Below are 56,400 nucleotides of genomic sequence, written 5' to 3'. Positions count from 1 at the left end.
CCGAGGCGCTGGCCGCCCGGGAGGTGGGCCAGGTGGTGCTGGACCCGGTGATGGTCGCCAGCTCCGGAGACCGGCTGCTGGAGCCGGACGCCGAGGCCGCGGTACGGGAACTGGCGCGCCGGGTGGATGTGATCACCCCGAACCTGCGGGAGCTGGCGGTGCTCTGCGACACGGAGATGGCCGTCGATCTCGACGAGGCGATCACCCAGGCCACGGGCCTGGCGGCGGAAACGGAGACGGTGGTCATTGTCAAGGGCGGGCACCTGACCGGCGCCGCAGCCGACAATGCCGTCGTGCATCCCGACGGCGCTGTCCACCACGTGCCCACCCGTCGGGTGGACACGAAGAACACCCACGGCACCGGCTGCTCGCTGTCTGCGGCGCTGGCCACCCGTCTGGCCGCGGGTGAGCCGGTGGCCCACGCCCTGGAGTGGTCGACCCGTTGGCTGCACGAGGCGATCCGCCACGCCGACGGCCTCGAGGTCGGCGGTGGGCACGGACCGGTGGACCACTTCCACCGCACCCACCGCCTGACGGCAGCGGCCGATGCCACCCCGTGGCCGCACCTGAGCGGTGAGCTGCCCACGATCCCGGCACCGGTCCCGCATCTGGCACCTGCCGGCCCGCACACCCGCGCCATGTGGGAGGCCACGGGGCAGGTCTGGGCGGAGATCATGGACCTGGCCTTCATCCGGGAGCTGCGTGAGGGCACGCTGCGTCAGCGGGACTTCGCCTTCTACCTCGACCAGGACGCCCAGTACCTCAACCGCTACTCCCGGGCCCTGGCGCTGCTCTCTGCCGGGGCGCCGGACCAGGAGGGCCAGATCGGCTGGGCGGAAAGCGCCCGCGAGGTGCTCGAGGGAGAGGCGCAGCTGCACCGGGACTGGTTAGGGTCCCAGGACATCACCGTCACCGCCCCCTCCCCCGTCACCCTGGCCTACACCAACTTCCTCGTCGCCTCCTGCGCCGTGGAGCCCTATGCCGTCGGTGCTGCCGCGGTGCTGCCGTGTTTCTGGCTCTACGCCGAGATCGGCTTCGAGCTGATGCGCGACAACCACGAAGGTCACCCCTATCGGGCGTGGCTGGAGACCTACGGCGGGGAGGAGTTCACCGCCGGGGCGCGCGCGGCCATCGCGCGCACTGAACGGGCCCTGGCCGCCGCCTCCCCGGAGGAGCGGGAGCAGGCGATGGCCGCCTACCTCAACGCGTGTATCTACGAACGGGAGTTCTTCGCCCAGGCCGACCGCACCTGGTGACAGCCCGGCGCGCCTGGCGTGGGGGCTAGCGCTGGAGGGCGGTGTCTATGGCCTGGCGGGCGGTCTGCGCGGTGAACTGGAAGCCGGTTCGGCTGAGTACTTCCGGTACCACTGTGGCATCCGCCAGGAGGAGGGAGTTGGCGGCTTCGCGGCCGATGGCCAGGCGCAGGGCCCATGTGGGGGCGGGCAGCAGGTAGGGGCGGTGCAGGCGTTTGGCGAGGTGGTGGCCGATGGCCTGTGCGCTTGCGGGGGTGGGGCCGGCGAGGTTGACGGGGCCGGTGATGTGGTGGTCGATGATGTGCCGGATGGCCCGGACTTCATCGTCGAGGGAGAACCAGGGCCAGATCTGTCGGCCGCCGCCCAGTGGTCCGCTCACGCCGAAGCGGGTGAGGGGGATCAGGGGTTTGAGTACGGCCTCCGGGTGCAGGAGGGAGGCGGTGCGCAGCAGGGCCACCTTGACGTCCGGGCCGGCCTTGAGGGCCTCGGTTTCCCAGTCGACGCACAGTCGGGCGAGGAAGCCGTCTCCTGCCGGGCTGGTTTCGGTGAGGGTTTCGCCGGGCCGGTTGCCGTAGATGCCGGTGGCGGAGGCGGAGACCAGCATGGGGGCCTCATCCCCCAGTTCGCGGAGGGCGTCGGCGAGGGTGCGGGTGGGTCCCAGGCGGGAGCTGCGCAGGATCTCCCGGTATTTGGTTGTCCAGGGGAGGCGGCCGATGCTGGCTCCGTTGAGGTTGACCACGGCAGCGGCCCCGGCCAGCACATCCGGGTCGAGGGGGCTGCGGCCGGGGTCCCAGGACACCTCGTCGCTGTTGCGGGGTGGGCGGCGGACGAGGGAGGTGACCTGGATGCCGTCGGCCTCCAGGGAGGTGCGGAGTGCGGAGCCGATCAGTCCGGAGGCGCCGGAGATGATGATTCTGGTGGGTGTCATGGGTTTACTCTCCTGCCGGTCGGGTGAAGATCGCGACGAGGAAGTCGGATCGTTCGGTGAAGGGTTTCAGGTCCCAGGATTCGAAGACGTTCTCGGGTTCGAGGCCGGCGTCGGTGGCGGTGGCCATGAAGTCGTCGAAGCCCCAGCCGCGGCCGGCGCCGAATCCGACGACGAAGCGCCCGCCGGGTTTGAGTGTCCGGGCGATGTTACGCAGGGCGGGCAGGCGGCCGTCCTCGGCGAGGAAGCCCATGACGTTGCCTGCGGAGACGGCCAGGTCGAAGTCACCGGCGGGGATGTCATCGGTGCTCAGGTCCCCGACCAGCCAGGTGGCTTCGGGGTGGAGGTTGCGGGCGTGTCCGATGAGGATCGGGTCCAGGTCGGTGCCGGTGACGTCATGTCCCCGGGCGGCGAGGTAGCCGCCGACGCGGCCCTGTCCGCAGCCGGCGTCGAGGATGCGGGCTGTGCGGGGTGCGAGGGCGTCGATAAGCCGGGCCTCGCCGTCGATGTCGTCGCCGCGTTCGATCATCGTCTGCCAGCGGCGGGCGTAGTTCTCCGAGTGGTCGGGGTTCTGCGAGGTTACGTCATTCCAGGTGGGCATGGCCTCAAGTATAGAAACGATGGGGGTTAAGCTGGTCGGGCCATCATGTCCGGATCGATCTGGAGGAGGCCCCCAGGTGCCCAGCCCCTTCGAGAAAGCTCTGCCTCCCCTCGTCCGGAGGAACGGTAACTCCCGGCCCGTGGCGGAGCACCGGCGTGTGCGGGTGCCGCTGGAACGGGCCATCGATCACTGTCGGGTGTTCATGGACGGTCGGCGGTTGCCGGGTGAGTACATTGTCAGCTCCGCGTTGCAGGAGGTCCGGGAGCACGGCAGTGGTTTCGTGTGGTTGGGGCTGCAGGAGCCGGATGACCATCAGATGGAGCGGGTGGCGGTGGAGTTCGGCATCCATCCCCTGATCGTGGAGGATGCGGTGACCGCGCACCAGCGGCCCAAGGTGGAGCGTTATGATGACCAGTTGTTCATGGTCGTGCGTTCCGTCAATTTCCATGCGGAGGCCTCTGTGGGGGACTCCCGGGAGATCATCACCACCGGTGAGGTGCAGATGCTCATCGGGCCGGACTTCATCATCACGGTGCGTCACGGTGCTGAGCTGCCGGAACTGTCCGAGGCGGTCGAGCATAACCCGGAGCTGGTGGCTCTGGGGCCGGCGGCCCTGGCCTGGCGGGTGGCGGACCACCTGGTCGATGACTACAGCCGCATCGCCGAGCAGCTGGAGCAGGAGGTCGATGAGCTTGAGGAGGAGGTCTTCACCCCCGGTTCGCGTTTCAACATCGAGCAGATCTACATGTACAAACGCGAGATCCTGGAGATGCGGCATTCCACCGATCCCCTGGCGCCTGCCCTGCGGTCCTTGATCACGGAGAACCGGGACATCCTGGGCAAGCAGCTGCGCAGCTACTTCCGTGATGTTCTCGACCATGAGATGGCCGTCAAGGATCAGATCGCCGGTTATGACGAACGGTTGACGGCGCTTATCGACGCCTCGGTGGCCAAGATCACCATGCAGCAGAACACCGACATGCGCACCATCTCCGCGGTGGTGGGTATGGCCGCCGCGCCGACGCTGATCGCCGGGATCTACGGCATGAACTTCACCAACATGCCGGAGCTGCACCACCCCTACGGCTACTACATGGTCCTCGGCTTCATCATCTTTGTGGTGGTGCTGATGTTCTGGTGGTTCCGCCGCAACAACTGGCTGTGACCTGCTGAACCGGCACGTCTGGGCCAGCGCCGGTGGCCTCGGCACATGGTGGATCCCTGCCCCATGGCCGGACCCGTAATGTAGCCCTTCAGAGACGGTGGTCACATAAAATTTTTGATCATATCATGCGTCACCGTCATTCATAGGTTTTACGTTCTCGATTCGTTGTCTGGATCAAAAATTGTTATGGTGACGCAGCATTCAAATCACCCGCAGGCAACACAGCGTGCAATTTCTGTGAATTCGGGACCGGAAAGCCCAGGCATTTCGTCCGGCAGCACGCGCCTGCGGGTCCGTCATTCTTCGGTCCCGAAGTCTGGAGGAAGATTTGGAAGGCTTTCAGTTCAGCGCCTTCGCCACCATCGCGATGCTGGTCGGCTTCTTCGGTTTCACCTACCTGCTCACCCTCAGCATCCGCGAACGCAAGGAAAACGTCGACGGCTTCATGGTCTCGACCGGAGAAATCGGATACGGCTTCTCCGCCTCCTCAATGACCGCAACCTGGGTGTGGGCCGCGTCCTTCTACGCCGCCGCCGAGGCCGGCTACATCTACGGCATCTCCGGCCCCATCCACTACGGACTGTGGGGTGCGTTGATGATCCTGTGCATCTACCCGTTCGGCAAACGGTTCCGTCAGCTTGCACCGCACGCGCACACTCTCGCCGAGATGGTCCATGCCCGGCACGGCTCATCCAGTCAGATGATGCTCGCGGTGTCGAACATCGCCGGCAGCCTCATCAGCCTCACGGCGAACTTCACCGCCGCCGGCGCCCTGGTGTACATGCTGACCCCCTTCAGCTTCGGCACCGGTGTCGTCGCGGTCGCGGTCGGCGTGCTCGCCTACACCGTCTGGTCCGGGTTCCGGGCCTCGGTCCTCACCGACTACGTCCAGCTCGTGGCCATGATGGGTGCCGCGGTCATCATCATCCCGGTGATCTTCTTCGCCGCGGGGGGCCCCGACATGATCGAGACCGGCATGGACACGCTGCGTGCCCAGGATCCGCAGAAGGCGGACTTCTGGTCGAAGGATGCCTTCCTCTACCAGGGCGCGCCCTACATGGTGGCTGTGCTGGCCTACGCCATCGGCAACCAGACCATCATGCAGCGGCTGTTCGCGGTGCGGGTCGACCGCATCAAGGCAACTTTTGTCACGGCAACCCTCGGCTACGCCGGTACCGTCATCGGTCTGGGCATGCTCGGCGTGCTGGCCGCGATGATCGGTATGCAGCCGGTGGACGACAGCACCAACAACCTCATCCCGCAGATGGGCGTGGAGTTCCTGCCGACCGCCCTGATCGTGGCGTTGTTCATCATGGTCATCGGTTCGCTGTCCTCGACCGCGGATTCCGACCTCTCGGCACTGGCCTCGATCGCCATGACCGACATCTACGGCAAGAACATCGCCCGCGGCCGTGTCAAGGCCAGGACGATGCTGCTGGTCGGCCGGATGACCATGATCGGTGCCACCGCCTGCGGTGTGATCCTGGCTTTCGCCAACTTCAACATCCTCGACCTGCTGGTCTTCGTGGGCGGGCTGTGGGGGGCGCTGGTCTTCCCGGTGATCGCCAGCTTCTACTGGAACCGGATCACCAGCAGGGCCTTCGTCATCTCCGTGGTTGTGGCCGTCGCCTTCTTCCTGCTGACCCGCTTCGAGACGATCCCGCTGTTCGGGATCCACGCGGTCATCTTCGAGCTGCTTGCCGCCCTGGGTGCCGCAACCGCGGTGGGACTGCTGGCCTTCGGCACCTTTGGCCGCCGGACCGGTTTCGCCGCCGCAGCGATCATGTTCGTGGCCATGGTCCCGATCTTCGTCGGATTCCTCCGTGACTTCCCGACCCTGCTCAGCGCCCTGCTCGCCTACGGCATCAGCGCCCTGCTGTGCGTGCTCATCAGCCTGCGTAGCAACGAGCGCTTCGATTTCGAGCTTATCGACGAACGCGTGCTGTCCTTCCAGGGCGGTAAGACACGCACCACCACCATCCACAGCCCCGAGACCTCGGCAATGGAGGCCACGGAGGCGGCCACCGGCGGGACGGCTGACAGCGACCCGGAGGGAGGTACCCGATGACGACCACAGTGCTGATGACCATCTACATCCTCATGTGGCCGGTGCTGGCCGCGCTCGTGCTGATCGCACTTACCGTCGGCGTGATCAAGGATTACGCAGACGCCCGGCGCGAGAACCGGTCGGTTGTCTGATTTGGCCATCCCGACCGCTCCTGCCGCTGTTCATGTGCTGAAAGTTCAGCCTATGAGCAGCGGCAGTGCTGTATCAGACATCAGCAGGTGAACTCGTACCGAGTTGAGGAAAAGCCACGCCTGGGGACTCACATCGCTATTCGGGCAGTTCCACATCCAGATCTGCTGGCCATGCGATGTCCACGCGGAGGATCTCCTCGATACCCGGCGAAGTGGCTACTGATGGGCTACGCTGCCGAACTTTGCTCGCCAGGTCCGGAAGGAGGACCGCCGGTGGGGCCTCAAGTGCATAGCTGAGGGAGTAAAGCGTCTTCATGGTCGGATTTGTCGGATCACCAGGCTTTCCCGTGGCATGTCCGCGCTCGATGTTCTGGATCATGTTGCGACTGACCCCGGAACGTTCAGACAGCTCCTCCTGGGTGAGCTTAAGACGTCTACGTAGTTCCCGTGCCCTATGTGCCAGCGCCGCCCCATAGGTTGCCCATTCAAGATCGGGTGGCGGTGGTTGCATACAAAAGAATGTGCCCCGCCGATAGACTATTGACCGCACAATAAATTATGCCTCGCCCTATAGCTGAGCACCGGGAGCCCAAATGGCCACCGACTCCTCCTCCACAGTGATCGGGAATCTGTCCGCCGGGAGGATGCACACCGAATCAGAGGATGCTCCTGCCACCATCGTTCAGGTGGAACAAAGCGCAGGCAGAGCCACGATCACCTACGGGCGCCAGGACAACATCCTCAGCGAGGTGTTTCTGTTTCCGGAGGACCTTGAGGGACTCAGTGTCAGCGACCCTGCCCTGTCCACGCCCTTCACCGGTGACCCCCGCGAGTTCCGTGTCGCTGCAGAGGCGTTGAGGATCCGCACTTCCGGGCTCCATGATCCGATGAGTGAGGTGGTTCCGGCAATGGCGGCGGGTCCGTTGACGATGACGATGGGGACAAGGAGAAGGTGGCAAGGTGTAACCAGCCAAAACCGCCGCCAACTACTACGGCACTTTCCCCTCCCTCTGGAGACGGCACCAAGCCTGTTCATGCGTATCGATGATGGGATCTCTTCCACTACAAGCAGCTGGTTACCCAAGGCGCAAGGGTGGAACTTACGCTCGATGTGAAGATGACCCAGGACAGCACCGATGAAATCCCTGGGAGCTCCGCCGAATGTGAGTAGGCTTCCGACACCCAGTGGCGGTGCGTAACATCTCACAGCTCCGGGAGGGCCCGGCGCGCATCGTCGCTGTTCGGGGCCCCGGGCTTGACGCGTCAAGGTCAGATATTGCGCACGGTGTCCGGACCGTGACGTCCCCCCACCGCCCCAACAGTCCCCTACTGCCTGTCCATCACCATGGTGCGCAGTGTGGTGCGCGCCACCAGGCGGCCGTCGTTGCGCATGGTGATCTCCCAGAGCTGGGTGCGTCGTCCTGTCTGCACCGGGGTGGACACTGCCTCGATGACGCCCTGGCTGACCCCGGCGATGAAGTCGGTGGAGTTGTTGACCCCCACGACGGGGGCGCCTGCGGCGATGACCCCGGCGAGGCTGCCGACAGATTCGGCCAGGGCGGAGAACACACCGCCGTTGACCAGGCCGGCCGGCTGGAGCAGGTGCTCGGCGACGGGCAACTCGGCGACAACCTTCTCCCGGGTGATGGCTGTGTAGCGGATGCCCAGATGGGGGTCGAGTCCGCGGTTGGCGGTGTTGAACCACGCGGGCAGCGCCACGGGGAGGGGGCCGTCAGTGTTGACGATATCGATCAGTTCCTGCAGGGGGTTGTCGCTCATGCCGGACGATTCTACCGGTCCCCTCCTGCAACTATCGGAAAGATAAGACCTTCCTGGCGGGGTGAGTGCCGGAGACAGTCCGCATGCGTAGAATCCCGGGGTATGACCACCCCAAATAATCTCGCCCAGATCGGTGTCGTCGGACTCGCCGTCATGGGATCTAACCTCGCCCGCAACTTCGCCTCCCGCGGCCACACCGTCGCCGTCTACAACCGTTCCCCGCAGAAGACCCGGGACCTGATCGCCGAGCACGGCTCCGACGGTTCCTTCCTCCCGTCGGAGACCATCGAGGATTTCGTGGCTTCCCTGGAGCGTCCCCGCAAGGCGATCATCATGGTCCAGGCGGGCCCGGCCACCGACGCGGTGATCAACCAGCTTGCCGACGCCATGGAGGACGGCGACATCATCATCGACGGCGGTAACGCGCTCTACACCGACACGGTGCGCCGGGAGAAGGAGATGTCCGCGCGTAACCGCCACTTCGTCGGCGCCGGTATCTCCGGTGGTGAGGAGGGTGCGCTCAACGGCCCGTCGATCATGCCGGGTGGTCCGGAGGAGTCCTGGGCGACCCTGGGCCCGCTGCTGGAGTCCATCGCCGCCGTCGTCGACGGCACCCCGTGTGTCACGCACATCGGCCCGGACGGGGCCGGCCACTTCGTCAAGATGGTCCACAACGGTATCGAGTACGCCGACATGCAGGTCATCGGTGAGGCCTACCAGCTGCTGCGTTTCGGGGCGGGCATGGAGCCGGCGGAGATCGCCGACGTCTTCGCCGAGTGGAACAGGGGTGATCTGGACTCCTACCTCATCGAGATCACCGCCGAGGTGCTGCGCCAGGTGGACGCCGAGACGGGTAAGCCGCTTGTCGACGTCATCCTCGACGCCGCCGGCCAGAAGGGCACCGGTCGCTGGACCGTCAAGGAGGCACTGGACCTGGGCGTGCCGGTCACCGGCATCGGCGAGGCCGTCTTCGCCCGCGCACTGTCGTCCTCCCTGGACCAGCGCCAGGCCGCCCAGGGCAACCTGCCCACCGGTGAGCTGGCCGACTTCGCCGGGCTGGGCCTGGACAAGGAGGGCTTCGTCGAGGACGTCCGCCGCGCGCTCTACGCCTCCAAGCTGGTGGCCTACTCGCAGGGCTTCGACGAGATCAAGGCCGGCTCCGACGAGCACGACTGGAACGTCGACCCTCGCGACCTGGCCACCATCTGGCGGGGCGGCTGCATCATCCGCGCGAAGTTCCTCAACCGCATCGTCGAGGCCTACGACACCAACCCGCAGCTCCCGGCCCTGCTGCTCGACCCCTACTTCAAGGGTGAGCTCGGGGGCCTGATCGACTCCTGGCGCAAGGTCGTCATCGCAGCCACCCGCCTGGGACTGCCGGTGCCGGTCTTCGCCTCCTCGCTGTCCTACTACGACTCCCTGCGCGCCGAGCGTCTGCCCGCCGCCATCATCCAGGGCCAGCGTGACTTCTTCGGTGCACACACCTATCAGCGCATCGATAAGGAGGGCACCTTCCACACCCTGTGGTCCGGTGACCGCTCCGAGGTTGAATCCTAGAACCCGGCCCGACGGCTGAGGCGCGGCAGGAGGCATCCGTCTTCTGCCGCGTTTTCTCTTTGCCCGGATCTGCCGGTGTGGTGATTTCTGCTGGGTCGGTGTCATAATGGTGATGCAGTTACAGCACTATTCGCACAGGAGGAGGGATGACCGATGAGCACACCCATGAAACCGAGGAAGACCTCGAAGCGAGGAGTGATCGCCCACTCAAGCGACGGTCGGGTGATCTACGCGGCCCGGGTACACGACCCGATGGAGAACGTCCGGAAGGCCTGGACCCAGACGGGGAGGTCCCTCCGCGAGGCGATCGACACCTACAACACGACGAAGCGCTAGAGGCCGAACTCGTCGATCAGGTTTCCGAGCGTGTCGCCCATGAACTGATGCAGGTGACACGCATCGCCCCGCTTCCCGAGCCCCGCGAACTCGCGCAGTACGACCAGATCACGCCCGGTCTCGCCGACAGGATCGTCCGGATGGCCGAGAGCTCAACTGAAGCAGCCAACGCCGCCACCAGATCGAACGCCGAGGTCAACTTCGCCATCGCCGCCTCCATCAGGGAGGATGGCACGGCAGTTCGGCGGGGACAGTGGATGGTCACGGCCCTCGCGGTGATCGGAAACACGCCTTTCGCCATCGCGATGGGCATCCTGGGGTGCCTGAGCGTCTTCGGCGTGCTCGTCCGGCCCGTGAACAGCGCCCGTTGGCGTCCGGGAAGCAGGGACGAAACGCCTGGCGAGATCGAGTAATGGGCCGCTGGCTGGCCTGGGGCGGGTTTTTGACTGTCTGCAGCGTAGACTCTCCCTAATGACCACTTTCAAGGATCTCGGCCTTCCCCTGCCCATCGTGCGTGAACTCCAGCGGCAGGGCATCACCGAACCTTTCCCCATCCAGGAGGCGGCCATCCCGGACGCACTCGCGGGACGCGATGTGCTGGGCCGCGGCCCGACCGGTTCCGGCAAGACCTTCACCTTCGGTCTGCCGATGCTGGCCCGTCTGGCTGAGTCCGGCGTCACCCGCCCGGGGCATCCCCGCGCACTGGTGCTGACCCCGACCCGTGAGCTGGCCTCCCAGGTGTGTGAGCGTCTGGCCGATCCGGCGGCCGCCATGGGGCTGCGGGTGCTCGACGTCGTCGGTGGTGTGAACATCAACCGCCACATCCGTTCCCTGGCCGCCCCGGTGGATCTGCTGGTGGCCACCCCGGGCCGTGCCCAGGATCTGCTGGACCAGGGCAAGCTCTTCTTCGACGAGGTCGTCGTCACCGCCCTGGACGAGGCCGACCAGATGGCCGACATGGGTTTCCTCCCCCAGGTCCGCCGCCTCATGGACCGCACCCCGAAGACGGGTCAGCGCCTGCTGTTCTCCGCCACCCTGGACGGTGACGTGCAGAAGCTCATCACCCGTTATCTCACCGATCCGGTGACCCATTCCACGGCACCGGTGCAGGCCTCGGTGGACACGATGGACCACCACCGTCTGCTGGTCAGTGACCGGGATGACCGTAATGACGTTGTCCTGCGCATCGGAGCGCGGGAGGGCAAGACGATCATGTTCATGCGCACCAAGCACGGCGTGGACCGCCAGGTGAAGAAGCTGCGCCGCGTCGGCATCGAGGCCGCCGGCCTGCACGGTGACAAGGGCCAGACCACGCGCACCAATGCGCTGGCCGGTTTCGCCGACGGTTCCGTGCCGGTGCTGGTGGCCACGGACATCGCGGCCCGCGGCATCGACATCAACGACGTCTCCCTGGTTGTCCACGTGGACCCGCCTGCCGAGCACAAGGCCTACCTGCACCGCGCGGGGCGTACCGCGCGCGCCGGGACCTCCGGCACGGTGGTCACCCTCGTCATGGACCAGCAGCGCAAGGAGGTCCAGGACCTCATGCGCAAGGCCGGTGTGGACGCCCCGGAGACGCGGGTGACCGCCGATTCCGACGTCCTGGCCAGGATCACCGGTGCCCGGGTGCCCTCCGGCACCCCGCTGCCGCCCCCGGGCCAGCAGCAGAACCAGAAGCAGGGCCAGCAGGCACGTGGCCCGCGCCGAGGTGGTTCCGCCTCCCGGCAGGGTGGTCGTCCGGGTCGTTCCGGGGGACGACAGGGCAGGACCGGGGACTCCGGGAGTTCCGGTCAGCGCCGGGGCCGCCGCACCTCCTGAGTCGGCTCCCTGGCGCGGCGCGATCTTGTCTAAGATCACTGGTACAGGGTGCCGTCCGGTACCCGGCCTTCGCCGCGGGGCCAGCTGCTGCGGCAGGACGGTCGCCATCACCGCGGCCGTGCCGGAGGTTTTTCCGGCCATTCCCCTCCGCCGTATCCGTCCCCACCCTTTAAGGCCAGACAGCTCACCGCGCCACTCATGGACATATTCTTAAGCATCCTCTCCCTCCTCGGCTTCATCGCCCTCACCGGTTCCACCGGGCTGTTTGTCGCGATTGAGTTCGCGCTCACCGGTCTGGAGCGTTCCACCGTGGACAACCATGTCCGCGACAAGGGTGACCGCAGCGCCCTCGCGGTGCAGCGTGACCACCAGCATCTCTCCTTCGTGCTCTCCGGTGCCCAACTGGGTATCACCGTGACCACCCTGGCCACCGGTTTCCTCGCGGAGCCGATCCTGGCGGGTTATTTCACCCCGCTGCTGGAGCTGATCGGGCTGACGGAGCAGGCTTCCGGGGCGGTCGCCCTGGTGCTGGCGCTGATCGTCGCGACGTTTTTATCGATGGTCTTCGGTGAGCTGGTGCCCAAGAACATGGCCATCACGATGCCGCTGCAGACCGCGCGGGTGGTGGTCCACCCGGTGCATGTGTTCAACATGGTCTTCAAGTGGTTCATCCGCGCGATGAACCGTTCGGCGAACTTCATCGTCCGCAGGCTCGGCATCGAACCGGCCGATGAGCTGGCCTCCGCCCGCTCCAGCCAGGAGCTGGGCAGCCTGGTGCGCAGCTCCGCGGAGCAGGGCGGCCTGGATGTCAACACCGCGCGGGTCATCGACCGTTCCCTGCAGTTCGGTGACGCCACCGCCAATGAGTTCATGACCCCGCGCGCCACGATCTCCTATCTGGGGGCCGACGACACCGTCGATGACCTCATTGCGCGTGCCCTGGAGACCGGCCATTCGCGGTTCCCGGTGGTGCGCGGGGACCTGGACGAGACGATCGGTGTCGTCCACATCAAGGACGCCTTCTCCGTGCCCCGGGAGGCCCGTTCCACCACCTCCCTGGGACGTCTGGCGAAGAAGGTACCGGTCGTGCCGGACACCCTCGACGGGGATGCGGTGCTGAGCACGGTGCGTTCCGCCGGTTCCCAGGTGGTGCTCGTCGCCGACGAGTACGGCGGTACCGCTGGCCTGGTGACCATCGAGGACGTCGTCGAGGAGATCCTCGGTGAGGTCTACGACGAACACGATGACGCCACCGCGGAGCAGGACTTCCAGAAGTTCGGCTCCTCCTGGGAGGTCTCCGGTCTGGTGCGCATCGATGAACTCACCGCCCGCGTGGGTTATACCGCCCCCTCCGGTCCCTATGAGACCCTCGGCGGGCTGATCATGACCACCCTCGGCCGGATCCCGAGCGTCAAGGATGTGCTCCTGCTCCCGGAGGCGGACCGTCCGGGCCACGCCGAGTTCGAGTCCGGCATTTCGGGCAGATGGATCGCCCGGGTCACCGTCATGGAGGACCGCCGGGTGGACAAGGTGATCCTCACCCCGGTCACCGATGAGGAAGCACAGGAGTACCAGCCGTGAATGTCTTCGCCACCACCGTCATGGTCGTCGCGCTGCTGGCGGCCAACGCCTTCTTCGTGGCCGCCGAGTTCGCGCTGATCTCCTCGCGCAAAGACCGCATCGAGTCGCTGATCGCGCAGGGCCGCAAGGGGGCCCGCAAGGTCCTCTACGCCACCGAGCACCTGTCGATCATGCTGGCCGGTGCGCAGTTCGGCATCACCATCGCCTCGCTGATCCTGGGCAAGGTCGCGGAACCGGCGATCGCCCATTTCCTCGAGGCCCCTTTCACTGCCCTGGGCGTGCCGGAGAATCTGCTGCACCCCCTGTCGTTCATCATCGCCCTGGCCTTCATCACCTTCCTGCACATCCTCTTCGGTGAGATGGTGCCCAAGAACATCGCCATCGCAGGTCCCGAGACCCTGGCGATGTGGCTGACCCCGGCGATGATCTGGTGGGTGAAGATCACCCGCCCGCTCATCGAGTTCATGAACTGGATCGCGCGCATCACGCTGCGGGCCTTCGGCATTGAGCAGAAGGACGAGCTGGATTCGACCGTGGACCAGGCGCAGCTGGCCTTCATGATCAAGGAATCCCGCGAGGAGGGGCTTTTAGACGCCGAGGAGACCCTGCGCCTGTCCCAGGCCCTGCGTTCGGAGAAACGTTCCCTCAAGGAGGTCATGATCCCGCTGGGTAAGGTCCGCACCCTGGACTTCGGCCGCCGCGGCCCGACGCTCGGGGATCTGGAGGCCGCGGTCGTGGAGACGGGTTTCTCCCGGTTCCCGGTCACCGGCACCGACGGTTCCTACCTTGGCTACATCCACGTCAAGGACGTCCTCGACCGCCTGGCCACCGCCAGCGGCCAGGAGTACATCCCGCGCACCGACCTGCGTCCACTGACCATCGTCGACGGTTCCGGCACCATGGATGAGGCGCTGCGCAAGCTGCACCGCCGGTCCGCGCACATGGCCCAGGTCCGTGACCGCGGCGAGCTCATCGGCGTGCTCACCCTGGAGGACCTCATCGAGGAGTATGTCGGCACCGTCAACGACTGGACGCACGAGGATGCCTGAGCTTCTCGACGCCGCCACCTGGCAGCACCGCCTCACCGCCCACCAGCAGCGCGCCGACGATCTCACCCGGGATCACCTGGCCCGCCGGCAACGCCATGAGAAGCACCCGGTCTACGACTTCCTCTTCGAGTACTACCCCGTGCGCGCCGCCCAGCTGCGCCGCTGGCACCCCGGCGTCGGCGTCGACCTGGAAGGGCAGGCCCCGCAGGCGCAGTGGCGCGACTACCTGCTTCTCGACGGCCGCACCACCCTCGACCTGCCCGCCTTCTGGACCCGTCGTGGCGAGTCCCTGACCTACATCCGGGATCTGCTGGTGCGCACCAACCTCAACCCCGCGCACTTCGACTGCTTCGGCCTGCACGAGTGGGCCATGGTCTACCGCACCGGCAACCCGCGCCACGACCTGCCCCTGCGGCTGGGTGCGGCGGGCAGTGACGCGGTCGTCGAGAAGCACCGGATCCGGTGCACCCACTTCGACGCCTACCGCTTCTTCACCCCCGCTGCCCGACCGCTCAACCTCACCGTCCTGGAACGTGCGGACCAACCCGCCAACGACCAGGCCGGCTGCGTGCACGCCACGATGGACCTGTACAAATGGGCCGCCAAACTCGGGCCCCTGGTGCCCGGTGAGCTCTTCCTCGACTGCTTCGAACTGGCCGTCGACGCCCGGGTCCTCGACATGGAGGCCTCCCCCTACGACTGCCGCGCCTACGGTTTCGGGGTCGTGGCCATCGAGACCCCCGAGGGCAAGGCCGAGTACATCGAACGCCAACGCGACCTCGCGGAACGTGGAAAACCGCTGCGTGACCGGCTTGTCTCCCTCATCGACCAGGCGGAGACCACTACACTTCAGGGCTAGTATCCGTCGCGTCAGGAAGGCATGCCTGTGGCCCGTCATCGCAGTGGCAAGAACAACTTCGCCGTCTCCGGCAACGTCATCATCGCCGGCATGGTGGTTCTCGCCCTCATCGCCGCCACCGTGTGGTGGTTCAGCTTCCGCGGCACCACCGCGGAACAGGCCCAGACACCCGAGTGCATCCAGGGGGAACTCATCCTGCCGGTCGCCGAGGCCTCCCCCGGCCTGGATGAGGGGCTGATCAACCAGTGGAACGCGACTGAGCCCATTGTCCGTGACCACTGCGTGACCGCCGAGCGGGTCTCCTCTGTCGATGACGCCGCCGTCCTGATCACCCACGACAACCCGGAGGCGGACAGTCAGCTCGGCGAGCGCACCGTCTCCTCCGTCGTCCCCGTCGACGTGTGGACCGGGCAGCTGTGGACCAACGGCGAGGCCGAGCTTGACGACGTCGACCCGGCCGCCGTGACCTACCCCGTGTCCACCGACCCGGATACGGCCGTCGCCGTGGCCGTGGCACTCGCCGGTGACCAGGCCCCCGCACTGCTAGCCCGCGACCGGGACCCGGGACTGCGGGACCAGGCGGAGATCCTCGCCGTGGGCCCCTCGGCCGGCATCCACAAGGGCATGGGCACCACCCGCGATGTCGAGGGCGCCGAGGTGGTCATCCTCGCCCACGTCCTCAACCCCGCCGGCGGGATCACCGAGGAGCAGGCCCGTGCCGCGGCCGAATTCGCCCGCTTCCACGACGTCAGCGAGCAGATCCCCGCCGAGCTGCCGGACCGCACCGCAGCCTGGGCGGCCGTGACCGGGGATCCCGCCCCGGAGGCCCCCGAGGAGGAGACCACAGCGCCGGAACCGGAGGCGATCATGCCCGCCGACACACTGCTGCTGCTGGACACCTCCGCCGGCACCGCCACGGACTTCGGCGGCGGATCCATCTACTCCGAGACCGCGAACTCCCTGCGCCAGATCGCCCTCGACCTCGGCGGGGATGGCCGACAGGTCGCCCTGTGGAACTACTCCTCCCCCATCAACCCCGGCGTGACCCAGGGCTGGCGACGCAACATCGGCTTCTCCGAGGGCGACCGCGCGGCCGAGGCGGTCCTGCGCTTCGGTACCGGCGGGGTCCCCCAGACCCGTTCCGCGCTGGTCGCGGCCGTGGCCACCGCCGCCGACAAGTCCCGGGAGACCGGAGAGACCACCCGCGTGCTGCTGGTGACCACGGGCACCGAACAGGACATGGACGACGCCGCCTTCACCGATGCCCTCAACCAGACCCGCGGTGATGCGGACGTCCGGATCGAGACCGTCCACGTCGGTGGCGGCGGGGTCGACGGGGTGCTTGCCGAGCAGAGCACGCTCACCCACATCACCGACCCGGCCCAGCTTGATGCCGGGCTGCGGGCAGCAGCCGGACTGTAGGCGTTGATGTAGGTCTGGTCCGTTAGCTCTCACCACGTATCCCTCAAGTGACCGGTCCCCGATCAGGTGGCACTACTCGAGAGATACGTGACAGGATCTAACGGACCAGACCTACATCATCAGCCCAGCTGCCAGGTCGGGGCGAAGACGTCCATCGACTCCCGGGCCTGCTCAGGGGTGGCACCCTCGAAGTTGATGAGCAGCTCATCCGCCTGCGTCAAGACCGCGAACTTCTCCAGGTACTCCGCCGCCTGCTCGCCGGTGCCCACCCCGGCGAAACGCAGCATGAGGCGGGCCCGGGGGCCGTGGCGCTGGGCACGCTTGGCCAGCACCTGATCAAATTTCTCCGCCGCGGCCTGCTCTGTCTCTGCGGCGATGATGTTGACACCTGCCAGGACATGAGGTTCCGCCAGATCCGCGGAGGGCCGGAAGTGCTCCCGGTAATGGGACACCGCCGCTCCGAGGTAGTCGGGGGCGAAGTGGGAGGCGAAGGCGTAGGGCAGTCCCAGCTGGGCGGCAAGCGATGCGCCGTACATGGAGGAACCGAGGATGTAGAGCGGCACATTGGTGCCTGCCCCCGGGATGGCCTGGACCCCGGGGATCTGCGAGGTGCCCTTGAGGTAGTGGTCCAGTTCGATGACATCCTCGGGGAACCGGTCGGAGGCGTCGAAGGGGCGTCGTAGGGCACGGCCGACGGTCTGGGCGTCGGTGCCCGGGGCCCGGCCCAGTCCGAGGTCGATGCGTCCCGGGTACATCTCCGCAAGCGTGCCGTACTGTTCGGCAATGGAATAGGGCGCGTGGTTGGGCAGCATCACCCCACCGGAACCCAGGCGGATGGTGTTGGTCTGCGCGCCGATGTGCGCGATGAGCAGGGAGGGCACCGAGGAGGCGCGGGCCGGGGAGTTGTGGTGCTCCGCGTACCAGACCCGGGAGAAGCCGAGCTCCTCCGCGCGCTGGGCCAGCCGCGTCGAGGTGGCGATCGCCTCGTGGGCGTTCTGCCCGGGGTAGATCGTGGCGAAGTCGATGATGGACAGTGGGAGTGTTCGGGACATGGATCCAGGCTAGTTCCTGATGCTGGCCGCCCCTCCGGCGCCCCGTGTCCCGGGCAGCTCTTCGAGGTTGCAGGGAGGAATCACCGCCCAATCATTGAGGGGCATGAACCAGTCATCTCCGGACTGCCTCAGTGACTCTGTAAATTTTCTACCCTTTTAGTCACGGTACGTAACTCCCCCGGACCTGGTGCCTACCTGGAAAAAGACGTACGCCGCCCACCTCCGACCGCACGTGAGCTGGGCGGGGAGGTGGGCGGCGTCGCTGGAACTGAGAGCTAGCTGCTCTTGCGGCTGCGCCGGGCAGCCAGTTCATCTAACCCGATGACGGTGGGATCGGTGACCTCTTCCACCCGCTCTGAGGGGAAGGCCGCGATGGTTCCGGTCAGTTCCTTCATGATCCCCGGCACGGCGATGCCGAACACACCCTGACCACCGCCGAGTAAATCGATGACCTCATCGTTGGAGCGGCACTCGTAGACGGTGGTGCCGTCGGAGACCAGGGTGATCTCGGCGATGTCGTTGACGCCGCGGTCGCGGAGCTTCTCCACGGCGAGGCGGATGTTCTGCAGGGAGATGCCGGTGTCCAGCAGACGCTTGACGATCTTCAGCACGAGGATGTCGCGGAAGGAATAGAGGCGCTGCGAACCGGAGCCGCGCGCACCACGGATGGAGGGCACGACCAGTTTGGTGCGTGCCCAGTAGTCAAGCTGGCGGTAGGTGATGCCGGCGACCTGGCATGCGATGGGCACACGGTAGCCGACCTCCTCCCCTGGACCGAGGTCGAAGAGGGACTCCTGGACGGGTTGATTGTTCGTGCTCACGTAATTACTCCCATGGGGTTTTTAAAGGCACCTTATGCGCCATTAAAATCCAAGGTTAGACGAACGTCAAGGGGTAGCGCGAAGCCACGCCGAAAACATGAGCTACATGAACCGTGTCCGGGTCAGTCCTTTTCGGTGTTTTCTTCCTCGTCATCGGGCCCGGAATCGGACTCGGGGCCAGCATCAGCTGGGCCGTTGCCTTCGAAGAAATCCGATTCTGACATGCCGAGTGAACGCATCATCTGTTCGAAATCGGCGTCCGCCTCCGCATCCCCGGAGGCGGAGAGTTCCTCGCCGCTGGTGGTGGGTGCGGAATCGAAACGCAGGCCGAAGTATTCTTCCAGCACATCATCGGAGACGAAGAAGGAGGCCTGGTTGAGCACATCCTCCTCCACGTGGATCTCCAGTTCCAGGGCGCGGGCGATGAGCAGCGCGTCGGAGGGGCGGGCGTCGAGCTGCTCACCGTCAGCCAGTACGAGTGAGGCGATGAACACGCCCTCATAGTGGCTGATGATGTTGACGGCCGTGACTCCCCCGGTGCTCCGGTTGAGCAGGTCGAGCAGCAGGTCGATGGTGCCGGGACGGCGCGGGGTGTACCCACCCTGGCGGATGTCCAGTTCAGCGGCGGCCAGCGGTGACATCCAGATCGGGAGGATCCGGTTCTGCTCTGCCCATCGCAGGAGCACGCAGGTGAACTGCTCCGGTCCGGCGGTGTGCACACCGTGATATTCAACGGGGATCAGTGTCAAGACAGCTCATCCCGCAGTGCGTTCTTGACCAGGCTCGCGTGCAGGGAGACCACCAGCGCGCTCATCTGCTGCCCCATCTCCTGCGCACGCTGACGCGCGGTGTCACCGTTGGAGCGAGCGACCGGCCCGGCGACCTGACCGATGAGGTCGGCCTGCCGGCTGGCGGTGTTGCGCAGCGACCGCAGGTGGCGCTCGTCGAAACCGAAGCCCTTGAGCGCCTGGGCGGTGGTGACGATGCGGACGTCGTCGGCGGTGAAGAAGCCGGCGTCGTCGGGGCGGATCAGCCCGGCGTCGAGAAGCACGAGGACATCGTCGACCGATGCGCCCGCCTGCGCGGCGACATCCGTGTCCGTCAGGCGTGTGGCCGCCGGCGCGCGGAAGCTCTCCGGCGAGACGATCGGCTCGGCCTCGACTGCGGTGAGCAGCGCGGTGACGGAACCGGAGTCCATGGCGTCCAGCTGCTCGCGGATCACCTTGAGCGGCAGATAGTTGTCGCGCTGGGTGAGCAGGATGTAGCGCAGCCGCTTGACATCGTCCCCGGTGAAGCGACGGTAGCCGGAGGCGGTGCGCTGGGGCGTGATGAGCCCCTCGGACTCGAGGAACCGGATCTTGGAGACGGTCACGTCCGGGAACTCGCCACGCAGCGCCTCGAGGACTTTACCGATGGACAGTGTCCTCACTGTCCGGGGTGTGCCCCCGGTGGCGCCGTGCACCGAGGTCGGACGGACGTCCGCCGACTTTCGAACAGCACTCACTGTGAATTACTCGCCCGTTCCTAGTCCTTCTTCGGGCCGGAGAGGAAGACCAGACGGAATTTGCCGATCTGGATCTCATCGCCGGTGGTCAGTACCTGGGAGTTACGCGGCTCGCGGTTGACGTAGGTGCCGTTGAGGGAACCGACGTCGAAGACCTCGAACTCACCGTCGTTGATACGGAACTCCGCGTGACGGCGCGAAACCGTGACGTCATCGAGGAAGATGTCCGACTCGGGGTGTCGGCCGGCGGTGGTGATCGCCTGGTCCAGCAGGAAACGTGCGCCGGCGTTGGGGCCACGCTTGACCACGAGGAGACCTGCACCCTCGGGGAGGTTGTCTGCCCCGGAGGCGGCAGGAGCGGAGCCTGCGCCGGACTCCATTTCCTTGAGAAGATCGGCCCGGAAGACCGAAGTGGTCTCCACCTGGGCCTCAGGAGTACCGGTGTTCTCGCTCATTTTCTAAACCTCCGCTTTTGTCGGAACTGTGACTGTTAGCCATCATAGCGACTGCAACGGCCACATGAGTGCGTCAGTGGCCGGATGTCGCACCCAGGGGGAGCCCCCGGGGTAGGTCGATCAGCGGAATAGATTACCAATTCCGGAGATCACTGAATTACCCGACCCCGCCAGCGGGTTGTCGGAGACCATGTAGGTCCATGTCGCCGAGGGGCGGGCGAGGCCGCCGTCGAGCAGATGGGCGCCGTCCTCGTCGATCTCGATCTCCGCGAAGGTCTCCACCGCCTTATCGACGGCCCGTTGCGCCAGATCCTTGAACTCACGCACCGCGATGCGGTGGTACTCGTCGATGGGGGTCTCCCGGGCGATGGCCCGTAGATGGATGGATTCCCGCACGTCATCCATGACGGCCAGGTGCTCGGCCCATTCATCGTCGAGGTGGAAGAGCATGATGTCCCGGGCCGCCTGCACCCGCACCCCCTCATCCAGGTGTGCCAGTTGCGCAGAACGCCACGGGTTGCGCTCGGAGAGCTCCTGCCAGGCCAGGTCCGTGTCCAGCAGGCGGGAACGCCGCTCATCGACGGTCACGCGCTGGTCCGCGAGCAGCTGGTTGTACTTCCACGTCTGGGAGTGGATCTCCAGCAGCTGCCCTTCGGTGACGCGCTGGCAGTGGCCGACCCAGTCCCGGATGCGGGGTGAATCAATCAGTCCACTCGGGTCCGGGTGTGCGGTGACGTTGTCGCCTGCCCCGCCGGAGACGACGACGTCATCCTGCAGGGAGACGAAGAACAGGGACAGTCCCGGGTCCCCCTGCCGCCCGGCGCGTCCGCGCAGCTGGTTGTCCAGGCGGGCGGTGCGGTGGCGGGCGGTGCCGATGACGGCAAGCCCGCCGAGGGCGGCGACGGCCTCGTGGTCGTCCTGGTCGGCACCGCCGAGGCGGATGTCGGTGCCGCGGCCGGCCATCTGGGTGGAGACGGTGACCCGGCCGAGGTCACCGGCTTCGGCGATGATGCGGGCCTCCTCGGCGTGGTTCTTGGCGTTGAGGACGTTGACCTCGATGTCATAGTCGGCCAGTGCTTCGGCAAGCGCCTCGGATTCCGCGACGTCCTGGGTACCCACCAGCACCGGCTGGCCGGTGGCGTGGATGCGGGCGATCTCCTCGACGATGGCGCGATTCTTCTCGGCGAGGGTGGCGTAGATGCGGTCGGCCTCGTCGAAACGCTGCAGTTCCTTGTTGCGGTCGATGACGGAGACGTGCAGGTCGTAGAACTGGCGGAGCTGGTCGGTGGCCTCCACGGCTGTGCCGGTCATGCCGCAGACCATCGGGTAGCGGCGCATGAGTGCCTGGAGGGTGATCGTGTCGAGGATGCGGCCGCCCTCGGTGACGTCGAGGCCTTCCTTGGCCTCCACGGCAGCCTGGAGGCCGTCGGGCCAGCGCTGCAGGTCGGCGACACGTCCGCGGGAGGCGTCGATGAGCTGGACCTTGCTGTCGGCGACGATGTAGTGGATGTCGCGGATGAGCAGGGCCTTGGCGTGCAGGGCCAGGTTGACCTTGACCAGGGTGGTGCCCACGTGTTCGTCGTCGTAGAGGGAGGCTATGCCCAGGGCGCCTTCGACGCGGTCGGCACCGGCGTCGGTGAGGAAGACGTTCCGGTGGTCGTCGTCGATGGTGTAGTGCTCGCGTTCGCGCAGGTGGCGCACGACGTCGGTGATCTGCCCGGCGGTCTCGAGTCCGGGTTGGCTGCCGGCGAGGACGAGCGGGACGAGGGCTTCGTCGACAAGCACGCTGTCGGCCTCGTCGACGAGCGCGACATCGGCGGGTGCCTGTACGGCGTCCGCGCGGCGGGTGATCTGCTGGTCGCGCAGGACGTCGAAACCGATCTCGTTGACCGGCCCGTAGACCACGTCGCAGGCGTAGGCGGCGCGGCGTTCCTCCGGGCCCAGTTTCTCGGTCACGGCGGCCACGCTCAGACCGAAGAACTCGACGAGGGGGCGCATCCATTCGGCGTCACGCTCGGCGAGGTAGTCGTTGACCGTGATCACGTGCACCCGCTTGCCGGTCAGTGCGAAACCGGTGGCGGCCATGGCGCCGACCAGTGTCTTGCCCTCGCCGGTGGCCATCTGGATGACATCGCCCTCCACCAGGCGCAGCACGGCCTGGGACTGGACCGGGAAGGGCGCCAGCCCCAGGGTCCGTTCGGAGGCCACGCACAGCACGCCGAGGAATGCTGCGGGGTCGGAGATGGAGCCCCCGGCGGCGAGCTCGCGCGCGCGGTGGGCGAGGGCGGCGTCATCAAGCTGCGCCATCCCGGATGTCTGTGCGCCGGCATCCTTGACGATCGCACGGCTGCGCTTCTGATTACGGGTCGATTGAGCACCCATCGCCCGCCAGAACCAGTCGAATGCCACGGTGAACCTTCCTGTGGGCCTGCAAGTACTGCTCACCACCCTAGTTGAGGGTCATGGCTATTCTTGTTGACATGCATTCTGTGAGCGTGAAAATTCCCTCGGCGCGAGGGACGATGATGGCCGGCACCATTGACTACCCGGACACCCCGCCCATCGCCTATGCGGTATTCGCGCACTGTTTCACCTGTAACCGCTTCGTCCCCGCCGCTTCGCGCGTGTGCAAGACGCTCGCGGAGCACGGGATCGCCGCGCTGCGTTTCGACTTCCCCGGCCTGGGCCAGTCGGAGGGGGATTTCGGGGACACCACGTTCACCACCAACGTCGACGACATCATCGCCGCCAGCCGGTGGCTCGCCGAGAATCACCAGGCCCCGCAGCTGCTCATCGGCCACTCCCTCGGTGGGGCTGCTGCCCTCAAGGCCGCGACCCGCCCGGAGATGGCCTCCATCACGGCCGTGGCCACCCTCGCCGCCCCCTTCGATCCGGCGCATGCGGTCCTCCACTTCGCCGACCACATCCGCGACGCCGAGGAGGACGGCTCCGTCACCGTCACCCTCGCCGGCCGCGACATCAACATCTCGCGGGAATTCCTCGAGGACCTCGCCGACAACAACCCCGAGATCTACCTGCCCACCCTGCGCAAGCCACTGCTGCTGCTGCACTCCCCCACCGACCAGACCGTCGGCGTGGACAACGCCGGCAAGATCTTCCGCGTCACCCGCTACCCCAAGTCCATGGTGTCGGTGGACCGGGCCGACCACCTGTTCACCCGCGGCACCTCCGCCGTGGATGCCGGGCACACCATCGCCGAGTGGGCGAAGCCCTACCTGCAGCCTGCCTATGCGGCGCCGGCGGTGAACACCGACCAGGTGAAGTCCCAGGTGGCCGCGGGAACAAAGTACGGCGTCATCCTCAACACCCGCACCGGGGAGCTCAAGGCCGATCTGCCGAAGACCAACGGCGGCAAGGGGCAGGGGCACTCCCCCGTCGACCTGCTCATGTCGGCCCTGGCCACCGCCTCCACCCACGCCATCCGTGAGGCCGCCACCGGCATGAAACTTGACGACGTCGAGGTCTCCATCACCAACGCCTCCCGCAACGTCTTCGAGCGCAAGATCATCCTGCACGGGCAGCTCAACGATGTCCAGCGCCGCCAGCTTCTCGACGCCGCCCGCACCTCCCCCGTCGAGGCCATGCTCGCCGGCGCCAAGATCATGGACGTCCCGGCATGAGCGGCGACTGGGAGGGCAGGCGCTGCCCCTGCAACACCGGCCTGAAGTATGAGGAGTGCTGCGGCCGCTACCACGCCGGCGCCGTCGCACCCACCGCTGAAACGCTCATGCGTTCCCGATTCACGGCCTTCGTCGTCCGTGACGCCGAGTACCTGATGCGCACCTGGGATCCGGACACCCGCCCCTATGAGCTGACGCTCGTTGACCTGCCCGTGCAGTTCTACCGCCTCGACATCCTCGACGTCTTCGAAGGTGGGCCCTTCGACACCGAGGGCATGGTCGAATTCGAGGCCTTCTACCGCGGCGACCCGCCCGGTTCCCAACGCGAGCGATCCATCTTCAGCCGCATCGACGGGGCCTGGTTCTACACCGCCGGAGACATGGACTGACCAGGCGATTCGACTTAAAGGATCACACTGTTGTAACCTGAACCACGTTGCACTTCGGGTGCAACGGCGGACTGTGGCGCAGCTTGGTAGCGCACTACACTGGGGGTGTAGGGGTCGCAGGTTCAAATCCTGTCAGTCCGACGAGCAGACTCAAGGCCAGAAGGTATTCCACCTTCTGGCCTGTTTCATTTTCCGGGCGGGATCTGTGGGAACGGGAAATTTATCTGATCAACTCGGGTCCAGAAAGCAGGATTTCAAGAAGAAGTTGATCAGATAAATCCGACGCCAAGGCCTGCGACGCAGCAGGTCTTCGACAAAAATAGGTCCGTATGACCATCACCCCGCTCACCCACGCCACCTACAACGAGTTCACCGCACGCCCAGGGCTGGTCCTGGCCAACTTCTGGTCCACCTCCTGTGGCCCGTGCCTGCGTTTCCGCAGGAGCTACCAGGCCGCCGCCCGGGAGATCCCGGAGGCCGCCTTCGGGGAGGCCGAGGTGGAGATACAGCAGCTGCTGGTCAGGGACCTGGAAATATCCACCATCCCGACGCTGCTCATCCACCGGGATGGCGAACTCGTCTACCGCGACCCCACTCCCCGGCCGGAGTCCGGCACCTTCAGCACCATCCCGGGCGCCCCGCGGTTTCTGGACGTGATGTACCGGCAGGAGGAGTTCATCAGTTTCGTCCGCACCCTGTGAAACCGTTGCGACGTCTGCCCCCGCGTCCTATGGTCGAGGTCACACGGGTAATTTCCCCGGCAAAACCAACCGCCACAGGAGTGCCATCATGACCACCACCCCCACGGGCTACACGTACGACCAGGAGCTGCCCGCCTCCCCTGTCACCGAGGAACAGCTCCAGAAGCTGCTCACCGACGTCATGTGGTCGGAAGCGGATGTCCCCGCGATCCGGCGCGCCGGGGAGATCCTCGCCCCACGGGTCACGGAGATCCTCGACGTCTGGTACAAATTCATCGGTTCCACCTCCCACCTGGTGTCCGTGTTCGCCGGTCCGGACGGGGAACCTGACGATGCCTACCTGGCTGCGGTGCGCGGCCGCTTCGAGCGCTGGGTGGTGGATCTGTGCACCCGGGACTTCGACGGGCGGTGGCTGGCCTACCAGGAGGAGATCGCGCTGCGGCACCACACGTCGAAGAAGAATCAGACCGATAATGTGGACTCACCGGTCCCCCACGTACCGATGAGCCATATATTCGGCCTGGTAGTGCCGGTCACCCTCTCGGTGCGCCGCTTCCTGGAGGAGGGCGCCACCGAGGGGGAGGATGTCGAGGCCATGCACCAGGCGTGGTTCAAGGCCGTGACGGTCTCCCTGGTGCTGTGGACCCGCCCCTACGCCGGCGAGCTCTGGTAGCGCCCGTCAGCCCAGGAGTGTCTTGTCGGACAGGGTCGCGCCCTTGATCCGGCTGAACTCGCCGAGCAGGTCCCGGACGGTCAACTGCGACTTCGTGGCGGCGTCGGCCTCGTAGACGATGCGGCCCTCGTGCATGAGGATCAGGCGGTTGCCCAACCGGAGGGCCTGCTCCATGTTGTGGGTGACCATGAGGGTGGTCAGCCTGCCCTCGGAGACGATCTTCTCGGTCAGGCCGGTCACCAGCTCGGCCCGCTGGGGGTCAAGTGCTGCGGTGTGCTCGTCGAGAAGCATGATCCGCGGGTTGGTGAAACCGGCCATGAGCAATGACAGTGCCTGGCGCTGCCCGCCGGAGAGCAGCCCGACCTTGGCGGACAGACGGTGCTCCAGGCCGAGTTCCAGGGTGGCGAGCTTCCCGACGAACTCTTCCCGGCGCCTACGGGTCAGGCTCGGGCCGATGCCGCGGAATCTACCGCGCATGAGCGCCAGGGAGAGGTTCTCCTCGATGGTGAGGTTGGGGGCGGTGCCCGCCAGGGGGTCCTGGAAGACCCGGCCCACGAAACGGGCCCGGCGGTGTTCGCGGAGGCGGTTGACGCGGCGGCCGTCGATGATCACGTTGCCGGTGTCCACGGACAACCTGCCGGCGACGATGTTGAGCAGGGTGGATTTGCCCGCGCCGTTGGAGCCGATGACGGTGACAAAATCACCCTGGTCCATGGTCAGGTTGAGGTTGGCCAGCGCCACGCGTTCGTTGACGGTGCCAGGGAAGAAGGTCTTCGACACGTTCTCGATTCTCAGCATGCCCCTACTCCGATCCGGCCGTGGTCAACGCCGCCGCGGCAACTGCGCCCGCCGCGATCCCGGTGGCTGCGGTGGTCCCGCGCCGGTTCAGGTACCAGCGGCTGAACCAGCGCCACATCTCCTTGAAGCGGGGCACCAGCAGCGCCACGATGACCAGCAGCGCGGTGATCAGCTTCATGTCGTTGGGGTCGAGGCCGACCTGCAGCGCCAGGAAGATGATGATGCGGTAGAGCACCGCGCCGACGATGACGGCGAAGACCGCGGCCCACAGCCAGCGCTGGCCGAGGATCGCCTGGCCCATGATCACCGAGGCCAGACCCACCAGGATCAGGCCGATGCCCATGGAGATGTCCGCGAAACCCTGGTACTGGCCGACCAGGGCACCGCACATGCCGACGAAACCGTTGGACAGCGACAGGGTGAGGATCTTGGTGTAATCGGTGGACACACCGAAGGAGGTGATCATCGGACCGTTGTCACCGGTGGCCCGCAGCGAGAGGCCGAGGTTGGTGGTGAGAAACCACACCACGAGCAGCCCGAGGGCGGCGACCATGATCGCCAGCATGCCGGCCCCGGCCCAGGTGCCCAGGACGCCGGCTTCCCGCATGCCGGTGAAGACGGTCTCCTGGCGCAGCAGGGGGATGTTCGCCCCGCCCATGATCCGCAGGTTGATCGACCACAGGGCGATCATCGTGAGGATGCCGGCCAGCAGGCCGTCGATCCGGCCCTTGGTGTGCAGCAGACCAGTGACGCCACCGGCGATGAAGCCGGTGACGAAGCCGGCCAGGGTGGCCCACACCGGGTCCCAGCCACGGAGGATGCCCACCGCGGCGGTGGCGGCCCCGGTGGTGAAGCTGCCGTCGACCGTCAGATCGGGGAAGTTGAGGACCCGGAACGTCAGGAAGACACCGAGTGCCATCACCCCGTAGATGAGGCCGACCTCGACGGCGCCGATCATGCCGTCTCGGCCTCGTCGAGGATCGCCTGCGGGATGGTCACGCCCTGGCGCTCGGCGGCCTCCTCATTGATGACGTAGGTGAACTCGGTGGCCTTCTCCACGGGCATGGTGGCTGTGTCCTCACCGTCGCGGAGCACACGCAGGGCCATCTCACCTGTCTGGCGGCCCAGCTCGGTGTAGTCGATGCCCAGGGTGGCCACGGCACCACCCTCGACGGTGCCGGACTCCGCGCCGATCACCGGGATCTGCTTCTGCTCGGCGACCTGGATGAGAGAGGCGATGCCGGAGACGACCATGTTGTCGGTGGGCACGTAGATGGCGTCGACGTCGCCGAGGGCCTCGACGGCCTGCTGGATGTCATTGGCGGTGGTCACGGTCTGCGTGACGATCTCCAGGTCACGCGGTCCCGCGGCCTCCCGGGCAGCCTCCACCTGGACCTGGGAGTTGACCTCGCCGGAGGCGTAGACGATGCCCACGGTACGGGCGTCCGGCACGAGCTCCTTGAGCAGGTCGAGCTGGTCCTCGATGGGGGCGACATCCGAGGTGCCGGTGACGTTGCCACCCGGGGCCTCCTCGGAGTCGACCAGCTCCGCGGAGACCGGGTCGGTCACGGCGGTGAACAGCACCGGGATGTCGGTGATGTTCTGGGCGGTGGCCTGGGCGGCGGGGGTGGCCACGGCCAGCACCATGTCCAGGTCCTTGCCCGCGAACTGCTGGGCGATGGTCAGAGCGGTGGACTGCTCTCCGTTGGCGTTCTGCTCGTCGAAGCTGACGTCGACGCCGGCCTCCTCGAAGGCCTCCTTGAAGCCGGCGGTGGCGGCGTCGAGCGCCGGGTGCTGGACGAGCTGGTTGATGCCGATGGTGTAGCCGTCATCCCCCGTGGCATCCGAGGTGGAGTCGGAGTCGGAGGTGCACGCGGTCAGAAAAAGCGCGGCGGCGGTGAGACCGGCCATTACCTTGGTGCGTGAGGAGAACATGAGTGGTTCCTTCCTGGACCCTGTGTGATCTGATACGCACCTCAATCTACTTGCCCCGCACATCACACAGCCGATGACCCGCCTCAAACCCTCAGGAAGGGAACACCTCGGTGCCCGGCCGGGGCTCTCCCGGCTCCTCGACCGGCGGTGGTACGGGTTCCCGGATGATGAGGCACTCCGGTTCGATCGTCACGGTGAATGCGGAGACCTCACTGACCTCGTCACCGTCAACCTCAAAGATCTCCGGCTGCGCCAGCGATACGTCGAGCCGGGTGGCGGTGGCGTAGCGCAGGGTGTCGGTGTCGTGGTCACCGCCGGTGACCTGCCCATCCCGGCGCGCCAGGCGGTTGCGTACCTTCCGTCCCATGTGGAGGGCCAGTTGTCCGACGATCTGGAACCAGCCGGGCAGGCCTTTGGGGCGCAGGGCGACGATGTCGAAGTGGCCGTCGTTGGCCACGGCATCAGGAAACAGCGGGATGTTGCCCACCAGTTCGCCGCAGTTGCCGATGATGAGGGAATGGACGCGGGTCCGGCGGGCGGGGGTGCCGTTGAGTTGCCAGGTCAGGCGGATGCGGCGGCCGCCGGTGAGCGATTTTGCGATGCCCACGGTGTAGGCGAGGAACTTCACCCGCTTTTTCAGGTCATCGTCGGTGTTGATGATCATGCCGGCGTCCACCCCGATGCCGGCCATGACCACGAAGTCCAGTTCCTCGGATTCGCCGTCGGGGCGGGTGAGCAGCGCGGTGCAGACGTCGATGCGCGTGTCCCGGCCGGAGAAGGCGGCCTCCACGGCTGCGGGAATCTCCAGGGGCAGTTTGAGGTTGCGGGCGAGCAGGTTGCCGGTGCCTGCGGGGATGACGGCCAGCGTCACGTCGGTGCCGCGTAGGGCGGCGGCTACGGCGCGGATGGTGCCGTCGCCTCCGACGGCGAGCACCATGGTGTGGCCCTCCTCCGCGGCCTGCTGGGCGGGGCCGAATCCGGGGTCTTCGACCGAGGTTTCCAGGAAGGTCGGTGGTTGCCAACCGTGGTCGGTGGCGGCCGTGGCCACCAGATTCTGCAGTTCACGGACATCAACCTTGGTGGGGTTGAACACCACGGCCACGCGGGGCGCGGAATCGTTGGGCCTCATAGGACCCCAACCTACACACCGAAGAAGTTGCGGACCTCGGAGGTCGCCCCCTCGGGCCAGACATGGGTGCCGCCGCCGATGCGGAGGTGGACGACGGGCAGGCGGCAGCCCAGCCAGTGCTGTTCGACGATCTCCGGGCTGTTGCGGGTCAGGGCGACGCCGTCGCAGCGGTTACGCTCGGCGAAGTCGTCGAGGACCTCCTGGACGGGTTCGTAGTCGGTGCCGTGGCGTTGTCCGCCGTTGTAGTAGATGACGTCGTCGTGGGTGCCGTGGATGTCCAGCAGGGCGACGGGGCGTTCGCTGCAGTCCTGGTGGATCGTCTCGTAGTAGGCGGCGCCGACGGGGGCGACGGCGTGGAAGCTCTCGGGCATGTGGCAGCTGAGATAGGCGGCGAATCCGCCGCCGTTGGAGAATCCGGTGGCGAAGATACGGTTGCGGTCGACGGGGAAGGTGGAGACGACCTCATCGAGGAGAGTCTGCACGAATGCGAGGTCCTCCTCCCCTGCCGTCTCCGCGTAGGGGGCCGGGGCCCAGGCCCGGTCGACGCCCTCGGGGTAGATGACGATGGCGGGGGCCCCATCGAGTCCGGTGTTCGCGGCCAGCTCCTCGGCGGTCTCCTCCCAGCCGTGGAAGGCGAAGATCACCGGCCACTGCCGGCCGCGGTAGAAACCGTCGGGGGTGGACATCCGGAAGTGGCGTTGCCGGTCGTTGACGGTCAGGGTGTCGCGGGTGGTCTTCTGCGGGGCGCCGGCGCTGGGTGCCACCGTCTCCTCCCCCGCCGGCTGTTTTCCGGTGGGGATGGTGCAGCCCGTGAGCAGCATTAACGCCGCCAGTACAGCGGTCAGGGCGGTTCTCATCAAAATTCACCCTTCTGGAAGCCTCTGGTGGTGGCCATGGGGAGGAATGCGCGATCACACATTACGCTGATGTTCCACCTAGTGGGTAACCGTCAGACCCGCCCCCGCGACCAGGCCGACCACAGTTCGGTGTAGCGTCCGCCGCGGGCGACGAGTTCCTCGTGGGTGCCGTGTTCCACGACCTCGCCCTCCGCCATGACGAGGACCTGGTCCGCGCGGGAGGCCTGGTCGAGGCGGTGTGCGACGACAAGTGCCGCGCGGTCGCGGGTGACCTCCTCGGCGGCGGCCTCGAGGTTGCCCGCACCGACGGAGCCGGATTCGGCCGTGGCCTCGTCCATGACCACCACCTTCGGGTCGAGCAGGAGGATACGGGCCAGGGCCAGCTGCTGGGCGGCCACAGGGTCGAGCTGGTGGCCGCGGGCACCGACCTCGGTGTCCAGTCCCTCGGGCAGCTCATCGAACCAGTCGGCACGTACCCGGGCCAGCACCTCGAGGAGTTCGGCGTCGGTGGCCTCCGGGCGGGCGAGGGTGAGGTCCTCGCGCAGGGTGCCGGAGAAGACGTGGACGTCCTGGGAGATCATGGCCAGCCGGGCCACGCGTTCGGCATCGGAGAGGGAGGAGACCTCGACCCCGTCGATACGCACGGTGCCCTCGTCGGGCACGCGCAGCCCGGCGAGCAGGGCGGCGACGGTGGTCTTGCCGGCACCCGAGGCACCCACCAGGGCCACGGTCTCGCCGGGCCGGATGTCCAGGGAGACATCGCGCACCGCCCATCCCGAGCCGTAGCTGAAGCTGACGTTGTCCATGACCACGCGGCCGACCTTGGCCGGCGCCCCGGTGTCGGGGACAGGCGCCGGCGGGTCGGAGACCACGCCGACGATACGTGTCAGGGAGGCATAGCCGGACTGGACCATGTCGAGCACCCGCATGATCATCATCAGCGGGCCACGCAGACGGATGAGCATCAGCGCGGCGCCGGTGACCGCACCAACGCTGAGCGCTCCCGTGGTGGCCAGGCGGTAGCCGACCAGCAGGGCGACGGAGAGCATGATGAATTCCGTGACCACGATCCACATCTGCAGGACCATCATGGTCATCCGTGCCCGGACACCCTTGTCCACCACATCCGTGGAGGACGCGTTGATGCTGCGGTGCATCTGCTCCTCCATGCGGTAGGCGCGCACCGTCGCCCGGCCACGGATGGCCTCCAGCACACGGCGGGCGCGTTCGGCCATGGCGGCGCGCTCCCCGGCGTAGCGCTCCGGGGCGACCTTGAGGTAGGCGCGGGCAGCGAGGAAGTAGATGGGGGCGACGACCAGCGGCACCAGCAGGAACTGCCAGTCGAGGCTGAACAGGGCGATGGTGGTCGCCGCGATCATGAACACCGAGCTGGCCAGGATCGGCAGGGTCTCGGTGACGGCGGTGGACAGCTCGGCCACGTCATCGGTGGAACGTGAGACCAGGTCACCGGTGCCGGCGTCCTCCACGCGGTGGACGGGGAGCCCGAGGGCCGTGCCGACCATGTCATCGCGCAGGTTCGCGATGACCCGCTCACTGATCCGCGAGAGCAGGTAGAAACCGGTCGCCGAGAGTACGGCGGCGGTCAGAGCCGCCACCACCAGGAGCAGCCCGGTGATGAGCAGGTCTCCGTCGTCGAGGACGATGTCGACGATCCGGCCCAGCAGGATCGGAACCAGCACATTGGCGCCCGAGCCCAGGCTCAGCAGCGCGATCGCCGCCCAGAACCCGGGTCCCGCGCCGGGGACCGCGCTGATCTGGCGGGCCACCTCACGGCGGACCTGGCCGAGGTCCGCGAGGGGGAAACGCAGTTCACTCACAGGACAATCTCCTCGGATGCGTCCAGCACGCGGTCGGCGACGGCGAGCCAGGCGGGGGCGCTGGTGTAGACGAGCGTGACCCGGTCGCGGCGCAGGTCGGCGACGCGGCCGGCGATGGCCTGCTCGGTCACGGAGTCCACCGCGGTGGTCGGTTCCTGGAGGATGAGCACCTCCGCGTCGGTGGCCAGGGCACGGGCCAGGGCCACGCGCTGGCGCTGGCCGCCGGAGAGGTTACGGCCGTTCTCGCCGACCTCCCGGTCGGGGCCGCCGGGGATGTCCTGGGCGCTGGCGCTGTGCAGCGCCGCGCAGGCGACGTCGCGGTCGGGGTGGATGTTGTCGATGACGCGGCCGTCGAAAAGATCCGCCGAGTAGGGGGCGACGACCACGCGGGGGCGCGGCAGGAGCACCAGGTCGTCCGGGGCGCGGTCGGTGACCACGGTCAGGCCGGCGGGCAGCTCGGGGACGTCCGCGTGTTCCTCAGGTAGCGCCGGTCCGGCGCCGAGGATCTCCACGATGCGTTTGCCGGAGGCCTGGGCCGCCGCCCAGCGGGAGGCGATGTTCTTGCCCAGCATGGTCATCGGCTGGATGATGAACTGGGTCAGGCCGACGACGGTGATCAGTTCACCGACGCTGATCTGCCCGTTGACGGCGAGTGCGCCCGCCGCCACACCCACGCCGATGACGTAGACGGCGCCGGTGGATTCGGTGATGGCGTTGAGACGGGCCTGTGCGGCGTTGGCCTCCACGGTGCGGTGGTAGGCCTCGTCGGAGACTGCCGCGTAGCGGCCGCAGACGGTGTTGACCGCGCCGAGGCCCTTGAGGATGCGCAGTCCCTGCACCACGTCGGTGGCCATCGCAGCGGTCCGGGCCAGGGCACGCTGCCGCAGGGTGGAGCGCCTGCGCAGGGGGATGGAGGCCTTCAAGGCCATCCACACCACCAGCGGTCCGCCGATGAGCACGGAGATGCCCAGCCACGGGTTGATCGAGAGCATGACCACGCCGACGTAGATGACGGAGACGATCTCGGCGACGGGGAAGACCGTCATCATCACCGCATCGGAGACGCGCTGGGTGTCGGAGGAGGCGATCGACAGCAGCTCCCCGGCGGTGCGCGGCCGGCCCGCCATGCCGCGCGGATCCTGGATCCGGTCGGTCACCGCCATGCGCAGATGGTGGCCGATGAGCAGGGCGGAACGGATGAGCAGGAGACGGGCGAACCAGCTGGTCACCGCATTGAGGACGAAGACGGAGGCCAGCACCCCGAGCCACAGCAGCAGGCGCTGGAAATCACCCGGCGCGATGGCCTCGTCGATGGCCCGGCCGATGATCAGCGGGGTCAGGCCGTTGCACAGGAAGGCCACGGACATGAGGACCGCTGAGGCCCCGGTGTGCCGCCACCTGGAAAAGACGGTCCTGAGCAACCACCGCGGATCATCCGCCGCCGGAATTCGTGACATGATGGGTATCCTAACTGACCCCGATTTCCCAGCCAGGCACCCATGACCCCCTCCCCCGCCTTCCGTCCCGCCTCCGGGAAGGACACCCCCGGTTTCACCGATGACTCCCACCGGCAGCGCTCCGCGTGGGCTTTCCGGACCGGGGCCGAGACCTACGATGATGTCCGCCCGGGTTATCCGCCGGAGGTGGTGGATCTGCTCGCCGGTCACCGGGTGGTCGCTGATCTGGGTGCCGGGACGGGCAAGCTGACGGCCGCGCTGGTGGGTGCGGGGCATGAGGTGCTGGCCGGTGATCCCAGCCCGGACATGGTGCGGGTCCTGCATGAGCGGTTGCCGGGGGTGCCGGTGTGGCGGGCGACGGCTGAGGCGACCTCGCTTGCCGACGCCGCCGTGGACGCCGTCACCTGCGCGCAGACGTGGCACTGGGTCGACGCGGCCGCGGCCTGTACGGAGCTGGACCGGGTGGTGCGCCCGGGTGGCCGGGTGGTGCTGGTGTGGAACAACCTCGATGTCAGTCATCCCTGGGTGCTGCGCCTGACGCGCATCATGCACTCGGGCGATGTGCAGCGCCCGGGTTTCGTCCCGGAGGTGCACGCGCCGTGGTCGGTGACCGGGGAGCTGCGCACGGGCTGGGTCCAGCACCTGCGCACCGGCCAGGTCCATGATCTGATGGCCTCGCGTTCCTACTGGCTGCGCTCGGATGGGAAGGTCCGGGCGCGGATGACCCGCAATCTCAACTGGTACCTCCACGAGCGGCTGGGTTTCCAGGAGGGTGAGCTGCTGGCCATCCCCTACCGCACGGATGCCTTCATCCTGGAGCGCTGAGCGGTATCAGAGGGCGGTATCAGAGGCCGAAGCGTTCCCCGCCGCGATGGAAGGTGTCATAGCGGTGGCCGGTGAGCCGGAAGCCGTCGCCGGTCTCCTCGCTGAGGCAGGCGAGGGAGCCCTCCGCGGGGCTCAGGCAGGTGACGGTGCCCAGGCGGATCATCTCGCCGGGAGCCAGGCGTTTCGCCGGCACGCCGGACGTCTGTCCCGGGGGTGCTGCCCCGATATCGGCGGAGAATTCCCCGTTGTGGTGCTGCTGCTCGTCGAAGACGATGAGTGAGGACTCCTCCTGCGCCGTCGCCGCGGAGACGCATTCCCCGGAGGTGCCGGAGCCGTTGACCCGGATGTGGCATTCGGTGACTCCGTCGGAGGAGGCGAAGGCGTGCCCGTCCTGACCCGGCAGCCGGAAACGCCCGGCGGGCACCTCCGTGTACTCGAGCTGCGTCACCGTTTCAGTGACGGAGGTGGAGCCGGAGGGGGTGACCAGCTGGGCATGGTCGGTCGGGTCGGTGGGGTCGGTCGGGGTGGCGCAGCCGACGAGCAGCAGTCCCGCGGTGAGCAGGGCCGTGGCACGACGTACCACGGGGACGCTACTTCCTGGTGCGACGTTCGCGCACGCGCACCGCGATACGGACGGGGGAACCGTGGAAACCGAACCGCTCGCGGAACTTGCGTTCCAGGTAGCGGCGGTAACCGGCATCGAGGAAACCGGTGGTGAACAGGACGATCACCGGCGGACGGGTCGAGGCCTGGGTGGCGAAGAGCACGCGCGGCAGACGGCCGGCCTTCATGGGCGGAGGGTTCGCGGCAATCGCCTCACGCAGCCAGTTGTTGAGCTGGCCGGTGGAGATACGCCGGTCCCAGCTCTCCAGGGCCTGGAGCATGGCCGGTTCGAGGCGCTGCAGGGCGCGGCCGGTCTGGGCGGAGACGTTGATGCGGGTCACCCACGGCAGGTGGCTGAGCTGCTGGTCGATCTCCCGGTCGAGATCGTAGCGGCGGTCCTCGTCCATGAGGTCCCATTTGTTGAAGGCGATGACCAGCGCCTTGCCCGATTCCAGCACCATGTTCAGGACGCGCTGGTCCTGCTCGGAGATGGGTTCGGCGGCGTCGATGAGCATGACGCAGACCTCGGCGGCGTCGATGGCCGCGTGGGTGCGCAGGGAGGCGTAGTACTCATGGCCCTGGGCCGTGTGGACCTTCTTGCGCAGGCCGGCGGTGTCGACGAACTTCCACAGCTTCTGGTCGAGCTGGACCAGGGAGTCGACGGGGTCGACGGTGGTGCCCGGCACGTTGTCGACGACCGAGCGTTCCTCCCTGGCCACCTTGTTCAGCAGCGAGGACTTGCCCACGTTGGGCTTGCCCACGAGTGCGACGCGGCGTGGGCCCTCGACGATGGAGGATTTGCGCGGGGTCTCGGGGAATTTCGCCAGGACCTCATCGAGGACGTCGGCGCCGCCGCGGCCGTGGAGTGCGGAGACCGGCCACGGGTCGCCGAGGCCGAGGGCGTAGAACTCCGCCATGTCGGCGTAGAGGGTGTCGGAGTCGAATTTATTGGCCACGAGGACGACCGGGACCTCGGCCTTCTGCAGGCGCTTGGCCATGACGGAGTCGGTCTCGGTGATGCCGACCTTGGTGTCGACGACCATGACGATGACGTCGGCGGTCTCCATGGCGACCTCGGCCTGGCGGGCGATGGCGGCGTGGATGCCCTTGACGTTGGGGTCCCAGCCGCCGGTGTCCTGCACCAGGTAGCGGCGGCCGTTCCACTCGGCGAGGTAGGAGATGCGGTCGCGGGTGACGCCGGGGAAGTCCTCTACAACGGCCTCACGGCGGCCGAGGAAGCGGTTGACCAGCGTCGACTTGCCCACGTTGGGGCGGCCGACGATGGCGACGGTGCACAGCTCCTCCTCGAGGTGCTCCTGGGTCTCGATGCCCAGGCGTTCCTCGAGGTCGGCCCACTCCTCCTCGGTCATCTCGTCGAAGTTGAAGTCCTCGGGGTCGAAGTCCTCCGGGGCCCAGCCTTCACCGGGGGCGAGTTCCTCCTCGTCGATGAAGACGCCCTCGGCGTCCATTTCGCCGCCGCCGGGGGTGTGGAAGACGAATTCGGTCTCGTTCTCGTCGGGGCCGGGGGTGTTCTGCTCGGTCATCGGGAGGACTCCTTCACTAGCTCGATGAGGTTCTCGAGCACCTGGTCGAGGGTCATCTCGGAGGTGTCGATGATGGTGGCGTCCTCGGCGGGACGCAGGGGCGAGGTGGCACGGGAAGAGTCCATCTCGTCACGGCGGATGACATCGGCCAGCACGGTACCGAAATCGGCCTCGCGGCCGGCGGAGCGGTCCTGCTGGTAGCGGCGACGGGCGCGGACCTCCGCGGAGGCGGTGAGGTAGGCCTTGGCGGGGGCGTCGGCAAGCACGACGGTGCCGATGTCGCGGCCTTCGACGATGGCGCGGTGCGCCTCGGCGGCCAGGCGGCGCTGCAGGGCGACGAGGTTCTCGCGCACCTCCGGCACGGCGGAGACCGCGGAGACGTTACGGGTGACCTCGGGGCCGCGGATCTCCTCGGCGACGTTCTCCCCGGCGAGCAGTACCTCGGTGGAGTCAGGGTCGTTGTTGACACCCAGCGGCAGGTCGCGGGTGGCCTCAATGACCTTGTTGACGTCCGTCGGGTCCACGCCTGCGCGCAGCACGGCGAGTGTGGCCACGCGGTACATGGCGCCGGTGTCGATGTAGCAGGCGTCCAGGCGCTTGGCCAGGGCGCGGCAGGTGGTGGACTTGCCGGTGCCGGAGGGGCCGTCCACCGCCAGGATCAACCCACCTCCCGGCATGTTGGAGCAGCTCACATTCCCACCGCCTTGTACAGCGAGGTCAGCTCAGACTGGTTGAGGGCACGCAGGTGGCCCGGCTTCTGCTCGCCGAGCTGTACCGTGTGGAGTTTGGTGCGCACGAGGCGCTGGACCGGGTAGCCGGCAGCCTTGAGCATGCGGCGGACGATGTGCTTGCGGCCCTCGTGCAGCTCCACGCGCAGCAGAGACTGGCCCTCGTGGGTGTCCACGATCTGGACGTAGTCGACCCTGGCGGGGCCGTCGTCGAGTTCGATGCCGTTCTTCAGGGTGCGGATGAGCTTGCGGTCAGCCTCGCCCAGCACGGTGGCCAGGTAGGTCTTGGACACCTCGTACTTCGGGTGCATGAGGCGGTTGGCCAGCTCACCGTCGTTGGTCAGCAGCAGCAGGCCCTCGGTGTCGGCGTCGAGACGTCCGACATGGAACAGGCGCTGCCCGGAGGCGAGCTTCTCGGCGACGTAGTCACCGACGCAGGGACGGCCCTCGTCGTCCGACATGGTCGACAGCACGCCGCGGGGCTTGTTGAGGAGGAAGTACTGGTGTTCCTCGTTGACGTTGATGCGCACCCCGTCGACGCGGATGACATCCACGTTCGGATCGACGCGCGTGCCCTGGACCTTGACGACCTTGCCGTTGACCTCGACACGGCCCTTGTCGATGAGGACCTCGGCATGGCGGCGGGAGGCGACGCCGGCCTGGGCGAGCACCTTCTGCAGGCGGATGCCCTCGGCGGCGGGGGCGGTCTCGCCCTCGTAGAGCCAGTCGGCGCCCAGGCTCTCGGCGACGGAGCGGGCGGAGGCGGCCTTCTTGCGGCGCTCCTCGGAGGAGACGTTCTGGCGGCGGGCGGGGCGGGCCTGGGACAGCGGAATCTCGGATGCACGGGGCTTTCTGCCCTGGTTTTCCGGTGTGCCGTCACGGCGAGCGGGTGGAGTCACGGAGATCGTGTCCTTCTCATTCGGTTATGGATTTACTTCCGCCCAACCCTACCGGATGGACCCTCAAAACTCCTCGTCGATGGAATCGACCTCGGGCAGCAGCGGTGCCAGATCGGGCAGCCGGTCGAGCGAATCGATGCCCAGCAGCTCCAGGAACAGCTCCGTGGTGGCGTAGCGGCGGGCCCCGGAGAATTCCTCGGTGCCAACCTCGCGGATCAGCCCGCGCAGCTGCAGGGTGCGCATGACGCCGTCAACGTTGACGCCGCGGACCGCGGCGACCTGGGAGCGGGTGGCCGGCTGGCGGTAGGCCACCACGGCCAGGGTCTCCAGGGCTGCGCGGGAGAGCCTGGTCTGGGAGCCGTCCAGCAGGAACTGCTCCACCACCGCCGCGTTGGCGGGCCGGGTGTACAGCCGCCACCCCTCCCCTGTCTCCCGCAGGTCGAAGCCGGAGCCCCGGTCGTTGAATTCGGTCGCCGTGGCCCGCAGCAGGCTGATGACTGTGTCCTCCTCCACCTCAAGGACCCGGGCCAGGGTTGTCGCGGTGACCGGGGTGTCGATGACCAGCAGCACTGATTCCAGGCGGGAGCGCAGCTGGCCGATCAGGGGCAGCTCAGTCACAACTCATGTCCCTCACACCAGGAAAACAGGATGACGTCAAGTTCACGCCCTTGTCTTTCTTGTTAAAAGGGAGCCTGCCAACCATTGCGGGCACGGAAAGTCCTGCCTTGGCGGCAGTGGGGAACAGCGGATTCATGCCCACCAGTCTAGGCCGTGTGTGCCCCCGCAAAGATTTTCCTGCCAACTCCCATTGCGCACAGGTGTGATGTGTGTAACATTCCCGTATGGCTACCATCACACGCACCGATCGCCTCATCCTCATGCCGCTCAGCGCCAAGCATGACGAGGAGGCCTACAAGGTCTACAGCGACAAGCGCATCTGGACCCACCGCCCGCACGCCCGTCACGAGGATGTCCGGGAAACCCACCAGCTCATCGGCCGCACACAGGCCTCCTGGGCCGCGAAGGACCTCGGCCCCTGGGGCGTCTACCTGCGCGATCAGCCCTCCGAATTCATCGGCGTGGGCGGTCTCGAACTGGTCGACGGCCGCGTCTGGGACCTCAAGTACCGGTTCCGCCCAGACAAGTGGGGTAACGGTTACGCCACCGAGGTCTCCGAGGCCGCCCTCAAAGCCGTGCGGCGGATGGACCCGGACACCCCCGTCACCGCCCGCGTGACCACCAACCACCCGGCCTCGGCACGCATCCTGGAGAAGCTCGGCCTCCATTCCGTCTGGGAGGGCCGCAGGGCGGGCACCGCCGATCTCCCGGAGGAGCCGGACGTGCGCATCTACGCGGACCGGGAACTCTCCCCGGAACTCCTCGAGTTCCTCAAGGCCCGTCCCTGAGCAGCGGCTAGACCAACTGGAGCGCTTCGCCCAGATCCAGGTCAAGGGACTGCCTGGCCATGTCCCGAAACTCCTCGGGATTCAGGTTGCCGGCCCCCGCGGGCAGGCAGCCCAGCATCGGCACTCCGGTCACCCAGGGAAGTTCATCCAGGTTCTCCATGGTCGCCACGTCAGGGTCTGCCGGCAGGCTGCCGCCGACCAGCCCCCGGACGTGCAGGCCGCGGGCGTGGGCAGCCGTCACCGTCAGCTCAGCTGCGTTGAGACTCCCCGCCCCCAGCGGGGTGACCACGATCAGCGGCGCCCCGAGATCGGAGGCGAGGTCCGCGATGGTGAGACTGCCGGCCAGTCGGACCAGGAGGCCACCTGATCCCTCGACGACCACGACCCGGTCCGGACCGTCGAGCGCCCGGATGCGGGAGACCATCTTCGCCCGGTCCACCGGGGGCAGCCCGGCACGCCGGGCCGCCAGGGCAGGTACCAGGGGCTCGGGATAACGGACGAACTCCAGGGCACCGATGCCGGTGAGCTGCCGGATGCTCGCCGCATCCCCGACACCATGTGCCGACACCCCGGTCTGGACCGGCTTGACCGGGATGACCTTCCGGCCCCGCTCGCTGAGGACCGAGACGATCGCTGCAGTGGCGACCGTCTTGCCCACGCCCGGACCCGTACCGGTCACGACGATGATGCTCATGCCGCCACCTCCACCGCTGCCAGGGCAGAAGTACAGGAAGAAGGCGGAACCTGTGCCGCCCCCCGCGCAGACCTGATGCCGGCATGCGCGGTGCGGGTGTTGGTGACCAGTGACACGGAGCTCCTTGACGTGGGGACTATATTAGCTGAACGTTATTCAAGCACGATCGGTTGATGCACGCAGCATCTGGCGCTGAACAACATTCAGGGGGGTGTGGCCGGGGTCTCCTAGTCCCAGTTCACGGCAGCCACAACCGCCGGGTCCACCTCCAGGCCGGTCCAGGCCACTGACAGCTCCCCCAGGGCCTCCTCCTGCAGGGTGTCCACGGCCTGCGCCTTGTAGAGTTCGAGCAGCGCGAGGAAGCGGCCCACCACCTCCATGGAGGCGGTGCAGTCACGGGTGAGGGCCCGGAAGGTCAGCCACTGACCTGCGCCGATGAGCCGGAGGGTGTCCAGGATCCGCCCAGCCTGTTCCGGTACCGAGACGGCGACCTGGTGCAGGTGGGAGATGCCGACCGACTCCGGGGGCCGGGGCCGGAAAACTCCGGCCGCCAGTTCCGCGAAGCTGGCGGGTGTGTGCCCGAGATCGACAGGTGGGAGCAGATCGGCGAACCGCTTCTCCGGTCCCACCGTGCGGGGGTAGCGGCGGCGGGCGCTTCGCTGCCAACGCGCGAACATGTCCGCGACCTTCTTGTAGGCGCGGTACTGCAGCAGGCGGGCGAAAAGCAGGTCGCGGGTCTCCAGCAGGGCGAGGTCCTCGACATCGTCGACATCGCCGCGGGGCAGGAGGCGGGCTGCCTTGAGGTCGAGCAGGGTGGCGGCCACCACGAGGAATTCGGTGGTCTCATCCAGGTCGGAGGTCGCCCCCAGCGTCCGGGTGTGGGCGATGAAGTCATCGGTGACCTCGGCCAGGGCCACCTCAGTGACGTCGAGTTTACGGGAGCCGATCAGTTGGAGCAGCAGGTCGAAGGGGCCCTCGAAGTTGTCCAGGGCGACGCGGAAACCCGGTTGCCTGTCCTCCGCAGCCGGGCTGGCCGTCACCGGCGTGCGGTCCGTTCCAGTACCTCGAGGGCCAGGTGGCGGTACTGCTCCGCGCCCTGGGAGTTGGGCGCCCAGGTGATGATCGGCTCGCCGGCGACGGAGGTCTCCGGGAAGCGGACGGTCCGGGTGATCACCGAGTCGAAGACCCGGTCCCCGAAGACCTCGACCACCCGGGACATCACCTCACGGGCGTGGCCGGTGCGCCGGTCGAACATGGTGACCAGGATGCCCATGATCTCCAGGTCGAAGTTGAGCCGGTCGGCGACCTTCTCCACGGTGTCAGTGAGCAGCGCCAGCCCGCGGAGGGAGAAGTACTCGCATTCCATGGGGATGATCACGCCGTGGGCACACGCCAGGGCGTTGACCGTGAGCAGGCCGAGGGAGGGCTGGCAGTCGAGGATGATGAAGTCGTAGTCCTTGAGCACCGGGCGCAGTGCACGCGCCAGCGTCTGCTCACGGCCGACCTCGTTGACCAGCTGAATCTCGGCGGCCGAGAGGTCGATGTTGGCGGGCACCAGGTCCAGGTTCGGCAGGTCCGTGTGGTGGACGGCCGAGTGGATGGAGGTGTGGTTGTCCAGGAGGAGATCATAGACGGTGACGTCGAGCTCATCGTGGCGCATGCCCAGTCCGGCGGACAGCGCGCCCTGGGGGTCGAGGTCGACGAGCAGGACCTTGCGGCCGAGTTCTGCGAGACAGGCCCCCAGGTTGATGGTGGACGTGGTCTTGCCCACCCCGCCCTTCTGGTTGCACATGGCGATGATCGTCGCGGGCCCGTGTTCGTCCAACGACCCGGGCTGCGGGAGTGCCCGCAGCGGCCGGCCGGTCAGACCGAGCTCGCCAGCGGGGTCCTCGTACATCCCCTCTCGGCTCACAGTCATACCCTCTTCCTTGACTGAATCAACTGTGGCGCCGTGCGCCCTTGCCTTTCCACAGGGTACCTTGTGTTCCCGCCTCGCCTGGGTGACACGGCGGAACTGATTTAAGTCAAGACTAAAAGCTTGATTCAGGGATGGTTTCCGGGTTGAAGAACCTCAGGAACGGGCCCGTCGGCGTCGACCCAGCAGCAGCCCGCCGCCCACCAGCAGGACAAGACCGACCACCCCGGCCACGACGATCGTGCCGGTGCGTGCACCGTCATCTGTGGTCGTCATCGCCGTCATATCGACGGCTTCCGCGCCCGGTGCCACCGGCGCCGCGGGGTCGGTGAGAGTGACCACGGCCACGGCTGTGTCCTCGCGGGCGACCTCCATGATGAAGGGGTTGTCCGGGGTCTGCCCCTCCGGATAGGTCAGGGTGAGGGTCCGGGAGACCTCGTCGATCTCGCGGGTGACACCCTCGATGGGGCGTCCCGCGGCGTCGAGGTAACGCAGACCCAGGCCCTCCCGGGAGACGTCCTTGAACTGGTTGAACAGTTTCAGCGCCTGGACCATCCCGAGGGTGGCGGTGATGCGGTTGCCCTTGACGGTGGATTCGAGCCGGATGTGCTCCGCCGTCCCCCGGTCCACGGAGGCCACGGGGGAAGCCGCTCCATCAGTTCCGGCAGCAGGCTCCGTGGGATCGGCCGTTGGTTCCGCGGCCGGTGCCGGATCAACTGCCACTGCCGGCGCAGGGGCAGGTGCGCCCTCCGCCACGAGGGTGAGGCTGGCGCTGTAGCCGGCAGCGGAGACGGGCACGACGGTGCTGGCCCCACCCTCGGCGGGGGCGGTCACCGAGACGCTCGTACCGGAGGAGACCACCGACCAGCCGCCGGCGTGGTGGCTGACGCTCACGGGGACACCGAGGTCCACCGTGGTGGTCTGCCCGGCCGGTACCGCGATCGGCCCGCTGATGAGGTCCTGGACGCTCACCCCCGGCGGGAGCGCCGGCTGGGCGGTGGCGGGTGCCAGACCCAGCATGGCGGTCAGTGCAGCAAGGGCGATGGCGCGGCGCACAGGGTGTCCTTTCGGCGGCGGTCCAAGGAATCGACCGCTCACCTTACGCCCCCGGCCGGGTATTTACCCGCCTGCCCGGAAGCGATACACTCATTTTCATGCATCTGTACTTCCTGTAGGAACCACCCCGCGCGCCCGCCGGCCCCGTCTCCCTGAGGCGGTTGCCGTGCCGTCGGCGCGCTTTCGTGTTCCCGCAGACCCTCCGGTACAGAAAGCACCCCCATGAATTCCCCTCTTCCGGCACGCCGGCGTGCCCAGCTCGTCGCCGAGAACATCTCCGTGGCCCTCGGCACCCGCCCCATCTTCACCCGTCTCTCGCTCGCGCTCGCCCCCGGCGACCGGCTCTTCGTCGTCGGTGAGAACGGCCGCGGCAAGACCACCCTGCTCCACACCCTCACCGGCCACCTCCTCCCGGATTCCGGCCGGATCACCCGGCACGGCACCATCGCACTCGCCGAACAGCAGATGCCGGCCGGTGACGGCCGCACCGTCGGCGATGCCGTTCGAGAGACCATCCGTCCGGCCGAGCAGGCTCTCCAGCGCCTCGAGGCCGCCCTGGCCACCATCGAATCCGACCCGGAGGAGTACGAGGCGGCGCTGGCCACCGCCGAACTCCTCGACGCGTGGGACGCCCGCCGCCGCGTCACTGCGGCACTGGCGGCCCTGGCCGCCGACTTCGGCGACGACGTCCCCCTCGCCGAGCTGTCCGTCGGCCAGCGCTACCGGGTGCGGCTGGCCTGCCTGCTGGGCACCCACCACGACCACCTGCTCCTCGACGAACCCACCAACCACCTCGACCACGCGGGCCTGACCTACCTCACCGCCCAGCTACGCCAGCGGCGCGGTTCGGTGCTCATCGTCTCGCACGACCGGGCACTGCTGGCTGATCTGGCCACCACCGTGCTCGACCTCGACCCCACCCCGGACGGACTGCCCCGGACCTGGGGTGGCGATTATGAGGGCTACCGCGCCGGGCGCACCGCCCTGGAACAGGCCTGGGCCGATGACTACGCCGCCCAGACCACCCGTCAGGCGCAGCTGCGCGCCGATCTGCAGCAGGCACAGGCCCGGCTGTCCACCGGGTGGCGCCCGCCCAAGGGCACTGGCAAACACACCCGCCAGTCACACACCCCGGGGGTGGTGCAGGCGGTGAAACGCCGGCAGGAGGCCCTGGAGGCGGCGGCGGTGACCCTCCCGCCGCCCCCGCCCGCCTTCACCTTCCCCCGCCTGTCCGCCCGTTCCACCCGCACCTACCTGCGAGCGGAGGGGATCTCTGTGGCCGGGCGGCTCGCCGGCCCCGTCGACCTGGCGCTCCGCGGCGGTGACCGCCTCGTGGTCACCGGCCCCAACGGCGCCGGAAAATCCACCCTCCTCGACGTGCTCACCGGGGTGCTCTCCCCCACCACGGGCAGCGTGTCCGTGCCGGATCCCGGCCGGATCGGTCGTCTCCAGCAGGAATCCGGGGAGGAGGCCGACACGCTGTCGATGGGCCAGCGACGCCGCCGCGACATCGCCCGGCTGCTCGCTGCCACCCCTTCGGTCCTGCTGCTGGACGAACCCACCAACCACCTGGCCAGCACCGCCGTCGAGCAGTTGACCCGGGCCCTGGAAGAGACGGAGGCGGCGGTCATCCTGGTCACCCACGACCGGCGGCTGCTCGCGGACACGGCCCACTGGCCACGCCTCCAGCTCACGCCCGCGGATGTGCCTCCCGCCACACCTGCCGGAGGTTCTCTGCGGTGACGTGCGTGTAGATCTGGGTGGTGGTCACCGAGGAATGACCGAGCAGCTCCTGGACGACGCGGACATCCGCCCCACCCTCCAGCAGGTGGGTGGCATAGGAGTGGCGCAGGGTGTGCGGGGAGATCTCCTTGTCCAACCCGGCGCGCTGGGCCGCCGTCTTCAGCGCCGCCCAGGCGCTCTGCCTCGACAGGGCCCCGCCGCGGGTGTTGAGCAGCAGGGCGTGGCTGCGGCCGCGGGCGAAGGCGGGACGCGCCCGGACGAGGTAGGCCTCGACCGCCTCGAGTGCCTTGGAGCCGACGGGGACGAGGCGTTGTTTGCCGCCCTTGCCGGTGATGCGCAGGATGCCGTCGGTGTCGGCAACATCATCGACGAGCAGGCCGGTGACCTCGGAGATACGGGCCCCGGTGCCGTAGAGCAGTTCCAGCAACGCCTTGTCGCGCAGGTCAACGGGGGTGGCGAGGTCGTCGGTGGGGACGGCGTCGAGAAGCGTGGCCACCTCCGCGATGCTGAGGGTGTCCGGCAGGTGGCGTCCGGTGGCCGGCGGGGAGACCTCGGCGGCGACGTCGACGCCGACGGCTCCTTCGCGCACGGCGAATTTGTGCAGGCCGCGGGCGACGACCAGGGCCCGGCCGGCGGAGCTGGCTGCGAGTCCGGAGCGGCGCAGGTCCGCGACGTAGGCCTCGACGTCGGTGGTGGCGACCTCGGCCAGGTCGGTGCGGCCGGCGGCCTCCAGCCAGTCGAGGTAGCGGTCGACGTCGCGGCGGTAGTTGCTCAGCGTGTTCGCGGACAGTCCACGTTCCACGGCGAGGTGGTCGAGCCAGGTCGCGGCGATCTCACGTGTGCCCGCCACTAGGGCAGCCTCTTCAGGTCCGGCCCCACCCCCGCTTCACGACGCCGCCGTGGCAGCGCCGTGGGCCGCCACGGGTTGGGTGCCTCGACAGGCCGCGGGGTGGCGCGTCCGGCGAGCACCTCGGCGGCGGTCATGATCCCGGAGATGGCGATGGCGTTGATGATCTCCCCGGTCATGATCATCTGGCGGGCGGTGTCCAGGGGTGTCCACTCCAGGATCAGGTCGGCCTCCTCGTGCTCGATCTCGCCGCACCCGCAGTCGCGCAGGTCGCGGGCGAGGAAGACGCGGACGGTCTCGTCGCAGAAACCGGGTGAGGTCACCAGGTCGCACAGGACGTCCCAGCGGTCAGCGGCCAGGCCGGCCTCTTCGGCGAGCTCGCGCCGGGCGGTGGTGATTTCGTCCTCGCCGTCGACGTCGAGAAGCCCGGCGGGCAGTTCCCGGAGCCGGGCTCCGACGCTGTGGCGGTACTGGCGGACCAGGGCGATTTGCTCGTCGTCGCGGACCGCGACGACGGCGACCGCCCCGAAATGCTCTACGATCTCGCGGCGGCCGGTGCCTTCGCCGGGCATGGCGAGGGTGTCGCGGCGCACGGCGAGGATCGGGGACTCGAGCAGCAGCTCGGTGTCCAGGACACGGAAATCGTGGGTGCCGGGTGGGGTCATAGCGATTAATCTACCGGCATCGCGGCGGCCAGCAGCCCCACGAACAGCGGGTGTGCCCGCGTGGGGCGGGAGCGGTACTCGGGGTGGGCCTGTGTGGCCACCAGGTAGGGGTGCTGCTGCCGGGGGTATTCGACGAACTCGACCAGGCAGCCGTCCGGGGAGGTTCCGGAGAACTGCAGGCCGGAGCCGGCGGTGATCTGCTCGCGGTAGGCGTTGTTGACCTCATAGCGGTGGCGGTGACGTTCGCTGACGGACAGCTCACCGTAGGTCTGTGCCACCAGCGAGTCCTCCTGGAGGGTGGCGGGCCAGGTACCCAGCCGCATCGTCCCGCCGAGGTCGGCCTCCCCGGCGACCGCGGCCTGTTGTTCCGCCATGGTGGCGATGACCGGTGTGGAGGTCTCGGGATCAACCTCCGTGGAGGTGGCCCCTGCCAGACCGGCCGCGCGAGCGGCCTCGATGACCACGGTCTGCAGGCCCAGGCAGATGCCCAGCAACGGCACGCGGTTGATCCGGCAGTGGCGCACGGCCCCGATCATGCCCTCGATGCCGCGGGGGCCGAAACCGCCGGGGATGATCACGGCGTCCACTTCCGCGAGCGTCTCAGCGGCGGCTGCCGGGCGGACGCAGTCCTCGGCACTGATCCACACCACCTCGACTTCCACCCGGTGGTGGTAGCCGGCGGCGCGGACGGCCTCGACTACGGAGAGGTAGGCGTCGGGCAGCCGGGTGTATTTGCCCACGATGCCCACGGTCACCTTCCCCCGCGGGTGATGGACCCGTTCGAGCAGGTCATCCCAGCTCCGCCAGTCCGGTTCCCCGGCGGGCAGCTGCAGACGCCCGAGCAGGAAGGTGTCCAGGCCCCGGGTGTGGAGGATGCCGGGGATGTCGTAGATGGAGGCGGCATCCTCACAGGAGATGACACCTGCGTCCTCGACATCGCACATCATCGCGATCTTGCGGCGCAGGTTCGCCGGGACCTCCCGGTCGCAGCGCAGGACCAGGGCGTCGGGCTGGATGCCCAGGGAACGCAGCTGCGCCACCGAATGCTGGGTTGGTTTGGTCTTCAGCTCCCCGGAGGGGGCCAGCCAGGGCACCAGGGAGACGTGGATGAAGGCGATGTTCTCCCGGCCGACCGTGCGGCGCAGCTGGCGGACTGCCTCCAGGAAGGGCAGGGACTCGATGTCGCCGACGGTGCCGCCGATCTCGGTGATGATGACGTCGACATCCGCAGGGGCGCGCAGGCGGCCGCGGATCTCGTCGGTGACGTGCGGGATCACCTGGACGGTCCGGCCCAGATAGTCGCCGCGGCGTTCCTTCGCGATGACCTCCGAATACACCGCCCCCATGGTGATGTTGGCCGTGCGGTCGAGGTCACGGTCGAGGAACCGCTCGTAGTGACCGAGATCGAGGTCGGTTTCTGCGCCGTCCCCGGTGACGAAGACCTCGCCGTGTTCGAAGGGGTTCATCGTGCCGGGGTCGACGTTGAGGTAGGGGTCGAGTTTCTGCATGGTGACCCGCAGTCCGCGGGCGCTGAGCAGTTGTCCCAGGCTGGCAGCCGTCAGGCCCTTGCCCAGGGAGGAGACGACCCCTCCGGTGACGATGATGTGGCGGGTGGTGTGGGGCATGCGGGCCTCCCGGGGTCCGTGGTGGTGGAGCACTACGGAACCTCAGAATAACCTGCCGGTAGACAGATAGGAACCCCCCGGAATCAGGGTGCCGGGCTCGCCGCCTCCGCGGAACCGGCCGAACCATAGGAGCCGGTCTCCCCCGCCAGCTGCTCCCGCACAGCCAGCACCGTGGCCATCCGGCCGACCGCACGGCCGACGGAATCAACCGTGGAGACCCCGTTGTCCGGGTTCGTCCGCAGCAGACCCACGGCACCGGTGTCCGCCGCGGTGTGGATCCGTCCCGCCAGGACGGTACCGTTGCCGCGTGAGTCGAGGGCGGCAACGAAGTCCGCCAGGTTCCGGGCCGCCAGACCTGCCTCACCGTCCCCGGCGGAATCACCGGTGACCACCACGATGACCTGCGCCGGCAGGATGGTGCCGTCCTCATAATCGAGGAAGCCGGCCTCCCGCAGGGAACGCAGCAGCAGACCGCGTTCCTCCGAGGTGGCCTGCTCCTCGCCCGTCTCCGGGTTGAGCAGCAGCGCGGAACCGAGTGCCTCACCGGCGTGCAGCCCCGGGTCCAGCCGCCCCTCCGAGAGCTGTGCCCCCGCGGGCAGCGTGTTCGCCACGATGGACTTCAGCTGGTCCGCACCCTCCGCAGCGAGGAACTGCTCACCCAGGGTGATGGTGCCGGCGCTGACGGCGGAGGCCTCGGTAAGCAGGAGCCGGACACCTGCGACATCCTCCTCCTGCGCATCCGCGGTGCGGATGAGCAGGACCGGACGGTCCGCGAGCGTGCCCGCCACCGCCGGGCCCGCCAGCTCACCGACGACGCTGTCCGCCGAGGCGGCCTGGGCCTCGGCGATGTCCGCGCGGCTCTCCGCGGCCGCCAGCTCCTGCTGGGCCGCGCCGCTGCCCGGGTTTGACCCCTCCGGCATGTTGGGGGCGATCACCAGCGTGCCCAGCAGCACACCCGCCGCCACCCCGAAACCAAGTCCACCGACCAGCCAGCCGGTCCTACCCTGTCCACGTCGTGCCATGTCCTGAAAGCCCCCTTCTCAGCGGAACCAGCCCTGGAAGGTCAGCGCGATGCTGTTCCAGGTGTCGACGAGGTTGTCGGTGAAGGAGGACGGGCCGGTCAGGCCCACCACCAGCACAATCGCGGCCAGCCCCACGAGAACGCCCAGCAGGGCCCACAGCCAGGCCATGCTCCGGCCGCCGCTGACGTGGTAGAGCCCGGCGATTGCATTGGCATCGACCAGACGGGGTCCGAGCTTGGAACGGGTGAGCAGGGCCGCCGGGGTCGCGCCTGCTTCATCGGCGAAGACGTCGTTGAGGTCGAAGGGGCTGCCGGCCAGCACGACCAGCTCCGCACCATGGTAGTCGGCGAGCAGGAGCGCGAGGTCCGTGGCGGAATCGGTGGCGGCCGGGAAGGTCATCGCCCCGACCCCGAGGTCCTGGATCCGCTCGAGCCCGGCGGCGTGGCCGTCCGGATCCGCCGGCAGGACCACGCGCGCCCCGCTGCGCAGCGTGTCCGCGCCGATGCCGGCCGGGTTGCCCACGATCAGGTCGGGCTTGTAGCCCAGCTCCAGCAGGGTGTCCGCGGCGGAATCCACGCCCACGATAACGGGTGAGTACTCCCGGATGAAGTTGCGCAGCAGCTTCACCTCATTGCGATGCTCCGCACCCGGGCTGACCACGAGCACCTTCCGGTCACGGATCTCGGTGCCGGTGTCCGGGATACCCAGGCCATCGATGAGCAGGGGGCCCTCGGAGTGGATGAACTGGATGGTGTTGCCGAAGAAGGCCTCCATGCGGTCGACCAGCGACTGCTGGGCATCCGTGAAGGTGGCCTCCACAGCCTGCGGGGTGAGTGTCCGGCCGGTGCCGACCAGCTTCTCCCCGACGTGGACCTCCCCCTCCTCGGTGATCCGGGCCTTCTTGCCGTTCTTCAGGGCGGTGCCCGCCTCCGCGCCGATGCGCTCCACGAGCAGGACACCGGCATCCAGCAGCATATGAGGGCCGAAGTTGGGGACCGCACCCGTGGAGAACTGCGAGAGGTTGAGCACGGCGGCAGGTTTGGATTCGAGGAGGCGCTGCGCATCCTGGCGGGAGATGTCCGGCGTGTTGATGACGGCGATGTCGCCGGCGCGCAGGCGGGAGTAACCCCTGCCCGCGGTCGTGCAGTCGCGCAGGGTGCCCTGCAGCCCGGGCAGGTCGGCGGTGCGGGAGAACATACTCATGGCGCCCATTGTGGCGGCCACGGCCACCGGAATGGTGAAGGCGCGCGGGTGTCAGCCGCGCCGAAACTCCCCACGCTCGGCACCCGCCCGTTCCAGCAGCTCGGCGGCGTGCGCCCGACCGGTGTCGGTGTCGTCCAGGCCCGCGAGCATGCGCGCGAGTTCCTCCACCCGCTGTTCCGCGTCGAGGGTGAGCACCCCGGAGGTCACGGCCTCATCGCCGACGTCCTTGGCCACGTGCAGGTGGGTGTCGGCGTATGCGGCGACCTGCGGGAGGTGGGTGACCACGATGACCTGGTTGCGGGTGGCCAGACGTGCCAGGCGCCGACCGATCTCCACGGCCGCACGCCCACCGACACCGGCGTCCACCTCGTCGAATACCAGCGTCGCTCCCTGCGTACCGGCGGAGAGGATCACCTCGAGCGCGAGCATGACGCGCGAGAGCTCACCACCGGAGGCCGAGGAGGCCAGCGGACGTGCCGGGGTCGAGGCGTTGGGCGCGAGCATGAGCTCGACCTCGTCTGCACCCTCGCGGCCCGGCCCCACGGGGCGGACCTCCACGACGAGGCGGGCCTTGGCCATGGCCAGGCCCTGCAGCTCCGCGGTGACCTGGTCGGCGAGGTGCCCGGCGGCCTGCTGCCGGGCGACGCTCAGCTTCTTCGCGGCGGCCGTCATCGTCTTCTTCGCGGACGCGACCTGCTTCTTCAGCTCATCGAGCGCCTCGGAGGAGATGTCGATCCTCCCCAGCCTCGTGCGCGCCTTGTCCCTCCAGGTGAGTACGCCGTCGATGTCGGGGGCGTATTTGCGGGTGAGCAGCTTCAACTGCTGCTGGCGCTGGAGGAGCTCCTCCAGCTGCTCGGGATCCGCCGGCAGGTCAGCCAGGAAACCACCGAGCTCCGCGGCGATCTCGCCGAGCTGGGCGGTGATCTCCGTGAGCCGGCCCCCCAGTTCCTTCAGCTGCGTGTCCTCGGAGCCGCTGAGTGCGGCCTCGGCCCGGCCCAGCAGCGTGGAGGCGGGGTCCTCCTCGGACCAGCCGCCGAAAGCCTCCGGCCCGTCAATGGAGCCCAGCGCCGTCGAGGCCTCCTCCCGGAGGGTGTCCACGTCCTGGAGACGACGGATGCGGGTGAGCAGCTCGACGTCCTCCCCCGGCTCCGGCTCGACGGCATCGATCTCGTCGAGGGCGAACTGGAGCCGGTCGATCTCCTGGGCCAGTTCCCGGCGGGACTCGGTGCGCTGACGCAGGTCCTTCTCCAGGTCGCGCCACTTCCGCCACACCTTCCGGTAATTCTCCAGCAGTGGGCCGATCGCCGGGTCGAAGCGGTCGAGTGCAGCCAGCTGCTGGTCCGGGGCCAGGAGGCGCAGCTGGTCGTTCTGGCCGTGGATGGTCAACAGCGGGGCGGCGAACTCGGCGAGGGTGGCCGCCGGGACGGAACGCCCGCCCAGATGCGCGCGGGAACGGCCGTTGGCGTTGACGGTGCGGGAGGCAATGAACTCGCCGTTCTCGTCGGGGGTGCCCCCGGCGGCGTCAACAAGCTCGGCGACCTGAGCGGCGGCGTCCGCAGCCATCGAGGAGGTGAGGAAACGGCCCTCGACCACCGCCTGACCAGCACCGTTGCGCACCCGCGAGGCGTCGGCGCGGCCGCCGGCCAGCAGCCGGAGACCGGTGACCACCATGGTTTTTCCGGCGCCGGTCTCACCGGTGAGCACCGTCAGCCCCGCGGCCAGCTCAGCGGAGGCGGCGGGGATGACACCGAGGTTCTCGATGGCGATGTCAGCAAGCATGCGGCCCACCCTACGCGAACACGTGTACTACGCCCGGTATTGGGGACTCAGGGATTTTTCTGCGTCCGGGGACCGCGCCAACCGGAGATCGGCAGCCGCAGCTTCGTCACCAGACGGTCGGTGAAGGTCGAATCATCCAGACGCACCCACCGTACCGGACGCGAGCCGCGCACGACCTCCACGCGCGAACCCGGCGGCATGGGGATCGGACGGAAACCGTCCATGACCGCCATCGCCGGCGAGGACTCCGGGTTGGATTCCACCGCCACCGTGGAATGCGGGGAGACCACCAGCGGCTTGGTGAACAGCGCGTGTGCGTTATTCGGCACCACCAGGATGGCATCGAGCTCCGGCCACAGCACCGGCCCACCGGCGGAGAAGGCGTAGGCCGTGGAACCCGTCGGCGTGGAGATGAGCACGCCGTCGCAACCGAAGGATGACACCGGCCGACCGTCAACCTCCAGGATCGCGTCGAGCACGCCGCGGCGGTTGAGGTTCTCCACGCTGACCTCGTTGAGCGCCCAGCCACGTCCGATGACCTCGAGGTCATTGTCCAGGACGGTGACATCCACGGTCATGCGGTCCTCGACGCGGTAGCTGCGGTCGATGACCCGTCGGATGGCCACATCGAGGGACTCGACCTCCCATTCGGCGAGGAAACCGACGTGCCCGAGGTTGATGCCGAGCACCGGCACATCAACGGAATGCGCCAGGTCGGCGGCGCGCAGGAAGGTGCCGTCACCACCGAGGACAAGCACCAGCTCGCAACCCTCGGCCGCATCCGCGGTGTGCGTGACCCGCGACAGCCGGGAGAGCACCGGGCTGCCCTCCAGGGGGCGGCCGTCCTGGTGGACGAGGACGCGGACAGTGATGCCCGCCGAATCGAGGAGTTCGGCGGTACGCTCCGCCGCGTCAATGTTCTTGCTGCGGCCGGTGTGCGGCACGAGCAGGATGTGGCGCTGCTCCGCGGCCACGGATTCTTCGGTCAGGTGCTCACTCAACGGGGGCCCTCCTGCACGGCCTGGTCAATCATTGTGTTCAGCTGCTCCGGCGTGGGCGCGGATGCGCCACCGTCCTTGATCAGCCACAGAAAATATTCTACGTTCCCACTGGGGCCCGGCAGCGGCGAGGCCACCACCCCACGGCAGCTCAGCCCCAGGGTGAGGGCGAATTCCGCGACCTCGCGGGTGACCTCCGCACGCAGCTGCGGGCTGCGCACCACGCCGCCGGAGCCGAGCCGGTCCTTGCCCACCTCGAACTGGGGCTTGACCATGGGCAGCAGGTCCGCACCCTCGCTCAGGGCGCCGGCGATCGCCGGCAGGGTCAGGCGCAGGGAGATGAAGGACAGATCGCCGACCATCATGTCGCAGGGCCCGCCGCACATCTCCGGCGTCAGGTGCCGGATGTTGGTGCGGTCGAGCACGCGCACGCGCGGGTCGTTCTGCAGCCGCCAGATCAGCTGGCCGTAGCCCACGTCGACGGCGACAACCTCGGCGGCGTCACGACGCAGCAGCACATCCGTGAAACCACCCGTTGAGGCACCCGCATCGAGCACCTTCCGGCTGGCGACACTCAGCCCCTGCGGCTCGAAGACCTCGAGCGCGCCGAGGAGCTTATGGGCGCCTCTCGACGCCCAGTCGTCCTCCCCGGCCTCCTCCACCCGGATGGACACCTCGGGCTCGACGACGGTGGCCGGCTTCAGCGCCTGGAAACCACCGACGTGGACCCGACCCGCCCTGATCATCTCCACCGCCTGCTCGCGCGAGCGCGCGATCTTCCGGCGGACCAGTTCGGCGTCCAGCCGCCTGCGTGCGACAGCCATGCCTGTCCCCTATCTATCCGTTATCCTGCAGGGCGCGGTGCAGCACCGCATGCGCCCGGGTGAGCTGTTCCGTCTCCTCAGCCAGGTCAGCGGGTGTCTCCGCGAGGATCTCCGCCACCTGCTTCTCGACGTCCCCCGGCTTCACCACCAGTCTGCCACCGCACGGTAGGCATCATCGCTCATCGGGCGGATCAGATCCGCCGGTTTCGGCAACGCCCACGCCACCTGGAGTACCGTACGCAGCGCCTGGATCGAGGTGGAATCAGCGGTACCGCGCTCGAGCAGGATGTCGTTGCCGTCGACCCGGGCGGTGAAACCACCCTGCGGGCCGGGGCACAGATCTGTTGCCGGGGAAGTCAGTTCGCTGAGGGATTCCGCGATGTAGGTGGGGCGCTGCTCCTTGACCGCCTCCAGCAGGGCGATGTGCCCGGAGACCCCGGTGAGCACCTGGAAGGTGGGCATGCCGGCGGCGTTGCCACCCTCGATGTCGGTGTCCAGACGGTCGCCCACCACCAGCGGATTCTGCGCGCCCATGCGGCGTGCGGCGTTGAGCATCATCGCCGGCAGGGGCTTGCCCGCCGAGGTCGGGGTGACCCCCGTGGCGGAGACGAGTGCTGCGACCATGGAACCGTTGCCCACCATCAGGCCCCGCTCCGTGGGCAGGGTGGTGTCCAGGTTGGAGGCGAAGAACAGTGCCCCGCCCCGGATGGCCAGCGCCGCCTCCGAGAGCTGCGCCCAGGTCACCTCCGGATCCAGGCCCTGCAGCACCGCCCGGGGCTTGTCCTCCGCCGAGTCGACGACGACATAGCCGGCCCGGCCGACCAGTTCCCTGAAGGAGCCGGTGCCGATGACGAAGACCGCGTCACCCGGTGACAGGTGCTCGGCGGCCAGGTCGATGGCGGCCTGCGCTGAGGTCACCACGTCCTGCTCCGCCGCCTGCAGACCGATGGCCCGCAGTTTCTCCGCGACATCCGCCGGGGAACGCATCGCGTTATTGGTGATGTAGATGCCCGGGACCGGGGAGACGTTGATCGCCTCCACCGCTCCCGGGATCGCTCGACCCCCCTCCCAGACGGTTCCGTCCAGATCAAGCAACAGGGCATCGTGGGTGGCGAGAAGGCTCATGGTTTCCCAGCTTAGTCAGGCGGTGACGGGTCAGGACAGTTCGGCGATGCGATCGGCCGCGTCGAGCATCTCCTCTTCGTCGATCTTGTCCGCATGCTGGAACCACTCCACGGCCTCTGCGGTGCGACCGGCGGCGGCCAGGGCGTCCGCGTAGGCATAGAACAACCGGGCGTTGACCGCGCCCGTGGCGTTCTGGTCCGGGTTGAGCCGCTGCAGGGTGACCACCGCGGCCTCCGGCTGGCTCATGTCCAGACGCGCCCCGGCGATGACGATGCCGAGCTCCACGGCACCTTCCCTGTCGAGCAGGCGGGCTTCCTCGGAACGGCCCAGTTCAACGGCCTTTTCCGGGCGGCCCAGACCGCGCTCGCAGTCGGCCATGACGGCCATGAGGCCCGGGCCGCCGGACATACGGCGGGCCGCACGCAGTTCGGAGAGGGCTTCCTTCCACTCGCCGGCGTGGTAGGCGGCAATGCCGTTGGTCTCACGGGCGACGGCCACGCGTCCGGCACGGTCCTTGGCCGCACGGGCGTGGCGCAGGGCCAGCTTCGGGTCATCCTGCATGAGGGTGGCGGCCATGATCATGTGGCGGGCGACGGCATCCGCATTGTCCTTGGACAGGACCTTCAGGTCCTGCAGCACCATCGGATCCAGGTCGGTGATCTCGATGTCGTCCGGCAGATCCGGCTCCGTCAGCCGCTTGTTCAGGCGCTCCTCACGGAAACCGGAACGCTGCGGTCCCGAGCGCACCTGCTGGGGGCGGTCCGAACCGGCCCGCTGTGCGTGACGACGCTCCCCACCCGGGCGACGGTCCCGGTTGTCCCGGTCGCCACGATCTTCACGACGGTCGCGGTAGTCACCGCGCTCATCACGACGGCCGGAGCCACCGGGGCGCTGCGGGCGGCCTCCGCGGGAATCATTCTGACGGTCACGGTACGGGCGATCGGACATGTGACTATTTTCTCCCATATTCTCTGCATTGACGGCAGATACGCGAAAAGCGCGGCCTGTCGAGGAGAAGACTCTCAACTCGACAGGCCGCGCCTTTCATTCCTCTGTTAAATTTTAGCGTCGGCGGCAACCTACTCTCCCACACCCTCCCGAGTGC

General features: G+C 67.9%; 56 protein-coding genes, 1 tRNA gene and 1 pseudogene (1 of these 58 only partly in view). 21 read left to right on the top strand and 37 right to left on the bottom strand.

Annotation, left to right across the window (positions count from 1 at the left end; genetic code table 11):
* Positions 1-1,256, top strand: a pseudogene (locus EAH68_RS07170) (bifunctional hydroxymethylpyrimidine kinase/phosphomethylpyrimidine kinase) (its annotated part extends 271 nt beyond the left edge of the window); the annotation flags it as partial.
* 25 nt (positions 1,257-1,281) lie between these two features.
* On the opposite strand, the gene EAH68_RS07165 reads toward EAH68_RS07170, so the two are convergent.
* Together EAH68_RS07165 and EAH68_RS07160 are read right to left on the bottom strand one after the other, a co-directional pair.
* Positions 1,282-2,181, bottom strand: a complete 900-nt coding sequence (locus tag EAH68_RS07165; protein ID WP_126120647.1) for a TIGR01777 family oxidoreductase — start codon at positions 2,179-2,181, stop codon at positions 1,282-1,284.
* Between the two features lie 4 nt (positions 2,182-2,185).
* Positions 2,186-2,779: a class I SAM-dependent methyltransferase gene (locus EAH68_RS07160; RefSeq protein WP_126120646.1), complete on the bottom strand. Its 594-nt coding sequence runs from the start codon at positions 2,777-2,779 to the stop codon at positions 2,186-2,188.
* Positions 2,780-2,798: 19 nt separating this feature from the next.
* Between EAH68_RS07160 and corA the strand changes: the two genes are divergently transcribed.
* From corA to EAH68_RS14950, 3 genes are all read left to right on the top strand, one after another.
* Entirely contained in the window at positions 2,799-3,944 is a 1,146-nt protein-coding gene (gene corA / locus EAH68_RS07155; RefSeq protein ID WP_126120645.1) for a magnesium/cobalt transporter CorA, read from the top strand.
* 328 nt (positions 3,945-4,272) lie between these two features.
* A complete protein-coding gene (locus EAH68_RS07150) occupies positions 4,273-6,012 on the top strand; it encodes a sodium:solute symporter family transporter (RefSeq protein WP_241228336.1) in 1,740 nt (579 codons plus the stop codon).
* Positions 6,009-6,143: a putative transporter small subunit gene (locus EAH68_RS14950; protein WP_241228335.1), complete on the top strand. Its 135-nt coding sequence runs from the start codon at positions 6,009-6,011 to the stop codon at positions 6,141-6,143. Before EAH68_RS07150 ends, EAH68_RS14950 begins: the two co-directional genes overlap by 4 nt.
* A gap of 136 nt (positions 6,144-6,279) precedes the next feature.
* On the opposite strand, the gene EAH68_RS07145 is transcribed toward EAH68_RS14950, so the two are convergent.
* Positions 6,280-6,654 carry a helix-turn-helix domain-containing protein gene (locus EAH68_RS07145; RefSeq protein ID WP_126120644.1) on the bottom strand — a complete coding sequence of 125 codons (375 nt, stop codon included), beginning with the start codon at positions 6,652-6,654 and terminating at the stop codon, positions 6,280-6,282.
* A gap of 82 nt (positions 6,655-6,736) precedes the next feature.
* On the opposite strand from EAH68_RS07145, the gene EAH68_RS07140 reads away from it, so the two are divergent.
* The gene (locus EAH68_RS07140) at positions 6,737-7,258 is read left to right on the top strand and encodes a hypothetical protein (RefSeq protein WP_126120643.1); all 522 of its coding nucleotides are present in this window, start codon (positions 6,737-6,739) and stop codon (positions 7,256-7,258) included.
* Between the two features lie 211 nt (positions 7,259-7,469).
* Here the strand turns inward: EAH68_RS07140 and EAH68_RS07135 are convergent, their stop codons facing one another.
* On the bottom strand, positions 7,470-7,922 hold the full coding sequence (locus EAH68_RS07135; protein ID WP_126120642.1) for a PaaI family thioesterase: 453 nt from the start codon (positions 7,920-7,922) through the stop codon (positions 7,470-7,472).
* Positions 7,923-8,024: 102 nt separating this feature from the next.
* Here EAH68_RS07135 and gnd point away from each other — a divergent pair, with 102 nt between their 5' ends.
* From gnd to EAH68_RS07100, 8 genes are all read left to right on the top strand, one after another.
* The gene (gnd, locus tag EAH68_RS07130; protein ID WP_126120641.1) at positions 8,025-9,479 is read left to right on the top strand and encodes an NADP-dependent phosphogluconate dehydrogenase; all 1,455 of its coding nucleotides are present in this window, start codon (positions 8,025-8,027) and stop codon (positions 9,477-9,479) included.
* A gap of 153 nt (positions 9,480-9,632) precedes the next feature.
* Positions 9,633-9,815, top strand: coding sequence for a hypothetical protein (locus EAH68_RS14730; protein ID WP_164546427.1), 183 nt, complete (start codon positions 9,633-9,635; stop codon positions 9,813-9,815).
* A 47-nt stretch (positions 9,816-9,862) separates the two neighbouring features.
* A complete protein-coding gene (locus tag EAH68_RS14725) occupies positions 9,863-10,228 on the top strand; it encodes a DUF2335 domain-containing protein (RefSeq protein WP_164546426.1) in 366 nt (121 codons plus the stop codon).
* Between the two features lie 58 nt (positions 10,229-10,286).
* Positions 10,287-11,633, top strand: coding sequence for a DEAD/DEAH box helicase (locus EAH68_RS07120; protein WP_126120639.1), 1,347 nt, complete (start codon positions 10,287-10,289; stop codon positions 11,631-11,633).
* 198 nt (positions 11,634-11,831) lie between these two features.
* On the top strand, positions 11,832-13,214 hold the full coding sequence (locus tag EAH68_RS07115) for a hemolysin family protein (RefSeq protein WP_126120638.1): 1,383 nt from the start codon (positions 11,832-11,834) through the stop codon (positions 13,212-13,214).
* Between the two features lie 20 nt (positions 13,215-13,234).
* Positions 13,235-14,263 carry a hemolysin family protein gene (locus tag EAH68_RS07110; RefSeq protein ID WP_439647620.1) on the top strand — a complete coding sequence of 343 codons (1,029 nt, stop codon included), beginning with the start codon at positions 13,235-13,237 and terminating at the stop codon, positions 14,261-14,263.
* The gene (locus EAH68_RS07105) at positions 14,256-15,122 is read left to right on the top strand and encodes a 3-methyladenine DNA glycosylase (RefSeq protein WP_126120636.1); all 867 of its coding nucleotides are present in this window, start codon (positions 14,256-14,258) and stop codon (positions 15,120-15,122) included. The genes EAH68_RS07110 and EAH68_RS07105 overlap by 8 nt, the downstream gene beginning before the upstream one ends.
* Positions 15,123-15,149: 27 nt before the next feature.
* Entirely contained in the window at positions 15,150-16,544 is a 1,395-nt protein-coding gene (locus EAH68_RS07100) for a hypothetical protein (protein WP_206436375.1), read from the top strand.
* A gap of 119 nt (positions 16,545-16,663) precedes the next feature.
* On the opposite strand, the gene EAH68_RS07095 is transcribed toward EAH68_RS07100, so the two are convergent.
* The 6 genes from EAH68_RS07095 to secA2 all read right to left on the bottom strand — a co-directional run bounded on the left by EAH68_RS07095 (position 16,664) and on the right by secA2 (position 22,785).
* A complete protein-coding gene (locus EAH68_RS07095; protein WP_126120634.1) occupies positions 16,664-17,596 on the bottom strand; it encodes an LLM class flavin-dependent oxidoreductase in 933 nt (310 codons plus the stop codon).
* 275 nt (positions 17,597-17,871) lie between these two features.
* On the bottom strand, positions 17,872-18,417 hold the full coding sequence (locus EAH68_RS07090; protein ID WP_126120633.1) for a MerR family transcriptional regulator: 546 nt from the start codon (positions 18,415-18,417) through the stop codon (positions 17,872-17,874).
* A gap of 122 nt (positions 18,418-18,539) precedes the next feature.
* Positions 18,540-19,166 carry a bifunctional nuclease family protein gene (locus tag EAH68_RS07085; RefSeq protein ID WP_126120632.1) on the bottom strand — a complete coding sequence of 209 codons (627 nt, stop codon included), beginning with the start codon at positions 19,164-19,166 and terminating at the stop codon, positions 18,540-18,542.
* Positions 19,163-19,921, bottom strand: coding sequence for a transcriptional regulator FtsR (gene ftsR / locus EAH68_RS07080; protein ID WP_126120631.1), 759 nt, complete (start codon positions 19,919-19,921; stop codon positions 19,163-19,165). Before ftsR ends, EAH68_RS07085 begins: the two co-directional genes overlap by 4 nt.
* A gap of 20 nt (positions 19,922-19,941) precedes the next feature.
* Positions 19,942-20,376 carry an oxoglutarate dehydrogenase inhibitor Odhl gene (gene odhI, locus EAH68_RS07075; protein WP_126120630.1) on the bottom strand — a complete coding sequence of 145 codons (435 nt, stop codon included), beginning with the start codon at positions 20,374-20,376 and terminating at the stop codon, positions 19,942-19,944.
* A gap of 120 nt (positions 20,377-20,496) precedes the next feature.
* Entirely contained in the window at positions 20,497-22,785 is a 2,289-nt protein-coding gene (secA2, locus tag EAH68_RS07070; protein WP_277600461.1) for an accessory Sec system translocase SecA2, read from the bottom strand.
* A gap of 71 nt (positions 22,786-22,856) precedes the next feature.
* Between secA2 and EAH68_RS07065 the strand changes: the two genes are divergently transcribed.
* The 5 genes from EAH68_RS07065 (at position 22,857) to EAH68_RS07045 (ending at position 25,780) form a co-directional block, all read left to right on the top strand.
* Positions 22,857-24,017, top strand: coding sequence for a bifunctional alpha/beta hydrolase/OsmC family protein (locus EAH68_RS07065; protein ID WP_126120629.1), 1,161 nt, complete (start codon positions 22,857-22,859; stop codon positions 24,015-24,017).
* Positions 24,014-24,406, top strand: coding sequence for a YchJ family protein (locus EAH68_RS07060; protein WP_126120628.1), 393 nt, complete (start codon positions 24,014-24,016; stop codon positions 24,404-24,406). The genes EAH68_RS07065 and EAH68_RS07060 overlap by 4 nt, the downstream gene beginning before the upstream one ends.
* 67 nt (positions 24,407-24,473) lie before the next feature.
* A tRNA-Pro gene (locus EAH68_RS07055) sits at positions 24,474-24,547 on the top strand.
* A gap of 188 nt (positions 24,548-24,735) precedes the next feature.
* Entirely contained in the window at positions 24,736-25,107 is a 372-nt protein-coding gene (locus EAH68_RS07050) for a thioredoxin family protein (RefSeq protein ID WP_126120627.1), read from the top strand.
* An 88-nt stretch (positions 25,108-25,195) separates the two neighbouring features.
* Positions 25,196-25,780 carry a protoglobin domain-containing protein gene (locus EAH68_RS07045; protein WP_126120626.1) on the top strand — a complete coding sequence of 195 codons (585 nt, stop codon included), beginning with the start codon at positions 25,196-25,198 and terminating at the stop codon, positions 25,778-25,780.
* A 6-nt stretch (positions 25,781-25,786) separates the two neighbouring features.
* On the opposite strand, the gene EAH68_RS07040 is transcribed toward EAH68_RS07045, so the two are convergent.
* The 7 genes from EAH68_RS07040 to EAH68_RS07010 form a co-directional block, all read right to left on the bottom strand.
* Entirely contained in the window at positions 25,787-26,578 is a 792-nt protein-coding gene (locus tag EAH68_RS07040; protein ID WP_126120625.1) for an ABC transporter ATP-binding protein, read from the bottom strand.
* A gap of 4 nt (positions 26,579-26,582) precedes the next feature.
* Complete coding sequence (locus EAH68_RS07035) at positions 26,583-27,536, bottom strand: ABC transporter permease (protein WP_126120624.1); 954 nt, start codon at positions 27,534-27,536, stop codon at positions 26,583-26,585.
* The gene (locus EAH68_RS07030; RefSeq protein ID WP_126120623.1) at positions 27,533-28,513 is read right to left on the bottom strand and encodes an ABC transporter substrate-binding protein; all 981 of its coding nucleotides are present in this window, start codon (positions 28,511-28,513) and stop codon (positions 27,533-27,535) included. The genes EAH68_RS07035 and EAH68_RS07030 overlap by 4 nt, the downstream gene beginning before the upstream one ends.
* Positions 28,514-28,604: 91 nt before the next feature.
* Positions 28,605-29,642 (bottom strand): diacylglycerol/lipid kinase family protein, encoded by a 1,038-nt coding sequence (locus EAH68_RS07025; RefSeq protein ID WP_126120622.1) that lies wholly within the window; start codon positions 29,640-29,642, stop codon positions 28,605-28,607.
* Positions 29,643-29,653: 11 nt separating this feature from the next.
* Positions 29,654-30,499: a CE1 family esterase gene (locus EAH68_RS07020; protein WP_126120621.1), complete on the bottom strand. Its 846-nt coding sequence runs from the start codon at positions 30,497-30,499 to the stop codon at positions 29,654-29,656.
* 92 nt (positions 30,500-30,591) lie between these two features.
* The gene (locus tag EAH68_RS07015; protein ID WP_126120776.1) at positions 30,592-32,328 is read right to left on the bottom strand and encodes an ABC transporter ATP-binding protein; all 1,737 of its coding nucleotides are present in this window, start codon (positions 32,326-32,328) and stop codon (positions 30,592-30,594) included.
* Between the two features lie 5 nt (positions 32,329-32,333).
* Positions 32,334-33,794 (bottom strand): ABC transporter transmembrane domain-containing protein, encoded by a 1,461-nt coding sequence (locus tag EAH68_RS07010; protein WP_126120620.1) that lies wholly within the window; start codon positions 33,792-33,794, stop codon positions 32,334-32,336.
* A 42-nt stretch (positions 33,795-33,836) separates the two neighbouring features.
* Here EAH68_RS07010 and EAH68_RS07005 point away from each other — a divergent pair, with 42 nt between their 5' ends.
* Positions 33,837-34,619, top strand: a complete 783-nt coding sequence (locus tag EAH68_RS07005) for a class I SAM-dependent methyltransferase (RefSeq protein ID WP_126120619.1) — start codon at positions 33,837-33,839, stop codon at positions 34,617-34,619.
* A 19-nt stretch (positions 34,620-34,638) separates the two neighbouring features.
* On the opposite strand, the gene EAH68_RS07000 is transcribed toward EAH68_RS07005, so the two are convergent.
* The 5 genes from EAH68_RS07000 to scpB form a co-directional block, all read right to left on the bottom strand.
* Positions 34,639-35,202, bottom strand: coding sequence for a hypothetical protein (locus tag EAH68_RS07000; RefSeq protein WP_126120618.1), 564 nt, complete (start codon positions 35,200-35,202; stop codon positions 34,639-34,641).
* Between the two features lie 7 nt (positions 35,203-35,209).
* On the bottom strand, positions 35,210-36,766 hold the full coding sequence (der, locus tag EAH68_RS06995; RefSeq protein ID WP_126120617.1) for a ribosome biogenesis GTPase Der: 1,557 nt from the start codon (positions 36,764-36,766) through the stop codon (positions 35,210-35,212).
* Positions 36,763-37,443 carry a (d)CMP kinase gene (cmk, locus tag EAH68_RS06990; RefSeq protein WP_206436379.1) on the bottom strand — a complete coding sequence of 227 codons (681 nt, stop codon included), beginning with the start codon at positions 37,441-37,443 and terminating at the stop codon, positions 36,763-36,765. Before cmk ends, der begins: the two co-directional genes overlap by 4 nt.
* Before the next feature lie 11 nt (positions 37,444-37,454).
* Positions 37,455-38,393, bottom strand: coding sequence for a pseudouridine synthase (locus EAH68_RS06985; RefSeq protein WP_126120615.1), 939 nt, complete (start codon positions 38,391-38,393; stop codon positions 37,455-37,457).
* Between the two features lie 63 nt (positions 38,394-38,456).
* Entirely contained in the window at positions 38,457-39,011 is a 555-nt protein-coding gene (gene scpB / locus EAH68_RS06980; protein ID WP_126120614.1) for an SMC-Scp complex subunit ScpB, read from the bottom strand.
* 224 nt (positions 39,012-39,235) lie between these two features.
* Here scpB and EAH68_RS06975 point away from each other — a divergent pair, with 224 nt between their 5' ends.
* Positions 39,236-39,799, top strand: coding sequence for a GNAT family N-acetyltransferase (locus tag EAH68_RS06975; protein ID WP_126120613.1), 564 nt, complete (start codon positions 39,236-39,238; stop codon positions 39,797-39,799).
* Positions 39,800-39,806: 7 nt separating this feature from the next.
* Here EAH68_RS06975 and bioD read toward each other — a convergent pair whose 3' ends face one another.
* From bioD to EAH68_RS14720, 4 genes are all read right to left on the bottom strand, one after another.
* A complete protein-coding gene (gene bioD / locus EAH68_RS06970) occupies positions 39,807-40,493 on the bottom strand; it encodes a dethiobiotin synthase (RefSeq protein ID WP_126120612.1) in 687 nt (228 codons plus the stop codon).
* A gap of 227 nt (positions 40,494-40,720) precedes the next feature.
* Positions 40,721-41,533: a segregation and condensation protein A gene (locus EAH68_RS06965; RefSeq protein ID WP_126120611.1), complete on the bottom strand. Its 813-nt coding sequence runs from the start codon at positions 41,531-41,533 to the stop codon at positions 40,721-40,723.
* Complete coding sequence (locus EAH68_RS06960; RefSeq protein ID WP_439647615.1) at positions 41,530-42,411, bottom strand: ParA family protein; 882 nt, start codon at positions 42,409-42,411, stop codon at positions 41,530-41,532. Before EAH68_RS06960 ends, EAH68_RS06965 begins: the two co-directional genes overlap by 4 nt.
* A gap of 153 nt (positions 42,412-42,564) precedes the next feature.
* Positions 42,565-43,464, bottom strand: a complete 900-nt coding sequence (locus EAH68_RS14720; RefSeq protein ID WP_164546425.1) for a hypothetical protein — start codon at positions 43,462-43,464, stop codon at positions 42,565-42,567.
* Positions 43,465-43,686: 222 nt separating this feature from the next.
* Here EAH68_RS14720 and EAH68_RS06950 point away from each other — a divergent pair, with 222 nt between their 5' ends.
* On the top strand, positions 43,687-45,207 hold the full coding sequence (locus EAH68_RS06950) for an ATP-binding cassette domain-containing protein (RefSeq protein WP_126120609.1): 1,521 nt from the start codon (positions 43,687-43,689) through the stop codon (positions 45,205-45,207).
* On the opposite strand, the gene xerD is transcribed toward EAH68_RS06950, so the two are convergent.
* The 11 genes from xerD to EAH68_RS06900 form a co-directional block, all read right to left on the bottom strand.
* On the bottom strand, positions 45,155-46,057 hold the full coding sequence (gene xerD / locus EAH68_RS06945; RefSeq protein ID WP_126120608.1) for a site-specific tyrosine recombinase XerD: 903 nt from the start codon (positions 46,055-46,057) through the stop codon (positions 45,155-45,157). The two genes, EAH68_RS06950 and xerD, sit on opposite strands and share 53 nt — an antisense overlap.
* Positions 46,057-46,719, bottom strand: coding sequence for an NUDIX domain-containing protein (locus EAH68_RS06940; RefSeq protein ID WP_126120607.1), 663 nt, complete (start codon positions 46,717-46,719; stop codon positions 46,057-46,059). Before EAH68_RS06940 ends, xerD begins: the two co-directional genes overlap by 1 nt.
* A 5-nt stretch (positions 46,720-46,724) precedes the next feature.
* Positions 46,725-48,344 (bottom strand): CTP synthase, encoded by a 1,620-nt coding sequence (gene pyrG / locus EAH68_RS06935; RefSeq protein ID WP_126120606.1) that lies wholly within the window; start codon positions 48,342-48,344, stop codon positions 46,725-46,727.
* A gap of 83 nt (positions 48,345-48,427) precedes the next feature.
* The gene (locus EAH68_RS06930; protein WP_126120605.1) at positions 48,428-49,366 is read right to left on the bottom strand and encodes a copper transporter; all 939 of its coding nucleotides are present in this window, start codon (positions 49,364-49,366) and stop codon (positions 48,428-48,430) included.
* An 18-nt stretch (positions 49,367-49,384) separates the two neighbouring features.
* Positions 49,385-50,578, bottom strand: coding sequence for a putative cytokinetic ring protein SteA (steA, locus tag EAH68_RS06925; protein ID WP_126120774.1), 1,194 nt, complete (start codon positions 50,576-50,578; stop codon positions 49,385-49,387).
* Between the two features lie 42 nt (positions 50,579-50,620).
* Positions 50,621-52,348 (bottom strand): DNA repair protein RecN, encoded by a 1,728-nt coding sequence (gene recN, locus EAH68_RS06920; RefSeq protein WP_126120604.1) that lies wholly within the window; start codon positions 52,346-52,348, stop codon positions 50,621-50,623.
* A gap of 47 nt (positions 52,349-52,395) precedes the next feature.
* Complete coding sequence (locus tag EAH68_RS06915) at positions 52,396-53,322, bottom strand: NAD kinase (protein ID WP_439647619.1); 927 nt, start codon at positions 53,320-53,322, stop codon at positions 52,396-52,398.
* A gap of 23 nt (positions 53,323-53,345) precedes the next feature.
* Positions 53,346-54,170, bottom strand: a complete 825-nt coding sequence (locus EAH68_RS06910; RefSeq protein WP_126120603.1) for a TlyA family RNA methyltransferase — start codon at positions 54,168-54,170, stop codon at positions 53,346-53,348.
* A gap of 13 nt (positions 54,171-54,183) precedes the next feature.
* Positions 54,184-54,315, bottom strand: a complete 132-nt coding sequence (locus tag EAH68_RS15065; RefSeq protein ID WP_277600460.1) for a hypothetical protein — start codon at positions 54,313-54,315, stop codon at positions 54,184-54,186.
* Positions 54,312-55,295, bottom strand: a complete 984-nt coding sequence (locus EAH68_RS06905; protein ID WP_126120602.1) for an HAD-IIA family hydrolase — start codon at positions 55,293-55,295, stop codon at positions 54,312-54,314. The genes EAH68_RS15065 and EAH68_RS06905 overlap by 4 nt, the downstream gene beginning before the upstream one ends.
* A 30-nt stretch (positions 55,296-55,325) precedes the next feature.
* The gene (locus tag EAH68_RS06900) at positions 55,326-56,261 is read right to left on the bottom strand and encodes a tetratricopeptide repeat protein (protein WP_439647614.1); all 936 of its coding nucleotides are present in this window, start codon (positions 56,259-56,261) and stop codon (positions 55,326-55,328) included.
* Positions 56,262-56,400: the final 139 nt, after the last annotated feature.

The organism is Corynebacterium hylobatis (assembly GCF_003955685.1).
Taxonomy (GTDB): domain Bacteria; phylum Actinomycetota; class Actinomycetes; order Mycobacteriales; family Mycobacteriaceae; genus Corynebacterium; species Corynebacterium hylobatis.
This window is presented reverse-complemented; position numbering and strand designations above follow the sequence as displayed.

Bases quoted from the DNA above. Each gene is read 5' to 3' on its own strand.
- EAH68_RS06975 (WP_126120613.1), top strand. From the start codon at position 39,236: ATGGCTACCATCACACGCACCGATCGCCTCATCCTCATGCCGCTCAGC.
- EAH68_RS14730 (WP_164546427.1), top strand. From the start codon at position 9,633: ATGAGCACACCCATGAAACCGAGGAAGACCTCGAAGCGAGGAGTGATC.
- EAH68_RS07095 (WP_126120634.1), bottom strand. From the start codon at position 17,596: ATGTCCCGAACACTCCCACTGTCCATCATCGACTTCGCCACGATCTAC.
- recN (WP_126120604.1), bottom strand. From the start codon at position 52,348: ATGCTTGCTGACATCGCCATCGAGAACCTCGGTGTCATCCCCGCCGCC.
- EAH68_RS07145 (WP_126120644.1), bottom strand. From the start codon at position 6,654: ATGCAACCACCGCCACCCGATCTTGAATGGGCAACCTATGGGGCGGCG.
- EAH68_RS07115 (WP_126120638.1), top strand. From the start codon at position 11,832: ATGGACATATTCTTAAGCATCCTCTCCCTCCTCGGCTTCATCGCCCTC.
- EAH68_RS06910 (WP_126120603.1), bottom strand. From the start codon at position 54,170: ATGGCTGTCGCACGCAGGCGGCTGGACGCCGAACTGGTCCGCCGGAAG.
- EAH68_RS07140 (WP_126120643.1), top strand. From the start codon at position 6,737: ATGGCCACCGACTCCTCCTCCACAGTGATCGGGAATCTGTCCGCCGGG.
- steA (WP_126120774.1), bottom strand. From the start codon at position 50,578: ATGGGCGCCATGAGTATGTTCTCCCGCACCGCCGACCTGCCCGGGCTG.
- EAH68_RS07060 (WP_126120628.1), top strand. From the start codon at position 24,014: ATGAGCGGCGACTGGGAGGGCAGGCGCTGCCCCTGCAACACCGGCCTG.
- EAH68_RS07025 (WP_126120622.1), bottom strand. From the start codon at position 29,642: ATGAGGCCCAACGATTCCGCGCCCCGCGTGGCCGTGGTGTTCAACCCC.
- pyrG (WP_126120606.1), bottom strand. From the start codon at position 48,344: ATGCCCCACACCACCCGCCACATCATCGTCACCGGAGGGGTCGTCTCC.
- EAH68_RS07065 (WP_126120629.1), top strand. From the start codon at position 22,857: ATGCATTCTGTGAGCGTGAAAATTCCCTCGGCGCGAGGGACGATGATG.
- gnd (WP_126120641.1), top strand. From the start codon at position 8,025: ATGACCACCCCAAATAATCTCGCCCAGATCGGTGTCGTCGGACTCGCC.
- EAH68_RS06900 (WP_439647614.1), bottom strand. From the start codon at position 56,261: ATGGGAGAAAATAGTCACATGTCCGATCGCCCGTACCGTGACCGTCAG.
- EAH68_RS07105 (WP_126120636.1), top strand. From the start codon at position 14,256: ATGCCTGAGCTTCTCGACGCCGCCACCTGGCAGCACCGCCTCACCGCC.
- EAH68_RS07040 (WP_126120625.1), bottom strand. From the start codon at position 26,578: ATGCTGAGAATCGAGAACGTGTCGAAGACCTTCTTCCCTGGCACCGTC.
- EAH68_RS06960 (WP_439647615.1), bottom strand. From the start codon at position 42,411: ATGACTGTGAGCCGAGAGGGGATGTACGAGGACCCCGCTGGCGAGCTC.
- EAH68_RS06940 (WP_126120607.1), bottom strand. From the start codon at position 46,719: ATGACCCCACCCGGCACCCACGATTTCCGTGTCCTGGACACCGAGCTG.
- EAH68_RS07160 (WP_126120646.1), bottom strand. From the start codon at position 2,779: ATGCCCACCTGGAATGACGTAACCTCGCAGAACCCCGACCACTCGGAG.
- odhI (WP_126120630.1), bottom strand. From the start codon at position 20,376: ATGAGCGAGAACACCGGTACTCCTGAGGCCCAGGTGGAGACCACTTCG.
- EAH68_RS07005 (WP_126120619.1), top strand. From the start codon at position 33,837: ATGACCCCCTCCCCCGCCTTCCGTCCCGCCTCCGGGAAGGACACCCCC.
- cmk (WP_206436379.1), bottom strand. From the start codon at position 37,443: ATGCCGGGAGGTGGGTTGATCCTGGCGGTGGACGGCCCCTCCGGCACC.
- EAH68_RS07045 (WP_126120626.1), top strand. From the start codon at position 25,196: ATGACCACCACCCCCACGGGCTACACGTACGACCAGGAGCTGCCCGCC.
- EAH68_RS06930 (WP_126120605.1), bottom strand. From the start codon at position 49,366: ATGGCACGACGTGGACAGGGTAGGACCGGCTGGCTGGTCGGTGGACTT.
- EAH68_RS07135 (WP_126120642.1), bottom strand. From the start codon at position 7,922: ATGAGCGACAACCCCCTGCAGGAACTGATCGATATCGTCAACACTGAC.
- EAH68_RS07010 (WP_126120620.1), bottom strand. From the start codon at position 33,794: ATGTCACGAATTCCGGCGGCGGATGATCCGCGGTGGTTGCTCAGGACC.
- EAH68_RS14950 (WP_241228335.1), top strand. From the start codon at position 6,009: ATGACGACCACAGTGCTGATGACCATCTACATCCTCATGTGGCCGGTG.
- der (WP_126120617.1), bottom strand. From the start codon at position 36,766: ATGACCGAGCAGAACACCCCCGGCCCCGACGAGAACGAGACCGAATTC.
- EAH68_RS06905 (WP_126120602.1), bottom strand. From the start codon at position 55,295: ATGAGCCTTCTCGCCACCCACGATGCCCTGTTGCTTGATCTGGACGGA.
- corA (WP_126120645.1), top strand. From the start codon at position 2,799: ATGGGGGTTAAGCTGGTCGGGCCATCATGTCCGGATCGATCTGGAGGA.
- EAH68_RS07020 (WP_126120621.1), bottom strand. From the start codon at position 30,499: ATGAGAACCGCCCTGACCGCTGTACTGGCGGCGTTAATGCTGCTCACG.
- EAH68_RS07035 (WP_126120624.1), bottom strand. From the start codon at position 27,536: ATGATCGGCGCCGTCGAGGTCGGCCTCATCTACGGGGTGATGGCACTC.
- EAH68_RS07165 (WP_126120647.1), bottom strand. From the start codon at position 2,181: ATGACACCCACCAGAATCATCATCTCCGGCGCCTCCGGACTGATCGGC.
- EAH68_RS07030 (WP_126120623.1), bottom strand. From the start codon at position 28,513: ATGTTCTCCTCACGCACCAAGGTAATGGCCGGTCTCACCGCCGCCGCG.
- EAH68_RS06950 (WP_126120609.1), top strand. From the start codon at position 43,687: ATGAATTCCCCTCTTCCGGCACGCCGGCGTGCCCAGCTCGTCGCCGAG.
- EAH68_RS14725 (WP_164546426.1), top strand. From the start codon at position 9,863: ATGCAGGTGACACGCATCGCCCCGCTTCCCGAGCCCCGCGAACTCGCG.
- EAH68_RS07110 (WP_439647620.1), top strand. From the start codon at position 13,235: ATGGTCGTCGCGCTGCTGGCGGCCAACGCCTTCTTCGTGGCCGCCGAG.
- EAH68_RS07120 (WP_126120639.1), top strand. From the start codon at position 10,287: ATGACCACTTTCAAGGATCTCGGCCTTCCCCTGCCCATCGTGCGTGAA.
- EAH68_RS07050 (WP_126120627.1), top strand. From the start codon at position 24,736: ATGACCATCACCCCGCTCACCCACGCCACCTACAACGAGTTCACCGCA.
- bioD (WP_126120612.1), bottom strand. From the start codon at position 40,493: ATGAGCATCATCGTCGTGACCGGTACGGGTCCGGGCGTGGGCAAGACG.